This window comes from Xenophilus sp. Marseille-Q4582 (assembly GCF_916700565.1).
GTDB lineage: Bacteria > Pseudomonadota > Gammaproteobacteria > Burkholderiales > Burkholderiaceae_C > Xenophilus.
Window position 1 is genome coordinate 56,446 of sequence record NZ_CAKAKO010000003.1, and the last position, 57,044, is coordinate 113,489.

Below are 57,044 nucleotides of genomic sequence, written 5' to 3' on the forward strand. Positions count from 1 at the left end.
CGGCCGCCTCCAGGTCGGCAATGCAGCGGTAGGCCGTCGCCAGCGACGTGCCGAGATGGCGCGCCACCTCGGCCGCGCGCAGCACGGGCCGCTGCTCGCCGTAGAGCTGCAGCAGCCGCAGGACCTTGAGCGTGCGTGACATGCCGTCCATGCTAGCGCCGCGCCGGCGCGGCGCCTGCCCGGTTCGCAGAATCCGAGAAGTGGGTTTGCGCCGGCCCGCTGGCGCGCGGACCATGGCGGCTCGCGATTCACCAGAGACAAGGTCATGCAATTCCATCTGAACGGCTTCCGGCCGGGCGATCCTCACCTCCATCCCGCCTCCCCGCAGGCACTGCCGCATGGCGATGCGATTGCCGCGGAAGTCGACGTGCTCATCGTGGGCTGCGGCCCCGCGGGCCTGACGCTGGCCGCGCAGCTGGCGGCCTTTCCCGACATCCGCACCGCCCTGGTCGAGCAGAAGGAGGGGCCCCTGCAGCTGGGCCAGGCCGACGGCATCGCCTGCCGGACCATGGAGATGTTCGAGGCCTTCGGCTTCGCCGACCGGGTGCTCCGGGAAGCCTGCTGGATCAACGAAGTGACCTTCTGGAAGCCCGACGACGCGCAGCCGGCGCGCATCGTGCGCCACGCGAGGGTGCGGGACACCGAGGACGGCCTGTCCGAGTTTCCGCACGTGGTGCTGAACCAGGCGCGCGTGCACGACTTCTACCTGGAGCTCATGCGCCAGGCGCCGGCGCGGCTGCAGCCGCACTACGCCCGCCGCCTGCTCGGTCTTTCGGTGGACCGGGCCGCGCCCGAATACCCCGTGACCGCCTTGCTGGAACGCACGGATGGCGTCCATGCGGGCCGGCAGGAACGCGTGCGCGCCCGCTACGTGGTCGGCTGCGATGGAGCGCGCAGCCAGGTGCGCCGCGCCATCGGCCGGCAGCTTGTGGGCGATTCGGCCAACCAAGCCTGGGGCGTGATGGACGTGCTGGCCGTCACGGATTTCCCCGACATCCGCTTCAAGGCGGCCATCCAGTCCGCCGAAGGCAACCTGCTGGTGATCCCGCGCGAGGGCGGCCACCTGATGCGCCTGTACGTCGAGATGGACAAGCTGGGCGAGGACGAGCGGGTGGCCAGCCGGCGGATCTCGCTGGACGATCTGGTGGCCGCCGCCCGGCGCATCCTGCGGCCCTTCACGCTGGAGGTGAAGGAAGTGCCCTGGTGGTCGGTCTACGAGATCGGCCAGCGCATCTGCGCCGGCTACGACGATTCCGACGGCCAGGCGCCACCGCATGTCTTCATCGCCGGCGACGCCTGCCACACCCACAGCCCCAAGGCCGGCCAGGGCATGAACTTCTCGATGCAGGACAGCTTCAATCTGGGCTGGAAGCTGGCGGCCGTCCTGCGCGGCCAGTGCCTGCCCGCCCTGCTGCACAGCTACTCGGCCGAACGCCAGGCGGTGGCCCAGGAACTGATCGACTTCGACCGCGAGTGGGCCCGGATGTTCAGCGACCGGGCCAGGCAGCGCGCGGATGCGGATTCGGGCGTGGATCCCGAAGCCTTCCGCTCCTACTTCGAGCGCCACGGCCGCTTCACGGCCGGCCTGGGCACGCACTACCGGCCTTCCATCATCACCGGCGGCGCCGCGCACCAGGCGCTGGCGCGGGGCTTCGTGATCGGCACGCGCTTTCATTCCGCGCCCGTGGTGCGCGTCGCCGATGCCCGGCCGCTCCAGCTGGGCCATGTGGCCAGCGCCGATGGCCGCTGGCGCCTGTATGCCTTCGCCGCCGCCAGCCCGGCCAGCCTCCACGCCCTGTGCCGCTTCCTCGAAGAGTCGCCCGAATCGCCGGTGCGGCGGTTCACGCCCGCGGGGCAGGACATCGATTCGGTGTTCGACGTGCGCGCCATCTTCCAGCAGCCGCATGCGGCGCTGGACATCGCCCGGGTGCCTCCCCTCCTGCTGCCGCGCAAGGGCGCCCTGGGCTTGCGCGACTACGAGAAGGCCTATGCGCCGGACTTCAGGAACGCGGCGGACATCTTCGAGCTGCGCGGCATCGACCGCGCCCGGGGCGCGCTCGTGGTGGTGCGGCCCGACCAGTACGTGGCGCATGTGCTGCCCCTGCAAGCCCATGAGACGCTGGCTGCGTTCTTCGCCGGCTTCATGCGGCCGCAGGGCCCGGCCCGCGGCGAAAAATCCGCCGCCGCACACGCGTAGGCCCTGGCCGCCGGACGCCTGGCGGCGCGAGGCCCGGGCCGGGGCCGGAACGTTCAAGCAGCGGGCGCTGGCCGCGGAGGGGCCCGCGATGCTACGCCGCCCCGCCCGGGGCGAAGCGCCCGGGCGCCGATGCCCCCACGGCGCCACGGCCGAGCGCCGGGCCCGTCCTGCGCCGTTTGCTGCACCGCAATAGACTTCGCGGCCGACCGCGCTCGCGGGTCCGCGTGGCGGGCCGTGCGGCAGCGCGGCGGCCGGCCCTGCAAGTCGCCGCTTCCTTGCGCCGGCCTGCAGCCTTTCCTGTTGTTCGCCAAGCTCCATGACCCGTCAAGCCATCTCCCTGTTCACGCAGCGCCGCACGCAGTACGCCCTGGGCAAGAACCTGCCGATCGCCGAATCCGACGTGGACGCGCTGATCCGCCAGGCCATCCGCCTCGCGCCCTCCTCCTTCAACTCGCAGAGCTCGCGCGCCGTGATCCTGTTCGGCGCCGCGCATGAGCGGCTGTGGAACATCACGCGCGAAACGCTGCGCCCCCTGGTGCCGGCGGAAAACTTCGCCTCCACCGACGCCAAGATGGATGCCTTCGCCGCCGGCGCCGGCACGGTGCTGTTCTACGAGGACCAGGACACGATCCAGGAACTGCAGCAGAAGTACCCCCTGTACGCCGACAACTTCCCGGTCTTCTCCGAGCATTCGGCCGGGATGGCGCAGTTCGCCGTCTGGACGGCGCTGGCCGAGGCCGGCATCGGCGCCAGCCTGCAGCACTACGCGCCGCTGATCGATGCCGAGGTGGCGCGCACCTGGGACGTGCCTGCGAGCTGGAAGCTGCGCGCGCAGATGCCCTTCGGCTCCAACGAAAAGCCCATCGGCGAGAAAACCTTCATCGCCGACGAAGTGCGCTTCAAGACGGTGCGCTGACGCAGCGCCGGCGCGCGCCCCGGCGCGGCAGCCCGGCGGCCGCGGCCTGCGCGCCGGTTCAGGTGCGCGGCATGAACCCGTCCGCGCTCCAGTCCTCGCTGCCCACCCCGTGGTGCACGAAGAACAGGCCTTCGGGGTCGTACTGGCGCTTGGCAGCCCGCAGCCGCGGGTAGTTCGCGCCCCAGAAGGCCTGTTGCCAGTCGGCCTGGAAATAGCTGCTTTCGGCCAGGTAGGTGCTGTGCCGCGGCAGCAGGCGCCGCAATTCGGCCATCGCCAGGCCGATCCGCTGCGACTGCCGGTGCGCCCGCGCCTCGTCGGGCGTGCGGCCTGCCACGCCGGGATAGGCCGGCGGCCCTTCCGCGCCCAGGATGGCCAGGGCGAAGGCATCGAGCACGGCCGGGTTCATGGCCGTGTCGCGCGCCGCCTCCACCACTTCGGCCGGCGCGCCGGCCAACCCCTTGTTGAGGTGCAGCGACACCGGCCAGTGCCGCGTGGCGGCAAAGAGCGCGTCGGCCAGCGCCTCGCGCCGGTCGGGCTGCAGCAGCGCGGCGGGCAGCCACGCCGATTCGTAGCCGTGCAGCACCTGGCCCACCTGCCCTTCGTCGCCGGCCCAGTAGACATTCGTCGCCGGCGCGCCGGGCCGCGGATCGCGGCGGACCAGGCCCAGCACGCGCTTGGGCAGCGTGGGCGCCCAGAAGTCGCGTGCCGGGGTGGTGATGACGGACAGCGGCCCCTCCTCCACGTCGAAGTCCTCGCGCTGGCGGGCCAGCGCCTCGCGCAAGGGCTGCCACACGGCCTGCGCCTGCCGGCGCGTGAGGCCCTGGAACACCATCGACACCTGGAGCGCGAAGTCGCGGGGGAAGCGCAGCTGCTCACCCCAGTGCGGGCTCAGCAGCGCCTGGTGGCAGAAATCCAGTGTCAGGCCGATCAATTGTCGGAAAGCCGCCGGCGACCGGGCCTGGACCTTGAAGTTGACGGCGCCGAAGGTCGATGGCAGTTCGTGCACGCGCAACGTGAGCCGCGTGACGATGCCCAGGCTGCCACCGCCCCTGCCCTTGAGCCCCCAGAACAGTTCGGGGTGCGTGCACGCGTTGGCGACGCGCACCTGGCCGTCGGCCGTGACCACCTCGGCTTCGAGCAGGCTGGCCGCGGCCAGGCCGTAGCGCCTGGAGAAGCTGCCGAAGCCGCCGCTCTGCACCAGCCCGGCCACGCCCACCGTCATGCAGCCCCCGCCCTGCACGTAGCCGCCAGCCTGCGTGCTCACGGCGTCATAGGCCTGCGCCCAGAGCGCGCCGGCACCGAGGGACACCGCGCGCTGCGGCGCCACGCGGCCTGCGCAGCCCTGGGGCACGAAGGCGCCATGCATCGCGATCTCGCGCATGCCGCGCGTCCAGACCAGCAGCGAGTCGGGCGCGTTCGAGGTGCCCTGGTAGCTGTGGCCACCGCCCTTGACCACGAGCCGCAGCCGGTGCGCGCGCGCGAAGTTCACGGCCGCGACCACATCCGCGGTCTCGCGCGCGGCGACCGCACGCACGCTGGGCGACGAAGTCCAGGCCTGCACCCAGCCCAGGGTCTGCGTGAGGGCCACGTGGTCGCTGACGAAGTAGGGGTTGCGCAGCGACTCGAAGAGCTGCGCGCAGGCCGCGCCGCCGGGCTCGGTGCGGCAGGCGTCGAAAGGCGATGCCACGGCCTGCAGGCGGCCGCCCACCTGCTGGCCCAGTTGCCGCCATTGCCCCTCGGTGGGCCAGCCGGGATCGGCCGGTCGTACGCGCGGGTGCCGCTGCGGCGCGGCATCCGGCGGCGGCTGCGCGCCGGCCCCGGCCGGCAGCAGCGGCAGCGCCGCGGCGGCCTGCAGCACGCGCCGGCGCCCCGGCGCGCGCAGCCTTCCGGGATCCGCGCGGCCCGCCGCCATGGCCGGTCAACCCTCGGCCTTGCGCAACGCGTAGCCCAGCCGCGGGAAATGCACGTGCACGAGGCCGGTCGCTTCGCTGTCGCGCGCCACGGTGTAGTGCGTGCGCGTGGCCGCCACCAGCCGGCCGTGCGTCTCTTCCAGGCCGAAGCTCTCGGCGCGCACGCGCACCGGGCTGCCCAGCGCGATGCCATGGTCGTCCTGGAAGGTGCTGTCGCTGAGCAGCGTGTGCGGTTGCGCGGCGCGCGCCGCGGCCAGCGCGTCGGCGGCCGTGATCTTGCGGAAGCTGCCGTGGCCGATGCCCTGCATGCGGTCCATCCAGTCCAGCACCGCCGGGGCCACGTTCAGCACGCCGTGCAGGGCCCGCAGGCGGCGGACGAACCACAGGCAGTGGTAGACCGAGAAGTCGGCAATGCAGGGCTGGCTGCCCAAAAGGAACGTGCGGTCGTCCAGCATGTCGGACAGCCGGCGCAGATAGGAGCGCAGCGCGCCCGCCGCGTCGCTGGGGTGCATGCGCGGCGGCTGGTTGCCGTACATGCCAGCGCGGTCGGCGAGGAAGGCCTGGGCCGTTTCCGGCGGCGCGCCGGCAAAGATCTCGGCCACCCCCTGGGGCTGGAAGCTGTAGGCCATCGCGGCCGCGAACAGCGTCGTGTCGGCCCATTGCGCCAGCGTGCGCGCCAGGCCCTTCTCGGGCTCGGGGAAGAAGGTGGGCTCGGGCTGCAGGTGCTCCAGCACGTCGGCGATCAGGGCCGTGTCGCAGTAGACGTCGGCCCCCACCTGCAGCACCGGCACGCGCCGGTAGCCGCCGGTGAGCGCCACCAGGTCCGGCTTGGGCATGACCGGCGGCACGATCACCGACTGCCAGGCCAGCTTCTTGCCCCCGAGCATCAGGCGCGCCTTCTCGGCGAAGGGGGACATGGCGTAGTGGTGCAGGATCAGTTCGGGCATGGCGGGGTGAAGGTGGAAAGGGGTTCGGCGCCGACGTGCACGAGGCGCACGAGGCGCGGCGATGCCAACCCGCACCCTAACCGGTCCGGCGCCGCGGCGCCAGTCGGGCGGCGCCGCGCGCGCGTCGGGCCGCCGCAGGGGGCTCCGGCTTCCGGACCCGCTGCGCGGAGCCGGCGCCGGATGCCGCCTCAGAAGGTGTGAATGAATCCCGCGTGGCCGAGCAGACCGTCCAGGGGTGCGCCATCGAGGCGCAAAGCGCAGCCATAGCTCGGGCTATGGCGAGCATTTGCAACGATGAGGGCGTGCACCTGGGCGGGATGAGCGGGCATGTGGGGTTCGTTCACACCTTCTCAGGCCACCGGCATCGCGCGCCGGATGATGGCCTCCAGGTCGGCGCCACGGCCCAGCATGCCGAAGGCATGGCCCCAGTCGCCCGCGATGCGCGAATCGATGAAGGCGCCGTGGACGGCGGCCGGCGCGTGCTGCACCAGCAGGCCGGCCTGCAGCGCCAGGGCCACGTCCTGCGCCAGGCGGCGCGCCTCCAGTTCGGTGGCCATCGCCTCCACGCGCGCGGGCAGGGAATCGATGAGCCGGTCCAGGGCCGCGTGCTGGCCGCGCGCCGGGGCGAGTTCCTGGGCGAAGGCGGCGGCCGCATCGCCCTTGCGCAGCGCGCGCAGCAGGTCGATGGCCATGATGTTGCCGGCGCCTTCCCAGATGGAGTTGAGCGGCATCTCGCGGTAGACGCGTGCCATCACGCCCTGCCCGCCCTCTTCCACGTAGCCGTTGCCGCCCAGGCATTCCATGGCCTCCTGCGCAAGGTGGCTGCCGCGCTTGCAGATCCAGAACTTGGCCACGGGCGTGAGGATGCGGGCCATCAGGCGTTCGTGCGCATCGCCGGGCCGGTCGAAGGCGCGCGCCAGGCGCAGCGCCAGCGCCGTGGCGGCCTCGCTTTCCAGCGCGAGGTCGGCCAGCACGTTCTTCATCAAGGGCTGCTCGATCAGCGGCTTGCCAAAAGCCTGGCGCTGGGCCGTGTGGCTCAGCGCGAGCGCCACCGCCTGGCGCATGAGGCCGCTGGTGCCCAGGGCGCAGTCCAGCCGGGTCATGGTGCCCATCTCCAGGATCTGCGGGATGCCCCGCCCTTCCTCGCCCACGCGCCAGGCGCTGGCGCCGTGGAATTCCACTTCGGAACTGGCATTGGCCTTGTTGCCCAGTTTGTCCTTCAGGCGCTGGATGCGCAGCGCGTTGCGGGTGCCGTCGGGCAGCACGCGCGGCAGGAAGAAGCAGGTCAGCCCGGCCGGCGCCTGGGCCAGCACCAGGAAGGCGTCGCACATGGGCGCCGAGAAGAACCACTTGTGGCCGGTGATCGCATAGCGCTCGCCCCAGGCATCGGCCCCTTCGCGCACCGCCTGCGTGGTGTTGGCGCGCACGTCCGAGCCGCCCTGCTTCTCGGTCATGCCCATGCCCATGGTCACGCCGGCCTTGTCGCTGAACAGGCACAGCCGGGGGTCGTACCAGCGGCTCTGCAGCTTGGGCGACCAGGCGGCGTGCACCGCCGGGTTGTCGCGCAGCGCGGGCGCCACCGCATAGCTCATCGAGATCGGGCACAGGACGGAGGGCTCGAGCTCCGTGAACAGCATGAAGCCCGCCGCGCGCTGCAGATGCGCATGCGCGCCGCCGCCCCAGGGCGTGCCATGCAGCCCGGCGCCCACCGCCGTGCGCATCAGCGCGTGGTAGCTGGGGTGGAACTCCACCTCGTCGATGCGGCGGCCGAAGCGGTCGTGCGTGCGCAACTCGGGGGTGTGCACGTTGGCCAGCCGCGCATGGGCCTGCATGTCCGCCGTGCCGAGCTCACGGCCCAGCGCCTGCAAGGGGGCCAGTTCCAGATCGGGTGCATGGAAGCGCAGCGCGTCCCGCATCGCCCGGTTCGTGGCGAACAGGTCGTAGTCGGCGAGCGGCTCGGGCTGGTTGAAGACGTCGTGGGTGGTGAAGGTCATGGTGTCTCCGTGGTCTGAAGCAAGGAATTCGGGCGCAGGCGCGCTCAGGTCGGGCAATGGTGCGTCCCCGCGCCCGATGGAAAAGAACGTTCGAACGGCGGGGCCATCGCATGCCCGTTGTACACAGGGACGGGCTAGGATGCCCAGCGGACTTTCTCCCCCTTCCATGAACGTGGTCCTGGTTCACGGCATCTTCGACAACGGCGCGATCTTCAAGCGCCTGGCCGCCCTGCTGACCGCTCAGGGCCATCGATGCTGGGTGCCCGCGCTGCGGCCCGCGGATGCCCGGCACGGCATCGAAGACCTGGCGTCCAAGCTCAAGGGCTATGTGCAGGCGAATCTGGCCCCGGGCGAGCCCTTCGCGCTGATCGGCTTCAGCATGGGCTGCATCATTTCGCGGCAGTACCTGCAGATGCTGGACGGGGCGCAGCGCGTCTGCGCCTTCTTCGCCATATCGGGGCCGCATCAGGGCACCCTCACCGCCTACCTGTACATCGGCCAGGGCGCGCGGGACCTGCGGCCAGGCAGTGCGCTGCTGGCGAGACTGAAGGCCACGGAAGAGCGGCTGTCACGCGTTGCGCTCCATGTCTACTGGACGTCGCTGGACCTCACTGTCGTTCCTGCGACCAGTTGCAACTGGGCCCTGGCCCCGCAGCGGCTCGACAGCCGCACCCTGCTTCACCGCTTCATGCCGACGGACCGCCGGGTCTGTGCGGACATCGTCCGGCGGATCTCGGCGCTGTGAAGAGCTCCGGTGCGGGCGAGCCGCGCCGGGCACATATCCGCTGCGGCCCTGGCGCGGCGCTGCTTCAGCTGCTCACCATCGGCAGGCACTGCAGCACCACGACAGCCACTCGCCGCGGCCCAGCACCGGGGCGACGGCGATGGGCAGTGCGTGCGTGCCGCTTCAGACCAGCTTCACCAGCTGCTTGCCGAAGTTCTTGCCCTTGAGCAGGCCCAGGAAGGCTTCGGGCGCGGATTCGATGCCTTCGGCAATGGATTCGCGCGGGCGCAGCTTGCCGGTGGCCACCAGCGTGCCCAGCTCCTTCAGGGCTTCGGGCCAGACTTCCATGTGCTCGCTGACGATGAAGCCTTCGAGCTTCACGCGGTTGATCAGCAGCAGCGTGGGGTTGGCCAGCGGCAGGGGCTGGCCGTCGTAGCCGGCGATCATGCCGCACAGCGCGATGCGCGCAAAGGCATTGAGGCGCAGCAGCACCGCATCGAGGATGTAGCCGCCCACGTTCTCGAAGTAGCCGTCGATGCCGTTGGGGCAGGCTTCCTTGAGGGCCGCGCTCATGCTCTTGACGTCGGGGTGCTGGCGGTAGTCGATGCAGGCATCGAAGCCCAGCTCGTCGGTCACGTACTTGCACTTGTCGGGGCCGCCGGCGATGCCGACCACGCGGCAGCCGCGCGCCTTCGCCAGCGCCCCAAAGGCGCTGCCCACGGCGCCCGAGGCGGCGCTCACGACCAGCGTCTCGCCTTCCTTGGGCGCGATGATCTTCACGAGGCCGTACCAGGCGGTGACGCCGGGCATGCCCACAGCGCCCAGGTAGTGCGACAGCGGCACGTGCGTGGTGTCGACCTTGCGCAGCGCGCCGGGCTGCGTGGCATCCACCACGCTGTACTGCTGCCAGCCGCCGAAGCCCACCACCTTGTCGCCCACGGCGTACTTGGGGTTGCGGCTTTCCACCACTTCACCCACGGTGCCGCCCTGAAAGGTCTGGCCCAGCGGCTGGCTGGCGGCGTAGCTCTTGGAATCGTTCATGCGGCCACGCATGTACGGGTCCAGGCTCAGGTAGTGGTGGCGCACCAGCACCTGGCCGTCGGCCAGCGCCGGGGTCTGCGCTTCGACCAACTTGAAGTTGGACAGCGAGGCCTCGCCTTCGGGGCGGTTGTCGAGATGGATCTGCTTGTTGGCAGGCATGGAAGGCTCCTGGTGAAGAAGCCGGCCGCCGGAGGGCGGCGCGGCAGGTCGCGGGAAGGTTCAGTCCGTCGAGACGGGCTGCAGGTCGTGGAGAGTCTTGCTGTCCACCGGCAGGCGCCTGACGTACTTGAAGGTGCCGGTGGCCTGCGTGCAGAGCTGGCCCTGCGCGTCGTAGATGCTGGCCTCGGTGAAGGCCAGGGTGGCCGTGCGGTGCAGCAGCCGGCCCTTGCCCACCAGCGGTCCCTTGGCGGGCCGCATGAAGCTGGTCTTCATCTCGATGGTGACCACGCCCATCTCGGGCTGCACGCTGCGCGCGGCCGCGGCCATGGTCACGTCCATCAAGGTCATGCAGGCGCCGCCGTGCGTGACGAAGAAGCTGTTCAGGTGCTCGGGCCGGGCCGTGTAGTGCAGCTCGGACTCGCCGTCCTCGAAGCGCTCGAGGGTGAAGCCCAGATGGTCGACAAAAGGAATGGCGACGCCGAAGGAAATGCTCATGGTCCTAGCTTAGCGGCTGCGGCGTTGCGCCCCTCTCGTGCTCTGCAACCCGCTCAAGCGGCGCCGAGGACCACGCTGGTGCCGCCGTCCACCGCCAGCCACTGGCCGGTGATGTGCTTGCCGGCATCGCTCGCGTACAGCAAGGTCAGGCCCTTCAAATCTTCGTCGTCGCCCAGGCGGTTCAGCGGCGCGGCGGCCTTCATGTTGTCCTCGCCCAGCTGATCGATCAGGCCGGAGGCCATCTTGGTGCGAAAGAACCCCGGGCAGATGGCGTTCACGGTGATGCCGTAGCGGCCCCACTCGGCCGCCAGCGTGCGCGTGAAGCCGATCACCGCCGTCTTCGACGTGTTGTAGGCGATGGTCTTCATGCCCACCGGATTGCCGTTCAGGCCCGCGATGGAGGCGATGTTGATGATGCGGCCCGACCTCTTCGGAATCATGGAGCCGTTGGCGATCTGCTGCGCGAGGATGAAGTAGCCCCGCACGTTGAGGTTCATGACCTTGTCCCAGGCCGCGACGGGATGCTCCTCGGCCGGCGCGCCCCAGCTGGCGCCGGCGTTGTTCACGAGGATGTCCACGCCGCCCATGCGCGCCAGCGTCTCGTCGGCCAGGCGGCGCGTGTCTTCTTCCTTGGCGCAGTCGGCGGCGATCCAGCGCGCGTCGATGCCGGCGGCCTGCAGTTCGGCCGCGGCCTGCTCCAGGTCATCGGCCTTGCGCGAGCTCAGCATGATGCGCGCGCCGGCCTCGCCCAGCGCATGGGCCATCTGCAGGCCCAGGCCGCGCGAGCCGCCGGTCACCAGGGCGGTCTTTCCCTTGAGGTCGAAGAGTTGCTGTACGTTGCGGGTCATGGTGTCTCCTGAAGCAATGAACGGATGGCAAGGCGGCCCCGGCCGGCCTTCCCAGTGTGGGTTTCAGATCTCGTAGTCGAGCACGGTGCGCGCTTCGCGCAGCTGGCCCAACAGCGCGCCGGCCTGCTTGTGGCGCGGATGCACCTGGTAGGCGTCCAGGGCGGCCTTGTCCTCGAACACCGAGTACAGCAGCACGTCCACGTTGGCTTCCAGGCCCTCGCTGCGTGTGGCCACTTCGAACTCGCGCATGCCCGGCACGATGCCGCGGCAGGCCAGCAGTTCATCCTTGAAGCGCGCGGCCTCGGCCGGGTCCTTGAGCTTCCACATCACGATGTGCTTGATCATGCGGGGTCCTTCATGCGCGAGCGCACCCCGATGAGCACGAGGCCGATGGCGGTCGCGATCGCGCCCGGAACCATCAGGCGCCAGCCGATGGCTTCGTCGCTGCGGCCGGTGGCGATGCCCAGCACCACGGTCAGCAGGCCGCCGTAGATCAGCACCCAGGTCAGGTGCTCGATCCAGTGGCGCTTGCGCTTGTGCGCGATGGCCGCCATCAGAAGGCCTCTTCGGGCAGCTGGGCGCAGACCGGGTCGCGGTTCTCAACGACCTGCAGCCAGGCGCCGATCTTGGGTAGCTCGTAGTGGAAGAAGTAGGTCATGGCGCCGATTCGGCCCGTGTTGCCGGCGCCGGCAGCGCCCTGCCCTTGGGCCTGCACCGCGCACAACGCCACATCCAGCCAGATCCAGGCGATGACGGTGTGGCCGAAGGCCTGCATGTAGGGCACGGCGTTGGCAAGCGCCTCGGCCGGATTGCCGGTGGCCCAGGCTTCCTTCGTGGCGGCTTCGATCCGCTGCCAGGCCGTGGTGAGCGCCTGCGCATGGGTCGCCAGCGCGGGCACATCGGCGGCACGCGCGGCCGTGGCCTGCACGCGCTGAGCAAGCAGCTGCAGGCCGCGGCCCTGCTCCATCAGCACCTTGCGGCCCAGCAGGTCGGCCGCCTGGATGCCGTGCGTGCCTTCATGGATCATGTTCAGGCGGTTGTCGCGCCAGTACTGCTCCACCGGGAAGTCGCGCGTGTAACCGTAGCCGCCGTGGATCTGGATCGCCAGCGAATTGGCCTCCAGGCACCATTCGCTGGGAAAGCTCTTGGCGATGGGCGTCAGCACTTCCAGCAGCAGGCGGGCTTCGTCGGCGCTCGCCGCCTCGCCGGTCTTCTGCTCGTCGACGAGCTTGGCGCAGTACAGCTCCAGCGCGAACGCGCCTTCGCAATAGGCCTTCTGCGCGAGCAGCATCCGGCGCACGTCGGCGTGCTCGATGATGCGCACCTGCGGCTTGGCGGCGTCCTTGCCGCCCGGCCCCACAGGGCGGCCTTGCGGCCGGTTCTTGGCATAGTCCAGCGAAGCGTAATAGCCCGCCAGGCCCAGCATGGCCGCGGCCGTGCCCACGCCGATGCGCGCCTCGTTCATCATGTGGAACATGCAAGCCAGGCCCTGGCCCGGCTTGCCGACCAGGTAGCCCACGGCGCCCGCCTGCCCGCCGACCGGGAACTTGCCCTCGCCGAAGTTCAGCAGCGTGTTGGTGGTGCCGCGCCAGCCCAGCTTGTGGTTCAGGCCGGCCAGCGCCACGTCGTTGCGCACGCCGGTCAGCCGGCCTTCGGTGTCCACCAGCTTCTTGGGCACGATGAACAGCGAGATGCCCTTCACGCCCGGGATCAGCTTGCCGTCGGCGTCCGGAATCTTGGCCAGCACGATGTGCACGATGTTTTCGGTCAGCTCGTGGTCGCCCGCCGAGATCCACATCTTGTTGCCCTTGAGCCGGTAGCGCGGACCCAACGGGTCGCTCTCGAAATCGGCGCCATCGGGCACGGCACGCGTGGCCACATCGGACAGTGACGAGCCCGCCTGCGGCTCCGACAGGCACATGGTGCCGGCCCAGCGGCCGCTGAATTCGTTGAGGGCGAACACCTTCTTCTGCAGCTCGGTGCCATGCACCATCAGCAGGTTCGCATTGCCGCTCGTGAGCATGTTGGAGCCGATGCTCACCGAAGCCAGCCCGAAGAAGGCGTTGGCCGCGGCCTGCACCGTGTAGGGCAGTTGCATGCCGCCGATCTCGTAGTCCTGCGCGGCGGCCATCATGCCGCTTTCGACGAAGGCCGTATGCGCGTCGTGCGTGGCCTGCGGCAGGATCACCTTCTCGCCGTCGAACTGCGGCTCCTGCGTGTCGACCGTGCGGTTGAAGGGCGCGTACTTCTCGCGCGCGATGCGCTCGCAGGTGTCGAGCACGGCGTCGAAGGTCTCGCGCGAATGGTCGGCGAAACGCTCGCGCTGGTTCAGCGTCTCGGCGCCGAGCCAGTCGTAGAGAAGGAAGTCGAGGGTCGGGCGAAGGCTCATGGCGCGTGGCTCAGGAAGACGGAAGAAGAGGCAGCCGCCGCTGCGGCCGCCGTTCCGGTGTGGGCATGGCGCCCCTCACCGATGGGCCCGGCGCCGCGCAGCCGCGCGGGGCGCGGGCCGCAGGGCTTTACAGCACCTCGAAGACACCGGCGGCGCCCATGCCGCCGCCGATGCACATCGTGACCACGACCTTCTTGGCGCCGCGGCGCTTGCCTTCGATGAGCGCATGGCCGGTCAGGCGCTGGCCGCTCACGCCGTAGGGGTGGCCGACGGCGATGGCGCCGCCGTTCACGTTCAGGCGGTCATCGGGCAGGCCCAGCTTGTCGCGGCAGTAGATCACCTGCACGGCGAAGGCCTCGTTGAGTTCCCACAGGTCGATGTCGCTGATCTTCAGGCCCAGGTTCTTGAGCACCTTCGGGATCGCGAAGACCGGGCCGATGCCCATCTCGTCGGGTTCGCAGCCCGCCACGGCGAAGCCCAGGAAGCGGCCCAGGGGCTTGAGACCCTTGCGCTCGGCGTACTGCTCGCTCACCACGACGCAGGCGCCGCCGCCGTCGGAGAACTGGCTGGCGTTGCCGGCCGAGATCAGGCCGCCGGGAATGGCCGAGCGGATGCCGCTGATGCCTTCCTTGGTGGTGCCGGGACGGATGCCTTCGTCGTTCTCGACCGTCACTTCCTTGGTGATCAGGCCCAGCTGCGCATCGGCCACGCCGGCCAGCACGGTGATGGGTGCGATCTCGTCCTTGAACTTGCCGGCTTCCAGCGCGGCGGTGGCGCGCTGCTGGCTGCGCGCGCCGTATTCGTCCATGGCGTCGCGGCCGATGTTGTAGCGCTTGGCCACCTGCTCGGCCGTCTGCAGCATGTTCCAGTAGATCTCGGGCTTGTGCTTGACCAGCCACGGGTCGGCCAGCATGTGCTTGTTGGCTTCGTTCTGCACGCAGGAGATGCTTTCCACGCCGCCCGCCACGTAGACCTCGCCCTCGCCCGCGATCACGCGCTGCGCCGCCGTGGCGATGGTCTGCAGGCCCGAGGAGCAGAAGCGGTTGATGGTCATGCCCGAGGTGGTGATGGGCAGGCCGGCGCGCAGCGCGATCTGGCGCGCGATGTTGGAACCGGTGGCGCCTTCGGGCGTCGCGCAGCCCATGATCACGTCGTCGACCTCTGCGCCATCGATGCCGGCGCGCTGCACCGCGTGCTGCACCGCATGGCCGCCCAGCGTGGCGCCGTGGGTCATGTTGAAGGCACCCTTCCAGCTCTTGGCGAGCGGGGTGCGGGCGGTGGAAACGATCACTGCGCTGGTCATGGTGTCTTCCTTGGATGAATAGCGGGGGTTGGAATCAGGAGGGCTGCGCGCTGGCGCGCAGGATCTGCAGGTAGAAGCGAATCATGTCGCCATACGCCGCCACGGGCAGTCGCTCATTTGTCCCGTGGAAGCGCGCGAGGTCTTCGCCGCTCACGCGGATGGGCGAAAAGCGGTAGACGGCCGGGCTCAGCGTCGTGAAATGGCGCGAGTCGGTGGCGGCCGTCATCAGGCCCGGCGCCACCACGGCATCGGGGAAGACCTCGCGCACGGCGCGCTCGATGTGGCGGTAGCCCGCATGCGCGGTCGGCGAGATCGGCGACGGCTCGGAATTGCCGGGATAAGCCTTGACCTGGATCGCGTCGTTGCCGAGCGCCCGGCGCAGGTGCGCCTCGACGCCGGCCAGCGTGTCGCCCGGCAGCACGCGGAAGTTGACGGCGGCCTCGGCACGGCCGGGCAGCACGTTGTCCTTGTTGCCCGCACGCACGATGGTCAGGGCCGTGGTGGTGCGCAGCATCGCGTTGCTGCTGGGGCTTTTCTCCAGCTGGCCCTGCACCAGCGGCGCCGTGAGCCACAGGTTGGTGAGCATGAAGCGGTTCAGGCCGCTCATCTCGGGCGCGAGCGTGCCGAACATGTCGCGCGCCACGCCGCGGATGCCGCCGGACATGGGCGTGGCCTCGAGCCGGGCCAGCGCGGCACTCATCTGGCCGATGGCGCTGTGCTGCGGCGGCATGGACGAATGGCCGGGCGCGGTGTCCAGCGACAGGAAGAAAGTGGCGTAGCCCTTCTCGGCCACGCCGATCAGCGCTGCGGGCTTGCTCAGGCCGGGCAGCACGCCGTCGAGCACCAGCAGTCCTTCGTCGAGCACCCAGTCCAGCTTCACGCCGCGTGACTGCAGCAGCTCGGTGATGGGCACGGCGCCGCGCAGGCCGCTGACTTCCTCGTCGGCCCCCATGGCGAAGTAGATCGTGCGCGCGGGCTGGAAGCCGCTGGCCAGCAGCGCTTCCACGGCCTCCATCTGCGCGAACAGGTTGCCCTTGTTGTCGAGCGCGCCGCGGCCCCAGATGAAGCCGTCCTTGACCTCTCCGGCGAAGGGATCGACCGACCAGGCCTTTTCGGTGCCGGGCGCGATGGGCACCACGTCCTGGTGGGCCATGACCACGATGGCGGGCGCCGCGGCGTCACGCCCCTTCCAGGTGTAGAGCAGCGCCTGCTGCCCCACGACTTCGCGCTGCAACGCGGCATGCGCGCGCGGGTAGTGCTGGGCCAGGTAGGCGTGCAGCGCGTCGAAGGCGGCCGCGCTGCCGGTGGGGTTCTCCAGGCTGGAGACGGTGCGCAGGCGCAGCGCGCCGGCCAGCCGCCCGGCGGCCGCGTCGAGATCCAGTGGCAGCGGCGGCGCGGGCGGCACCGCCACCTGCCGCGAACCCTGCCGCCAGGTGTTCACACCCAGTGCTACCGCCAGGGCCAGCAACAGCCCCAGCAAGCCCAGCAGAAGTTTCTTGATCACGGACGGGATCCGGCAGGCGGTCGCGGACGGACGCTGCAGCGGCTCAGGCGAAGCCCTTGCCCTCGGCCACGAGCTTGCGGATCAGCGGCGCCGGCTCCCAGAACTTCGCGTCGTCCAGCGGGTTCTTGGCAAAGCGCTTCATCGTCTCGGCCACGTTGTACAGCCCCACCTGGCTGGCGTAGTGCATCGGCCCGCCGCGGTGCATCGGGAAGCCGTAGCCCGTGAGGTACACCATGTCGATGTCGCCCGACTTGCTCGCGATGCCGTCTTCCAGGATGTGCGCGCCTTCGTTGACCAGGGCGTACACCAGGCGCTGCACGATCTCCTCGTCGCTGATCTTGCGCGGGGTGATGCCGAGCTCCTTGCGGTGGTCCTCGATCATCTTGTTCACGAGCTCGCTCGGGATGGCGTCGCGCTTGCCCGGCTGGTAGTCGTACCAGCCCGCGCCGGTCTTCTGGCCGAAGCGGCCCAGCTCGCACAGCTTGTCGGCCGTCTTGCTGTACTTCATGTCGGCCCGCTCGGTGGCGCGGCGCTTGCGGATCGCCCAGCCGATGTCGTTGCCGGCCAGGTCGCCCATGCGGAAGGGACCCATGGCGAAGCCGAACTTCTCGATGGCCTTGTCCACCTGCTGCGGCGTGGCACCCTCGTCGAGCAGGAAGCCGGCCTGGCGGCTGTATTGCTCGATCATGCGGTTGCCGATGAAGCCGTCGCACACGCCGGAGACGACGGCGGTCTTCTTGATCTTCTTGGCGATGGCCATGACGGTGGCCAGCACGTCCTTGCCGGTCTTGGCGCCGCGCACGACTTCCAGCAGCTTCATGACGTTGGCCGGGCTGAAGAAGTGCATGCCGACCACGTCCTGCGGGCGCTGGGTGAAGGCGGCGATCTTGTCCACGTCCAGCGTGGAGGTGTTGGAGGCCAGGATGGCGCCGGGCTTGGCGATCTCGTCGAGCTTCTTGAAGACGGTTTCCTTGACGCCCAGTTCCTCGAAGACGGCCTCGATGATGAGGTCGGCGCTCTTGAGGTCGTCGTAGCTCAGCGTCGTTTTGAGCAGCGCCATGCGCTCTTCGTACTTGTCCTGCTTGAGCTTGCCCTTCTTGACCTGGGCTTCGTAGTTCTTGCGGATGGTGGCCACGCCCCGGTCCAGGGCTTCCTGCTTGGTTTCCAGGATGGTGACGGGAATGCCGGCGTTCAGGAAGTTCATGGCGATGCCCCCGCCCATGGTGCCGGCGCCGATCACGCCCACGGTCTTGATCTCGCGCTTGGGCGTGTCTTCCGGAACGTCGGGGATCTTGCTGGCGGCGCGCTCGGCCATGAACAGGTGGCGCAGGGCCGCCGACTCGGGCGTCATCATCAGCGCGACGAAAATCTCGCGCTCCTTGGCCATGCCGTCGTCGAACTTCAGCTGGGTTGCGGCCTGCACGGCCTCCACGCACTTGAGCGGCGCGGGGAAGTTCTTGGACATGCCGCCCACCATGTTCTTGGCGAACTGGAAGTAGGCATCGCCCTGCGGGTGCTTGCACGGCAGCTTGCGCACCAGCGGCAGCTCACCGCCCTTGGCCGCCACTTCGCGCGCGAAGGCGAGCGCCTCGTCCATCAGCGACTCGGGCGATGCGGCAAGCTGGTCGAAGAGCTTCTGGCCCGGCGCCTTGGCGAGCAGTTCGCTCTTCACGGGCTGGCCGCTCACGATCATGTTGAGCGCGGCTTCCACGCCCAGCACGCGCGGCAGGCGCTGCGTGCCGCCGGCGCCCGGGATCAGGCCCAGCTTGACCTCGGGCAGCGCGACCTGCGTGCCCGGCGCCACCACGCGGTAGTGGCAGCCCAGCGCCAATTCCAGGCCGCCGCCCATGCACACCGAATGGATGGCTGCGACGATCGGCTTGGTGGAGGCCTCCAGGGCCAGGATGACCGACAGCAGGTTCGGGTCCTGCAAGGCCTTGGGCGAGCCGAACTCGTTGATGTCCGCACCGCCGGAGAAGGCCTTGCCGGCGCCCGTGATGACGATGGCCTTGACGGCGGCGTCTTCCAGTGCCTTGGCCAGCCCGTTGGTGATGCCCACGCGCGTCGAATGGCCCAGCCCGTTCACGGGCGGGTTGGTCATGGTGATCACGGCCACGTCGCCATGCACTTTGTATTCAGCCGTCATGCTGCAATCCTCTGGTAGGTGAAGGAAGGAAATGGAAGGGACGCCTGCCCAAGACCCGTGCGCCGCCTGGGGCGGTGCGCCTGTCTCCGGCATGTCCTAAAAAAGCACGAGTGTTCTTTTTTGATTCTAGACAGTTCGCCGCTCGCCACAACGCGGGCCAGTCGCTGGCGGGACAAGAATCCGCCGAGCCCTGGCCACCTTTCAATCCCAGGCGCCATCCGGCACCGCTGCCCCATTCTGTGGGCGGGCGCCCCTTGTGCAAAACCCCGGACGAGGCCGGGGTTTGCGCAGGGGGAACAGCGGCAAGGGCTCAGACCTCCAGCCACTCCTTGCGCGTGGTCGCGTCGGCGCGCAGGCTGGCCGGCGTGCCGTCGAACACGATGCTGCCGTGGCCCATCACCAGCGCGCGGTCCGAGATCTGCATCGCGATGGTCAGCTTCTGCTCGATCAGCAGCACCGAGATGCCTTTCTGCTTGAGCGCCTGCAGGTACTCGCCCACCAGCTCTACGATCTTGGGCGCCAGGCCTTCGGTGGGCTCGTCGATGATGATCAGGTCCGGGTCGCCCATGAGCGTGCGGCACAGTGTCAGCATCTGCTGCTCCCCGCCCGAAAGCACGCCGGCCTCGGTGTGCTCGCGCTCCTTGAGGCGCGGGAACATCGCATACATGTCGTCGAAGCTCCAGCGCCCGCCCTTCTTGCCGCTCTTCTGGCCCAGCATGAGGTTCTGCTCGACCGTGAGGTTGGGGAAGACGTCTCGGCTCTCGGGCACGTAGCCGATGCCCATGTGCGCGATCTCGTAGGCCTTCTGGCCGACGATGTTGCGGCCCTTCCAGTGAATGTCGCCCTCGGCGTGGACCAGGCCCATGATGGCCTTGGCCGTCGTCGAGCGGCCCGAGCCGTTGCGCCCCAGCAGCGCCACGATCTCGCCCGGGTTGACCCCGAAGCTCACACCGTGGAGCACATGGCTTTTGCCGTAGTAGGCGTGCAGGTCTTGAATCTTGAGCATGTCAGGCCTCCGGGCTGCCCTGGCAAGAGGCGGTACACGTGTTGATGATCATGGGAGCGCGCATTTCAGTGTCCACCTCCCTGCGCGTCGGCCACCGGCGAGCCGAGGTAGGCCTCCTGCACCCGCGCGTTCGCGCGGACGGCCTCGGGCGTGTCGTAGGCGATGACTTCACCGTACACCACGACTGCGATCTTGTCGGCCAGGCCGAACACCACGCCCATGTCGTGCTCCACGGTCAGCAGGGTCTTGCCCACGGTGACTTCACGGATCAGGTCGATGAAGTGCGCGGTCTCGGTCTTGCTCATGCCGGCCGTGGGCTCGTCGAGCAGGATCACGTCGGCGCCGCCGCCGATGGTGATGCCGATCTCCAGCGCGCGCTGCTCGGCATAGGTCAGGTTCACCGCCAGCACGTCGCGCTTGCGCTCCAGGCCCACCTGGCGCATCAGCAGTTCGGCACGCTCGTTGGCGTCGTCCAGCCGCGAAAGAAAGCGCAGGAAGGTGTAGCGGTAGCCCAGGCTCCACAGCACCCCGCAGCGCAGGTTCTCGAACACGCTGAGCTTGGGGAAGATGTTGGTGATCTGGAAGCTGCGCGAAAGGCCCTTGCGGTTGATCTCGTACGGCGCCAGGCCGTTGATGCGCTCGCCGTTGAGCAGCACATCGCCACTCGTGGGCTGCAGGCGTCCGCTGATCAGGTTGAACAGCGTGGACTTGCCGGCGCCGTTGGGGCCGATCACGGCCACGCGCTCGCCGGCCTTCACGGCCAGGTTGGCGCCACGGATGATCGGCGTCTTGCCGAAGGTCTTGTGCAGGTCCTTGAGTTCCAGGGCATAGCTCATCAGGCCACCTCCTTGCGCTTGATTTCGGCTTCGATTTCTTCCTGGGCCTGGCCCCAGACGCGCGCGAAGCGGCGACGCACGAACTCCAGCAAACCGCCCCCCACGACCATGAGCACCACGGCGATGGTCCAGTGCGCCGAGGACGAGGTGTCGAGTTCGGAACCGAAGAAATGCACCTTCGGGCCCAGCGCCGCGTTGAGCTGGATGTGGTAGATCATCTCGACCAGCGCCGCGATGCCCGCCACCAGCACCGCGCTGGAAGCCGCCAGGCCGGCGTACAGGCCCCAGAAGCGCTTGAACTTGCCGAACAGCGCGACGCGCACGTTCATCATGATCAGGCTGGCCACGCCGCCGGGCGCGAACATCACCATGAACAGGAACACCAGGCCCAGGTACAGCAGCCAGGCCTTGCTCAGCTCCGACAGCAGGATCGACGCCAGCACCAGCAGCACGGCGCCGATGATCGGGCCGAAGAAGAAGGTGGCCCCGCCCAGGAAGGTGAACAACAGGTAGCCGCCCGAGCGGATGGCGCTCAGGCTGTCCGCCGCGTTCACGATCTCGAAGTTAATCGCCGCCAGGCCGCCGCCGACGCCGGCGAAGAAGCCCGCGATGATGAAGGACAGGTAGCGCACCCACTGGGTGTTGTAGCCGATGAATTCCACGCGCTCAGGGTTGTCACGCACGGCATTGAGCATGCGGCCCAGCGGCGTGCCCGTGAAGGCGAACATCAGCGCCGTGCAGATGAAGCAGTAGAAGACGATCAGGTAGTACACCTGGATCTGCGGGCCGAAATTCCACATCAGGAACTTGCCGTAGGTGCGGTCGGTCGTGACCCCGCCTTCGCCGCCGAAGAAGCCCGGGAACATCAGCGACATGGCGGCCACCAGCTCACCCAGGCCCATGGTGATCATGGCGAAGGTGGTGCCGGACTTCTTGGTCGTCACGTAGCCGAACAGCGCGGCGAAGAAGGCGCCGGCCAGGCCGGCCACGACCGGGATCGTGACCAGCGGCAGCGGCACCTGGCCCTTGGTCGCCATGTTCATCGCATGCACCGCGATGAAGGAGCCCATGCCGGTGTAGACCGCGTGGCCGAAGCTCAGCATGCCGCCCTGCCCCAGCAGGATGTTGTACGACAGGCAGATGATGATCAGGTAGCCGATCTGCGAGAGCATGGTCAGCGCCAGGCTGCTCGTGAAGACCAGGGGCGCGATGATCAGCGCGATCGCAAAGGCGCTCCACACCACGATCCGGCCGACGTTGAGCGGCCGGAAGCGGTAGTAGGACGTGGACGATGTCATGTTGGCGCTCGTGCTGCTCATGTCAGGTGGCCCTCTTTCCAAGCAGGCCCTGCGGGCGGAAGATCAGGATCAGGATCAGGAACAGGTACGGCAGGATCGGCGCCATCTGCGAGATGGTCAGCTTGAGCACCGGGTAGCCGAAGGTCTGTTCCCCCACGGCCAGGCCCAGCGCCTGCAGGCCCGAGGCCATGGAATGGTCCAGCGCGACCGCGAAGGTCTGGATCACGCCGATCAGGATGGAAGCCAGGAAGGCGCCGCCCAGCGAGCCCATGCCGCCGACCACGACCACCACGAAGATGATCGGGCCCACGGCCATGGCCATGGCCGGCTCGGTCACGTAGGTGTTGCCGCCGATCACGCCGGCCAGGCCGGCCAGCGCGCAGCCGCCGCCGAAGACCAGCATGAACACGCGCGGCACGTTGTGGCCCAGTGCCTCCACCATTTCAGGATTCTTGAGCGCCGCCTGGATCACCAGGCCGATGCGCGTGCGGGTCAGCAGCAGCCACACCGAGATCAGCATGACGACGGCCACCAGCATGATGAAGGAGCGCGACTTGGGGAACTGCGTGCCGTACAGCGTGAACAGCGGGCCCTGCAGCGCGGGCGGCAGGCCGTAGGGCACCGTGGAGCGGCCCCACACCAGCTGCACCACTTCGAGGATCAGGTAGGACAGGCCGAAGGTCACCAGCAGTTCGGGCACGTGGCCGAACTTGTGGACGCGGCGCAGGCTGTAGCGCTCGAACAGCGCACCCAGCACGGCCACCAGGGCGGGCGCGATGAACAGGGCCGGCCAGAAGCCGATGGTGCCCGAGAGCGTGTAGCCGAAGTACGCGCCCAGCATGTAGAAACTGGCGTGGGCGAAGTTCAGCACGCCCATCATGCTGAAGATCAGCGTCAGGCCTGAGCTGAGCATGAACAGCAGCAAGCCGTAGCTCACGCCGTTGAGCAGGGAGATGAGAAAGAATTCCACGGCAATCGACCTTTGCGGCCCCCCATAGATCAAAAAAAGGCCCGCCAGGACGCGGCGGGCCTGCACTCAAACACTTGCCGCAACGAGACTCACGAGGGTCGCTTCATCTGGCAGCTCGTGGGCGTGCTGGCCACGTAGGGCTCGAAGAACTTCACGGGGGCCAGGGTGTAGCCGGTGTTCTCGGGGCTGTAGGGGTACTTGGGGCTGGCCTTTTCCCAGCGCGCGATCCACAGACCCTGCTGCAGCTGGTGGTCGGCCTTGCGCATCTCCACGTCGCCGTTGTAGGTCTTGAACTTCATGCCTTCCAGCGCAGCGGCCACCTTCACGGGCTCGGTGCTCTTCACCTTGGCGAAAGCCTGCGCCAGCATGTCGTACACCGTGTAGACCGCGGTGGTGTACATGTCGTCGTTGAAGCGCTGCTTGAACTCGTTCATCAGCGGCTTGACGGGGCCTTCGGCGTTGTAGTGGCTGTAGCCCACCTGGTAGACGCGGCCGTCCGACGCCGCGCCCATGGCCGTCGGCGTGCCGCTGGTGACGGCGTAGTAGGTGTAGTACTTGACGTTCAGGCCCGCGTCGTTGCCGGCCTTGATCAGCAACGCCAGGTCGGACCCCCAGTTGCCGGTGATCACGGTGTCGGCGCCCGACTGCTTGATCTTGGCGATGTAGGGCGAGAAGTCACGCACCTGGGCCAGCGGGTGCAGGTCGTCGCCGACGATCTTCACGTCCGGGCGCTTGCGGGCCAGGTTCTCCTTCGCGAACTTGCTCACCTGCTGGCCATGCGAGTAGTTCTGGTTGATCAGGTAGACGTTCTTGATCTCCGGCTGGTCCTTCATGAAGGTGGTCAGCGCCTCCATCTTCATGGAGGTGTCGGCGTCGATGCGGAAGTGCCAGTAGCTGCACTTGCTGTTCGTCAGGTCCGGGTCCACGGCCGCGTAGTTGACGTACAGGACTTCCTTGCCGGGATTGCGCGCGTTGTGCTTTTCCAGCGCGTCCATGATGGCCAGCGCCGGACCGGAGCCATTGCCCTGCACCACGTAGCGCGCGCCCTGGTCCATGGCCGAGCGCAGCGCGGCGGTGGTTTCCTGCGGGCTGAGCTTGTTGTCGATGCCGATGACCTCGAACTTCACGCCGGCCGCATTCTTCTTGTTGAAGTGCTCGGCCAGGAACTGGAAGGTCTTGAGCTGGTTCGTACCGACCGCGGCCATCAGGCCCGAAAGCGGGTCCAGCCAGGCGATCTTGACGGTCTCGCCCTGCTGCGCCAGCGCTGCGGAGCTGCAGGCGGCGATGAGTGCGGCGGTGCTGATTTTCAACTTGAGGTTCAAGCTTTGTCTCCTGGTTTCGATCAATCTGACACTGACCCAAGCGTACAAGTCTTTCGGGTCAACACGCTAGGGGGAAGGCCCCCGGTTCCAGTGGCTGGAAGCCGCTTTCTATCACTCGTGTGACAGAGAGAACACCGGTTTTCTACCCATCGGTAGGATTTGGGCCTTCCCCTGCCCCATTCAGGGGCGTTTCATCTGGCAGCTGGTGGGCGTGCTCGCCACGTAGGGCTCGTAGTACTTCACCGGCGCGAAGGTGTATCCGGTGTTCTCGGCGTCATAGGCGTTCTTGCCGCCCGCCTTCTCCCAGCGCGAGATGTAAAGACCCTGCTGCAATTGGTGGTCCGACTTGCGCATCTCGATCTCGCCGTTGAAGCTCTTGATCTTCATGCCTTCCAACGCCGCCGCGACCTTCACCGGATCGGTGCTCCTGGTCTGCGTGAAGGCGGCGTCGAGCAGCGCGAAGGTGTGGTAGATCGAGTTCTGCGTCATGTCCTCGTTCATGCGCTTCTTGAACTCGGCCATCAGCGGCGAAATGGGCGGGCCCATGTTGTAGTGCCCGTAGGTCACGGTGTAGACCTGCCCTGCGGAACTGGCGCCCAGCGCCGTCGGTGCGCCCGGGCCGAAGGCGTAGTAGGTGTAGAACTTGACCGTGTCCAGCAGGCCCGAGTCCTTGGCGGCCTTGAGCAGCAGGGCCAGGTCGGAGCCCCAGTTGCCGGTGATCACCGTGTCGGCGCCGGACTGCTTGATCTTGGCGATGTAGGGCGCGAAGTCGCGCACCTGGGCCAGCGGGTGCAGATCGTCGCCCACGATCTGCACGTCGGGCCGCTTGCGCGCGAGGTTCTCCTTCGCGTACTTGGACACCTGCTGGCCATGCGAGTAGTTCTGGCCCAGCAGGTAGACCTTCTTGATGTCCGGCTGGTCCTTCATGTAGGTGGTCAGCGCCTCCATCTTCATGGAGGTGTCGGCGTCCAGCCGGAAGTGCCAGTAGCTGCACTTGTTGTTGGTCAGGTCCGGATCCACCGCGGCGTAGTTGATGTAAAGCACTTCCTTGCCGGGGTTGCGGCTGTTGTGCTTGTCCAGCGCATCCATGATGGCCAGCGCGGGGCCGGATCCGTTGCCCTGCGTGACGTAGCGCGCGCCCTGGTCCATGGCCGAGCGCAGCGTCGCGGTGGTCTCCTGCGGGCTGAGCTTGTTGTCCAGCGCGATGATCTCGAACTTCACGCCCGAGCTGTTGTTCTTGTTGAAATGCTCGGCCATCAGCTGGTAGGTCTTGAGCTGGTTGGTGCCCACCGCCGCCATCAGGCCGGACAGCGGGTCCATCCACGCGATCTTCACCGTCTCGCCCTTCTGGGCAAAGGCGGTGCCGGCGCTGCCGGCGAGGATCGCCAGGACGATGGGAGCGAGGTTCTTGCGCATGCGCTTGTCTCCGGTGGGTGGAATGTGGCCGCAGCGTAGCTGCGGCTCTGCCGTTGACCTTCAGGGAACACCCGCAAAAAAGGCCGCATGAGCGGCCTATCTATCGCCCGGGCGACAGCGGGCCTGCGCCGCTCAGCGCAGGCTGGGCAGCTTGTAGTCCTTGAGCTGCTCGCGCAGCCGGGTCTTGAGGATCTTGCCCGTGGCGCCCAGCGGCACGGCGTCGACGAAGACGACGTCGTCCGGAATCTGCCACTTGGCCGTCTTGCCTTCGTAGAAGGCCAGCAACTCCTCGCGCGTCACCTCGGCGCCCGGCTTCTTGGCCACGATCACGATCGGGCGCTCGTCCCACTTCGGATGGAACACGCCGATGCAGGCCGCGATCGCGACGGCCGGATGGGCCACGGCGATGTTCTCGATGTCGATGGAGCTGATCCATTCACCGCCGGACTTGATCACGTCCTTGCTGCGGTCGGTGATCTGCAGGTAGCCGTCGGCGTCGATGGTCGCCACGTCGCCGGTGGGGAACCAGCCCTCGCCTTTCGCGTCGCGCAGCAGCGGATCACCGCCCTCGCCCTTGAAGTACTCCTGCACGATCCAGGGCCCGCGCACCAGCAGCTCGCCGTAGGCCTTGCCGTCCCACGGCAGCTCGGCGCCCTCGGCGTCCACGATCTTCATGTCCACCCCGTAGATCGCGCGGCCCTGCTTCATGCGGATGGCCAGCTTCTCCTCCGGTGACAGCGCCTGGTGCTTGTTCTTCAGCGTGCAGAGCGTGCCCAGCGGGCTCATCTCGGTCATGCCCCAGGCATGGAGCACCTCCACGCCGTACTGCTCCTGGAAGGCCACGATCATGGCCGGCGGGCAGGCCGAGCCGCCGATCACCGTGCGGTTGAGGGTCGAGAACTTGAGCTGGTTCGTCTGCGTATGGCCCAGCAGCATCTGCCAGACGGTGGGCACACCAGCCGCGAAGGTCACCTTCTCGGCCTCGATGAGCTCATAGACCGACTTGCCGTCCAGCGCCGGGCCGGGGAAGACCAGCTTGCAGCCCACCAGCGCGGCCGAGTACGGGATGCCCCAGGCGTTGACATGGAACATGGGCACCACCGGCAGCACGGAATCGCTGGCCGACAGGCGCATCACATCGGGCAGCGCGGCCGCATAGGCATGCAGCGTGGTGGAGCGATGGCTGTAGAGCGCGGCCTTGGGGTTGCCCGTGGTGCCGCTCGTGTAGCACATGCTCGAGGCCGAGTTCTCGTCGAAGCTGGGCCAGTCGTAGGTGTCGGGCTGGCCGGCGATCCAGGCCTCGTAGCTCACCAGGTTCGGGATGCCGCTGTCGGCCGGCAGCTTGTCGGCATCGCACAGCGCGACCCACTTCTTCACCGTCGCGCATTTGGCATGCACCGCCTGCACCAGCGGCAGGAAGCTCATGTCGAAGCACAGGATCTGGTCTTCGGCATGGTTGGCGATCCAGGCGATCTGCTCGGGGTGCAGGCGCGGGTTGATGGTGTGCAGCACGCGGCCCGAGCCGGAAACGCCATAGTACAGCTCCAGATGGCGGTAGCCGTTCCAGGCCAGCGTGGCGACGCGGTCGGAAAAGAGCAGCTTCTCGCCGTCCAGCGCATTGGCCACGCGGCGTGAGCGCTTGGCGCAGTCGGCCCAGGTGTAGCGATGGATGTCGCCTTCCACACGGCGAGAGACGATTTCAACGTCGCCGTTGTTGCGCTCCACGAATTCGATGAGGTTGGAAATCAGCAGGGGGCGGTTCTGCATCAGACCCAGCATGGGGTGGTCTCCTTGGTTCAGAAAAGGCAAAGCGCAGCGCGCGCTGGGCGGAATGTAACCAGCAATTGTGGGCCCGCGCACACCGGCCGCGACAGTTTGACCCACGACCGGCCCTGCCTTTTGCGCACCACTGCAGTGCCTGCCTTCAAGGGGCCGCCACCGCGCGGATGCGCGCCTCGGTGGCCGAGGCGTCCAGGCGCAGGGACGCGGGCCAGGGCTGCCAGGTGGCGCCCAGGGCCGGATGGTTCGGATCGCCCGTGCGCAGGAAGGCGCCGACGCTCGCCATCACGGCCTGCGACAACGCGAGCCGGCCCGGCCGGTTGGCCGTGTTGAAGGACACGCTGGCGATCACCGACAGCCCGAAGTTGCCGAACACGAAGGGCAGGTCGAAGGCATGGGCCGCGCCATACACGTCGTTCCACGGCGCTGGTTGCTGTGCCCAGTCGAAGCGGTAGCTCCAGACGTCCGGCTGGTGCCGGCGCAGGGTGTCGAGCAGGTTGTCGCGGTTGGCCTCGAAGGACGCACGCGTGAGCACGGCCGTCATCGCGTTGTAGCCAGTCTTCGGCGCCTCGACCGGCAGGTACGACGCATCGATGAGGTCCTCCACCGTCAGCCGCGGCACTGCCTCGGGATCGTTGGCGAACATCATGGCAAAGCGGGTCTGGTCGTCCACGATCCAGCCGGGCTTGCCGCCCAGCGTGGCGAGCAGCGGCGCGAACAGTTTGCCCTCGTCGCGCGTGGTGCCGGCCAGCAGCGGCACCCGGTTGTGGGCATTGGCGGCCATGGCGCCGATGGGGTCGGTGGGCAGCACTTGGCCGTCCGGAATGGGCGCCACGCTGCCAAGCCCGGCGCCATGCACCGTCTCGAGAAGCGCGCCGCCGTCCTGGGCGCGCAGGTAGCTGGCGATTTGCGCGGCGCTGCGCGTGGCCAGGTAGGCCTTGGCCGCGTCGGCGTCGCGCACGGTGCCATCGGCAATCAGAAGACGCGCCAGGATGGCCTGGCCCTGCGCGGCAGACGCGGCGGCCGGCTGCAACAGGGGCATCGCACCTTCGGGCAGGTTGCTCGCCAGCGAGATGCCGCCACTCATTTCGATGGCTTTGTGGAACAGCCCGCGCGACAGCGGCGATGCCATGAGCGCCAGCAGGTTGGTCGCGCCGGCCGACTCGCCCGACAGCGTGACATTGCCTGCATCGCCGCCGAAGGCGGCCACGTTGTGCTGCAGCCAGCGCAGCGCGGCCAGCAGGTCGAGCAGCGCGAAGTTGCCGGAATCCTCGCCGTTGCCGCTGCCCGTGCGCAGCGCGGGCATGTTGAGAAAGCCCAGCACGCCCAGCCGGTAGCTGACCGTCACCACGACCGCATTGGCGGCTTTCGCCAGTGTGGCGCCGTCGTAGAGCGGGTCCGCCGTGTAGCCCGAGATGTTGCTTCCGCCGTGCACGAAGACCAGCACCGGCAGGTTCTTCTCGTCCGTGGCCGGGCGCCAGATGTTGGCGAACAGGCAGTCCTCGCTGCCCAGTGGCTGCCCCATCGTGGTGCCGATGGTGGCGTCGAAGCGGTTGTGGGCCCCTGGGCCGAACATGCGGCCGATCTGCAGGCAGGCGCTGCCGAAGGTCTTGGCGCTGCGCACGCCCTCCCAGGGCCGCAGGACCGCCGGCGCACGCCAGCGCAGGTCGCCGACCGGGGCCTGCGCATAGGGCAGGCCCTTCCAGAAGTAGGTGCCGGAGCCCTTGCTATCGTCCACGCCTTCGACCTTGCCGGTGGTGGTCTGGCGGATCTGCGGGCCCTCGGCCGCCGGCGGTGCGGATGGGTCCACAGGCCACAGCGCAAAGCCGCCGCCCGACGATCCGCCGCCGCAGGCCACGGCCGACGCCAGCGCAGCCACGCAGGCGGTCAGCCGCAAGGCCTGGGCAGCAGCGCTTCGCGCGCCCCGATGGCGGAGGGATGGTGCTGTACCCAACACAGCGCTGGGCCGAGGTTTCTTGTGCAAGGTGCGCATGCGTGCTTGTCTCCACACGGTTGTTTTCTGGGGTTATCGGGAATGGCTCCGGCGGCGGCCGGGCGCATACTTCGCCGCCCTGCCCGTGCCGGAAAATTCGGCTATCCGGATTTCTGTGTTGAAGGAGGCTTCCGGTGATTGAGTGCCTCCGTGTGGAAACCGACGTTGCACAGCCCGCAAATGAGCTGCTGCCGGCGGGTGTTGCCGCGCACCAGAACGACCACGTTCGCCTTGTCGTCCTTGGTCCGTCCCAGCTCGCAGCCGCAGCTCTGGCACCGGTTGCCCTGTTCCCGCTTCAGGAGCTGCAACTGGGTGGGGTTGGCAGGGTAGACGGTCGCCAGCCGCCACGGCTCCAGCGGCCCCTTGCCGTACAGGAGACGGGCGCGCAGCACCTCGAAGGTGTACCCCCGGCCCTGCCGGTTGATGGTCTTGGCGACCCCGTTCAGCGCCTCGGTGTAGGCGTTGGTGATGGGGTGGTCGAAGTACGCCAGAATCTCCGTCCGCCAGTTCTTCATGGCGGTCGTGAGAGTCTTGAAGTCCGCCTTCAGGCTGGCTGGGATGGTCCCCGGGAAGGCGTCGAAGGCCGCCACGGCCTGCGCCTTGGGCAGGTCGTAGATGTTGTAGAACGCCTCTTTCAGCCCGTAGGCGGCGGCCAGCTCGGGCTCGTTGGCCAGCCACATGTCCAGATTGAACCGGCCCTTCTCGGCCAGCTTGGCGTACCGCATGTTCAGCATCGCCTTGGACTGGAGCCACAGGCGCCGCTCGCCAGCCTTGCGCTGCTTCTGGAGCCGGATGCGGACCCGCTCCATGCAGTAGTTCGCCATGCGGACGACGTGGAACTTGTCGATGACCACCGGTCGGCCAGGGAACATCTGGTGCGACACGTCCCGGTACGGCCGCCACATGTCGATGGCCACGCCCTTGACCCAGTGCCGGTCCTTGAACCGGTGCAGCCACCCCGCCAAGGTCGCCTTGTCCCGGTCCGGCAGCATGTCGAGGATGCGGCGCTCCCCGATGTCCGTCAGGACGCAGCGCATCTTCCCGTCGATTTGGGTCTCGTCGATGCCCAGCCAGTCTGGCATCTCCGGCCGGTGGCTGGCCTCCAGTTCGGCCATGTACTCCGCCCCCAGCGTCCGGACCGTCTTGTCGTCGCACCCCACGTTCTCCGCGATGCGGGTGAAGGTGTCCCGCAGGCTGTGGGCCTTGATGTAGGTGGCGCAGCGCTCCGTCATGCGCCGGCCCTCCAAGATGCCGCCCAGCGGCTGCAGGAAGGTCTCCTTGCAGGAGGTGCACCGGTATCGCTGGACCTTCGCCCGCAGCTTGGCCGGCTTCCCGCGCATCGGAATGTCGACGTAAGTAGTAGCTTTGGTGCCGTGCCGGTAGATGCAGTCGAGGGTGCCGCACTTTGGGCAGGCGGTAGGCATGGGCAGCGGGTACTCCGCCTCCAGCACGTCCGCCCCGTCCTCCTCGGTGCGACCCAGCACCGTCCAGCCCTTCAGGTCGAGGATGTCCGTCATCCCCGGATTGTCGTGTGGATGGGGTCACCGCTTGTCAATGGCGGCGAGGTACTTGGCTCGGGCGGCGTTGGCTCCCGCTGCGTAGTCGGTATCACCGTCACAGCGGTCGGAAGCGATGACAGCCCGGATGCGAGACAGCTCGCGCACCAGCATTTGCTGGGTGAAGGTGGCAATCCACACCGGCACATCGTTCTCCAAGACCGTGCCCTTGATGTACTTGGGGAAGGCGGGCTTCTGCCGGACGAGCTGCTCGGCAGCGCCCAACACGTCCTGCCAAGCCGGCAGCGCCGGCCTCTGGGGCGTGTCGATGCCCATTGGCGGGTCGCACACCTCCTCTTTGCCATGCTTCGCCATCGTCTGCCGGGCCAGTTTCCTTGCAGCGTCAATCTTGGCCAGCGCGCCCTCGTAATTCTCGTTCATAGCAGGAACCTCAGGATGAACCACGCGCAGTACAGGGCTGCGCAGATGAAGAAAAAGGCAGTCAATTCACTTCTCTCGGACCAAGACTTGAGCCGCCCGGAGAACCTCGCGTGCGAAGGTGCTGGGCAGGATATTCCCCGCCGCATCGAACGACCGACCCAAGCAGTCGGCCACATCTTGGTCCGTCAGCCGAGGCATCCGGTCATCGCATCCGTTCGCGCAGGAGCCCGTCTCGTTGCAGTAGTCTGCGTGCGGACATGGGCCGGTGGTCGCCTCGCCGTGATGCCACAGGAATGCGCAGTAGGCCGCCACATCCAGTGGGTCCCCTTTTGCAACGTGCTTCCGCAGTTCCTTGCGACACTCGCCCATCCAGTCGTCAGTCGCCCACCCGTCGGAGTAGCCGTACTTCTCCTCTGCGGCGGCGAGTTTTTCCTTCAGAGCTGCGGCGAACCGGTCCACAAGGGCGGCGGTCTTAGGATGCAGTTTCACTTGGTTTCCTTTCCACACGAAAATCCGACTCAGGAGGATACTGCATGGTCACCTGTTCCACAAGTTATTCCGGAGAGCCGAAAATTCTAGGAATCGCCCGCGTGCCCACCGCTATCGCAAGCGCGCCAATGCCATGACTTCAGAGGCCCCAACGCCGACTTTGCGCACCCTTCGCCGGCCGTCCCGCCGCGGGCCGTGCGCGCCGCTGCCCGAGCGGCGCACCAGCTCGGCCGCCTGGCTGCAGGGCGTGCTCTCCATGTTCGAGGCCGAAGGGCTGGACGTGCCCGCCCTGCTGAGCGACGCGGGCTTCGACCCGGCATCGGTGGATCACCAGAACGCGCGCTTCCCCGTCGACGAGATCACCCTGCTGTGGCAGTACGCCGTGGCGCGCGCAGGCCGGCCCACGCTGGGGCTGGACCGCATGCTCGTGGCGCGGCACAGCAGGATCGGCACCGTGGGCCATGCGATGTCGTGCAGCCCGCATCTGAGTGCGGCACTGGAGCGCCTGGCGCGCTACATGGCGGTGATCTCGGACGCAACCCGCTTTTCTCTGGCCCACGACCCGCGCGGCTGCTGGCTGGTGATGGCGCACACGGGCGGCAGCCTGCCCATCCCGCGTCAACGCGTGGAATGGGCGATGCTCACGGTCTTGATGCAATGCCGCTGGCTCACGCGCCGCGAACTGGAACCGCTGGCCATGGAGTTCGTGTACCCCGCGCCGGCCGATGACCGCCCGCATCGCCAGGCTTTCGGCTGCACGCCGCGCTTCGGCGCCGAGGCCAATCGCCTGCTCCTCTCAGCGGCCGATCTCGCGCTGCCGCTGCCCACCCACCAGCCGGACCTGGGACGGGTGCAGGAGCAGATGCTGGACGACCAGCTCCAGCAACTGGGCCAGACCACCACCAGCACGCTGGTGTGCGCCGAGATCGCGCGGCGCCTGCCGCAGGGCGAGCCGCGCCGCCAGGACGTGGCCGCCGGCCTGGGCCTGGCCGAGCGCACGCTGCAGCGCCGGCTGCAGGCCGAGTCGGTGTCCTTCCAGGCCCTGCTGGACCGCACGCGCAGCGAGCTCGCGCGCCAGTACCTGGCCGAGGATCGCCACACGCTGACGCAGGTGGCCGACCTGCTGGGTTTCGTGGACAGCAGCAATTTCTTTCGCGCCTGCAAGCGCTGGTTCGGCATGCCGCCGGCGCAGTACCGCGCGCGGCTCTGGGAATATCCCGCGCTCGCGCCCTGAACCGCCGCAACGCGCGCGCTGCGAGCCCGGCTCCGGCGCAGGCGCGATGCCCCGTCCTGCCTGGGGTTTCGGCCGCTGCCGGACAATCGGGCCATGAGCGAGATCGCCGAGAAGGCCCCCATCGTCGACCTGGGTTTGCCGTGGAAACCCGGCTTCCGGACCCTCGGCCCCGCGTTTTTCACCGTGCTGCGGCCCACGCCGCTTCCTGCGCCGCATTGGGTGGCGCACAGCGAGGCGGCCTCGCGCGCGCTCGGGCTGCCGGCCGACTGGCACAACGACGCCTCGCTGGCCGCTTTCACGGGCAACGCGGCCATCGCCGGCACCGAGCCGCTGGCGACCGTCTACAGCGGCCACCAGTTCGGGGTCTGGGCCGGGCAGCTCGGCGACGGCCGGGCCATCCTGCTGGGCGAAACGGCAGGCGGGCTGGAAGTGCAGCTCAAGGGCGCGGGCCGCACGCCCTACTCCCGCATGGGCGACGGTCGCGCGGTGCTGCGCTCGTCGATCCGCGAGTTCCTGTGCAGCGAAGCCATGCACGCGCTCGGTGTGCCCACCACGCGCGCGCTGTGTGTCACCGGCTCGCCGCAGCCCGTGCGGCGCGAGACGCTGGAAACCGCGGCGGTGGTCACGCGCCTTGCGCCCAGCTTCATCCGCTTCGGGCATTTCGAGCATTTCGCGGCGGCGGGCCGTGAAGACGAGCTGCGCCGGCTGGCCGATTTCGTCATCGACCGCTTCTATCCCGCATGCCGCACGGACAGCCGCCTGGGCGGCAACGCCTACGCCAGCTTGCTGCAGGCCGTGAGCGAGCGCACGGCCGAGATGGTGGCGCACTGGCAGGCCATCGGCTTCTGCCACGGTGTGATGAACACCGACAACATGAGCATCCTCGGGCTCACCATCGACTACGGGCCCTTCCAGTTCCTGGACGGCTTCGACCCCGGCCACATCTGCAACCACAGCGACACCGGCGGCCGCTACGCCTTCAACCAGCAGCCCAACGTGGCTTACTGGAACCTGTTCTGCCTCGCGCAGGCCCTGATGCCGCTGATCGGCGAAGAGGAGCTCGCGCTGGCGGCCCTGGGCGCGTACCGCGACCGCTTCCCGCTCGCCTTCGACGCGCACATGCGCGCCAAGCTGGCGCTGGCGGACGCGCGGGCGGGCGACGGCGCGCTCGTCGAGCGCCTGCTGCGCCTGCTGGCGGCCGAGCGCACGGACTGGACGATCTTCTGGCGCCGCTTCGCGCACTGGCGCGCCGGCGCTGCGCTGGCGCCCGTGCGCGAGCTGTTTGTCGATGCACGGCCCTTCGACGAGTGGCTGCTATCCTTTGAAACCCGGGCCGCGCAGGATTGCGGCCACCCAGCCTCCGCGCTGGCCACCAACCCGGCCTATGTGCTGCGCAACCATCTGGCCCAGGTTGCCATCGAACAGGCGCAGCAGACCGACTTCAGCGGCGTTCAGACCTTGCTCACCCTGCTGCAGACCCCATATCAGGAACAGCCTGGCATGCAGGCGTACGCCGACTTCCCGCCCGACTGGGCGTCCACCATCGAAATCAGCTGCTCATCATGACCGCTCCACGGATCCAGAAGACCGACGCGCAATGGCAGGCCCTGCTGGCCGAGAAAGGCGCGGAACGCGTGGCCTTCGAAGTCACCCGCCATGCCGCCACCGAGCGCCCCTTCACCGGCAAGTACGAAGCCCACTGGGCCGACGGCAGCTACCACTGCATCTGCTGCGGCGCCAAGCTTTTTGACTCGCACACCAAGTTCGATGCCGGCTGCGGCTGGCCCAGCTTCTATGAGGCCGCCGAACCTGGCGCCATCACCGAGATCGTCGACCGCTCGCACGGCATGGTGCGCACCGAAACCGTGTGCACCCAGTGCGGGGCGCACCTGGGCCACGTGTTTCCCGATGGCCCGGCGCCCACCGGCCTGCGCTACTGCATGAACTCCGCCTCGCTGGACTTCAGCCCCAAGGGCGAGGACGAGCCGGCATGAAGCTGCTGCTCGACTTTCTGCCCATCCTGCTCTTCTTCGCAGCGTTCAAGCTGCAGGGCATCTACGTGGCCACGGCCGTGCTCATGGCCGCCACGGTGGTGCAGATGGCCATCGTCTATGCCACGCACAAGAAGCTGGAGACGATGCAGAAGGCCACGCTGGTGCTGATCCTGCTCTTCGGGGCGCTCACGCTGGTCCTGCAGGACGAACGCTTCATCAAGTGGAAGCCGACGGTGCTGTACGGCGCCATGGCGCTGGCCATGGCGGTGGCGCTGTGGGGCTTTCGCAAGAACTTCCTGCACATGCTGCTGGGCGCCCAGCTCACATTGCCGCCGCGGGTGTGGCGCCACCTGAGCATCGCCTGGATCGGCTACTGCGCCTTCATGGCCGCGCTCAATGCCTACGTGGCGCTGTACTTCAGCACCGAGGCCTGGGTCGACTTCAAGCTCTGGGGCTACGTGTTTCCCGTCGCCTTCCTGGTCGCGCAGGGGCTGTACATCGCGCCCCATCTCAAGACCGACGAGCCCGCACCATGAGCTTGCCCACCCGCAGCGAACTCGAGGCCGCCCTGCGCGCCGCCCTGGCGCCCACGCACCTCGAAGTCATCGACGAAAGCGGCCTGCATGCGGGCCATTCGGGCGCCTCACCCGAGGGCTACGGCACCCATTTCCGGGTGCGCATCGCCTCCCCCCAGTTTGCCCAGCGCACGCGCGTGGCGCAGCATCGGCTTGTGTATGATGCGCTCCACTCTTTTGTGCCCCGTGGCCTTCACGCCATTGCCATCGAAACGCTCTGAGCCATCCGACCGCCGGCCCACGGCGGCACCTCCGCTCCCCTTCCCCCTTCCCTGTTCGTTACTTCATCACTCTCCGGCTTGCGCGTGCGCACGGCCCTGCCCACACCGAGGTTCCCGTTCATGAACAAACTTGTCCTGTCCGCCGTGACCGCAGCGATGATGCTGGGCGCTCTGCCGGCAATGGCCCAGAACGCGGCCATCGTCAACGGCAAGGCGGTGCCGAAGGCCCGCATGGACCAGCTGGCGCAGCAACTGGCCGCCGCAGGCCGCCCGGTCACCCCCGAGATGCAGGACCAGCTGCGCGAGGAAGTCGTGATGCGCGAAGTCTTCATGCAGGAAGCGCAGAAGAAGGGCCTGGACGCGAGCGACGACTACAAGGCGCAGATGGAGCTGGCTCGCCAGGCCGTGCTGATCCGCCAGTTGTTCGAGGACTACCGCAAGACCAACCCGGTCACCGAAGCCGAGCTGAAGAAGGCCTACGACTCGCTGGCCGAGGCCAACAGCGGCAACGAGTACAAGGTGCGCCATATCCTGGTGGAAACCGAGGACGCGGCCAAGAAGGTGATTGCCGACCTGAACAAGGGGGCCAAGTTCGAAGACCTGGCCAAGAAGCTGTCGAAGGACCCGGGTTCCGGTGCCAACGGCGGCGACCTGGACTGGACCGCCCCCGCCAACCTGGTGCCCGAGTTCTCGGAGGCGATGGTCAAGCTCAAGAAGGGCGAAACCACCAGCGCACCGGTCAAGAGCAGCTTCGGCTGGCACGTCATCCGCCTGGACGACACACGCAAGATGGACTTCCCGCCGCTCGAACAGATCAAGCCCGAGCTGGAGCGCCAGCTGCAGCAGCAGAAGCTGCAGGCTTATCAGCAGGAACTGCGGAGCAAGGCCCGCGTGGAATGATCGCGGCGCGCCGATCGGCCGCCGTGCGGGCGCCCATGGCGCTCTCCAGGAAAAAGGCAGCCTGCGGGCTGCCTTTTTCTTTGTGGCCCACGGCGCGTGGAGTCGCGACCTCAAGCGCTTGAGCAATTCCTGCGCGACGCCGATCGCGGAGGACGGGTTCTGGCCGCAGCGCAGATCGCGATGGACGAGTGGGCCTACCCGCCAGCCGGCGCTGCGCGATGAACGCCAGGACTGCGCCAGTCATGGACCCGGGCGCCCCTTTGAAGCGAACTCATTGCTTGGACTGCCGCGCATACCGATTGACGACGAAGCCGCATCCGTAGGCTTTCGAGCCGAGCAGCGTCAGTGCGCGAAAGCCGGATTGGGCAAACAGCCTGTGCCCGCTTCCGATTGCTGCCGGATTGACGAAGAACGCATACTCGTCGACCAGATCCGCGGCGACCAGCGCGGAAGCAAAGCCTGAGCCGCCGAAGACCGCGATGTCCCCCTGGGCGCCCTGCTTCAATGCACCGACCTCGCATACCAGATCGCCACCCACCACGCGTGTACCCTCCCAACGGGAGCCTTCGAGCCTGCTGCTCAGCACGACCTTCGGGATCTCGGTGATCCGTCGTGCAAAGGCGTAGAAGCTGTCCTGCGGAAAGCGTTGCGCCGCTTTCGCCCAGTGGTCGTGTAACCCTCTTGCGCCATCTTCCGGCTCAGGAGAATCGTGCCGATGGCCTGGAAGAAAAGATTGAAATCCCGCCGCAGTTCGGGTTCCCACGGACAATCGCCCACCCAGTCCCAGAGTTGCCAGGCGCCTTGCCCCTCACCGCCGACAAAGCCGTCGGCCGACATCTGCATCTGGAGAACCAGCTTGCTCATCGAACGTCTCCTGCTGCTCGGCCAGAGCGCGAATGCAAGCTCGACACTGGCATGTGAACGGTCGCAATAGTAACGTGACGGTGCGGACCGCCAAGCGCAGCGAGCTTGCCCTGCTTATGGCGGCATCCCGCCGAGTGTGCGGGCCGCCTGCTCAAGCCCGCCCAGGATGGCATCGCGGACACGCGGTGAGAAGTCCTGTGGCAATTCGGCTTGCGCTTCGGCAATGGCCGCTGGTGTACGAGCAAGAAGTTCTTCGACGATCGGCTCGGCGGTCGATGCGTAGCCAACTTTCTGCGCGGTGCTGTTGAAGTGCCTGCGCTGGATACCGTGCATCTCGTAGTGTCGGTTCTTGCCGAGCAGGGCCATGGCCAACTTGATCTCATACGGAGACCACTGGTTGGGGCCATCGCCCAACACCGGGTAGACCGACATCACGTCATACAGCGGGGTCAGCTGGAAACGACCGCGTGGCAGAAGCTGGATGCTGAAGTTCTTGGCATGGCCATCGGGCGCGCGTAGCAACCAGAACAGCACCTGCGCCGCCATCAGCGTCTTCATGTCGGCCTCGGTATTCACCGATTGCCGCAGCGTGCCGAACAGGGCCTTGAGCCCAGGACCGCCCTCGTTCTCGTACTTACGTAATGGCGAGCAGCCCTCGACCTGGCAAAAGTCTTCCTGTGGCAGACGCATGAGCCACTGCCCATTGGGTGCGACGCGCCGGTCGAAACGCTCCACCACCAGCACACGCTGTCGGCCGAAGGTCGCGATGCGGGCATCAGCCACGGGCAATCCGTAGGCTTTCAGCAGCCGCAAGCACAGCCATTCGTTGTCGACGGACGTGCTGAAGTCCGCCTGCCGCCCGCCCATCAGACCGAGCGGAAGCTTGAAGATGTGGCTCGTCGGCGTGGCGCCACGCGGCGCCAGCCATTGCCCGCCCCACCACAGGAAGGCGGTCTTCTCCTGCGCACCGGCCAGCGAGATGCGGAAGTCCGCATCCGGGTCTCGGCCCGCAGCGAAGGCCTGCGGCGAAACGGTTTCGATCAGGTGCCGCTCGATATCCTCCTCGGCCAGGGGCACGCCCTCGATTCGATCGAAGTCGGTGGGCACCTCCCCCTCATCCAGGATCTGGACGGCGCCCACGCAATCGCGCCCGATGGCCTTCAGTAAGTCAAACGGCTCGGTCGAACCCGTCCTGAAGCGCTCGGCCACGCGGCGGCGGATCGCGTCGCTGTCCGGTAGCAGGTTGTCGAAGTAGTTAGCGACCTTCTCGCCCTTGACCGGCAGGTTCTGCAGATTGAAAGGCAGCGACAAGGACAGCGGTCGGCCCATATCCGCAGCAAGCCAATCCGCGTCGTACTGCAGTTCCATCTCTCCGCGAGCGGGAATCGTCCATCGGCCGACGCGAACACCGTTGGTCCAGATGGACAGGCTGCGGCTGTGCGATCGACGCCCCATGTCACCAATCCGTGGGCGTCGTTGACACCGCAGCCTTGCCCCGGATCCCCACGGCCAACTCCAGGCCCAGCGCTGCGCACCATGCAAGGAGTTGCTCCACGCTCAGCTCGTGGGCGTTGAGTTCCAGATGAGAGACACGCGACTGGCTCAAGCCGATACGGGCAGCCAGTGCCGATTGGGTCAGCCCTTGCGCTTTGCGCGTGGCCTGCAGCATCGAGCCGAGTTGGCCTGTAGTGACCAGCGGATGTGACGTCGGCGGCATGGCGAGTACCCGGGATTCAGATAAGCGCAAGATAGCTGAAAAACAGATATTCGTCAAATATCTGAAATTCAACTACGTGGGCTCTGGCTGCGCCCCAGCGCCCGGTGTCAAGCTTCATCTAACAGGCCGTTGAAAAAATGCTCATCGAACGCGCCAGGGTCGTGGATTTCGAAGAAACGGATCGCCCAAACTGGCCTGCGCAGCGATTGGAGCGGCCATTTCGGCCTGTTTGCAGGCCGTTTTGCCCGTTCCGGGCGCACGTATCCCATGGTTCACGCATGATGCGCGTCCCACCAGCCGCCCAGACTGCCCATGCGCACCAGGTTGTAGGTGGCAAAGCACAGCAGCGCCTGGCCCGCGAGCTTGGCCTGACCGATCAATTTGGTCTTGGCCAGACCACCCACTGTCTTGATCCAGCCAAAGGCCTCCTCGATGCGCTTGCGCACTTTGAGGCTGGTCTTGTAGCCCTCGTGGCGCCGGATGCGGCCATCGACCGCCGAGTGCTTGTCCTTGGCCGCCACGTGTGGCGTGACTTTGAGCTTTCGGCAGCCCTTGATGAAGGCCTGGCTGTCGTAACCTTTGTCGGCCCCGACCGTGGCCCGCTTGTTCTTGTTTCCCCGGCGTTTGAGCATCGCCAGCGCCGCCTCGCGCTCGGCGGTGCCACTGGCATGTGTGATCTCCACATCCACGATCAGCCCGTTGCGGTTCTCCATGAGGATGTGCCCCATGTGGCACAGGCGAGATTTGTCGCCCGCGCTCTTCTTGAACAGCCGGGCATCGGCATCGGTGGTGCTGGCGTGGGTGTCGTTGCAGCGCTCCTGCCCTTTGAAGTTCACCTCGGGGTTGCGTCCGGGTGGCGTGCCGCTGTCGTCGTCTTTGCGTTTGAAACTCTTGTGCGAGGCCCAGGCCTCAATCAGCGTGCCGTCCACGCTGAAGTGTTCGTCGCTGGCAAGCCGGCCCCACTGGGCGCTGAGCTTGACGCGCTCGAAGAAGGCGCGCGCCAGGTCTTCGTTGAAGAGGCGTTCGCGGTTGGCGCTGAAGGTGGAGTGGTCCCAGACCTTGTCTTCAATGTTCAGGCCCACGAACCAGCGGTACAGCAGGTTGTAGTTGACCGCCTCGACCAGCTGGCGTTCGCTGCGGATGGAGAACAGGATTTGCAGCAGCAAGGCCTTGAGCAGCATCTCCGGCGGCACCGAGGGGCGGCCACGGCGGGCGTACACCGCTTCGAACTCGCTGTTCATGCTCGACAGCAGCGCATCCACCACGGCGCGCAACTTGCGCAGCGGGTGTGCCGCTGGCACTCTTTCTTCAAGGCTGATGTAGCTAAACATCGCCCCCTGGAAGTCTTGGTTGCCTCTCATCTTTCTTGTCGCAGTTGTTCCGGGATGGCTTCAGATCGTAGCGGCCGACGCGGACGCTCGCAGGGGATTTTTCAACGGCCTGCTAAGCGGCTTAACGGCCAATTCGGGCGCTTCATTTCCCTGCCTTCTGTGGACTCACCGATTTCTGCTTGGGTTTTACCTGCCGAAATTTCTGACAACTGGAGCTAATATCCTGCAAGGTCGTAACAGGGCGTAATGCGTGTTACGGCGGGGCATCATAGGGGATTCCATGGACGAGACACCACCGGAAGGTTCGACCATCGCGGCCGAACTGAAAATCGACGTTACCCTGATCGCCAAACTGAACTTGGCGGATTTTCAGAATGCGGTCCCGCTGGTCCGCGATCTCTCCCTGATCAACGAGACCGATCAGACTCATGAGCAGGTCGAGTTGGTCCTGACTTCCGATCCGCCCTTTTTGAAGCCGCGCCGTTGGCGGATCGATGCGCTGGCGGCCCGTTCGCGCTATCCAATCCGCGACCTGGATCTGAACCTGGACGGCGGACTGCTGGCACGGCTGACCGAAGCCGAGACGGCCACGGTGTCGCTGGCATTGCGCACCGCAGGCGCGGATGCCTCCAGCCCTGCCCTGACGCAACGCGATGTCCATCTGGAGTTGCTGCCACGCAATCAATGGGGCGGTATCTCGCATCTACCCGACTTGGTCGCTGCGTTCGTCCAGCCCAACGACCCGGCGGTGGATCGGCTGCTCAAGCGCACAGCGGAGGTGCTGCGTCAGCACGATCGCAACCCTGCCCTGGACGGCTATGCCGGCGGTGCCAAGCGTGCCTGGGAACTGGCCTCCGCCCTCTGGGGGGCCACGGCTGGCATGCAGTTGGACTATGCCTTGCCACCGGCCAGTTTCGAGCAGTCTGGCCAGAAGGTGCGCAGCCCCGGGCAGATCGAAAGCTCAGGCCTTGGAACCTGCTTCGACCTCGCGCTGCTGTTCTGCGCTGCACTCGAGCAAGCAGGATTGAACCCGCTGCTGGTCTTCACCGAAGGCCATGCCTTTGCTGGCGTCTGGCTTCAGCCTGAGGAATTCTCCACCACCGTCGTCGACGACGTGACGGCCTTGCGCAAGCGCCTCAGGCTCAAGGAACTGGTTCTGTTCGAGACCACCCTGATCACGCAGCGCCCCACGGCCCCCTTCAGCTATGCCACCGCACGCGGCGCTCAGCAGGTGGACGAATCTCAGGATGCGGGATTCCGCTTGGCGGTGGACATTCGCCGGGCTCGGTTGCAGCGCATCAAGCCATTGGCCAGTGCGGAAGCGGCAGTTGCCACGGCGCCGGGCACTGAAGTGTCACCGTCCACGCCTGCCCTGCCAAAGTTCGAAGACGCGCCTGACCTTCCCGACAGCGCGCCAGCCAATGCGGAAGATGCCAGCCAGCTCGATCCCAAGGACCGGCTGCTTCGCTGGCAACGCAAACTGCTGGACCTTTCGCTTCGCAACAATCTGCTGAACTTCAAGGGCGGCAAGAAGGCGCTAACAGGCCGTTGAAAAATCCCCTGCGAGCGTCCGCGTCGGCCGCTACGATCTGAAGCCATCCCGGAACAACTGCGACAAGAAAGATGAGAGGCAACCAAGACTTCCAGGGGGCGATGTTTAGCTACATCAGCCTTGAAGAAAGAGTGCCAGCGGCACACCCGCTGCGCAAGTTGCGCGCCGTGGTGGATGCGCTGCTGTCGAGCATGAACAGCGAGTTCGAAGCGGTGTACGCCCGCCGTGGCCGCCCCTCGGTGCCGCCGGAGATGCTGCTCAAGGCCTTGCTGCTGCAAATCCTGTTCTCCATCCGCAGCGAACGCCAGCTGGTCGAGGCGGTCAACTACAACCTGCTGTACCGCTGGTTCGTGGGCCTGAACATTGAAGACAAGGTCTGGGACCACTCCACCTTCAGCGCCAACCGCGAACGCCTCTTCAACGAAGACCTGGCGCGCGCCTTCTTCGAGCGCGTCAAGCTCAGCGCCCAGTGGGGCCGGCTTGCCAGCGACGAACACTTCAGCGTGGACGGCACGCTGATTGAGGCCTGGGCCTCGCACAAGAGTTTCAAACGCAAAGACGACGACAGCGGCACGCCACCCGGACGCAACCCCGAGGTGAACTTCAAAGGGCAGGAGCGCTGCAACGACACCCACGCCAGCACCACCGATGCCGATGCCCGGCTGTTCAAGAAGAGCACGGGCGACAAATCTCGCCTGTGCCACATGGGGCACATCCTCATGGAGAACCGCAACGGGCTGATCGTGGATGTGGAGATCACACATGCCAGTGGCACCGCCGAGCGCGAGGCGGCGCTGGCGATGCTCAAACGCCGGGGAAACAAGAACAAGCGGGCCACGGTCGGGGCCGACAAAGGTTACGACAGCCAGGCCTTCATCAAGGGCTGCCGAAAGCTCAAAGTCACGCCACACGTGGCGGCCAAGGACAAGCACTCGGCGGTCGATGGCCGCATCCGGCGCCACGAGGGCTACAAGACCAGCCTCAAAGTGCGCAAGCGCATCGAGGAGGCCTTTGGCTGGATCAAGACAGTGGGTGGTCTGGCCAAGACCAAATTGATCGGTCAGGCCAAGCTCGCGGGCCAGGCGCTGCTGTGCTTTGCCACCTACAACCTGGTGCGCATGGGCAGTCTGGGCGGCTGGTGGGACGCGCATCATGCGTGAACCATGGGATACGTGCGCCCGGAACGGGCAAAACGGCCTGCAAACAGGCCGAAATGGCCGCTCCAATCGCTGCGCAGGCCAGTTTGGGCGATCCGTTTCTTCGAAATCCACGACCCTGGCGCGTTCGATGAGCATTTTTTCAACGGCCTGCTAAAGCTGGAGGCGCCAGACCCCGGCGCGCTGGAAGACCTGTTGGCCAGCGGCCAGCCTCTGAAGCTGCGACCGCGCCCGGACCTGATGGACGGAGCCGATCCGCGCGATCAGGCCATCTACGAAGCCCGCGAACGTGAAAACGTGCGCCGCGCGCATGCGTTCGAAGCCCTGCAGAAACGCGAGGTTTTCGTCGGTATTCCCGAAACCGAACTCGACGCACGGCTGACCGAGCTGTTCCGCAGCGCCCGCACAACTTTGCAGGAAGGCGGTGCCAACACGCTGTATCTCGCTCTGGGTTTCCTGTCCTGGACCCGCGAAGACCGAGACGGTCAGCGCTACCGCGCTCCTCTGATCCTGGTGCCGGTCAGCCTGCAGCGCAAGAGCGCCCGCTCGGGCTTCACGCTCAGCTTGCATGACGACGAGCCCCGCTTCAATCCGACCCTGATCGAGATGCTGCGCCAGGACTTCGAGCTGAGTCTGGGTACTCTCGAAGGCGAACTGCCGCGAGACGAGACCGGCCTGGACGTCGCTGCGGTCTGGAAGGCCGTCGGCCACGCCATCAAGGACATCAAGGGCTGGGAAGTGACCGAGGACGTGGTGTTGTCCATGTTCTCGTTTGCCAAGTATCTGATGTGGAAAGACCTTGCCGAGCGCAGCGAGCAGTTGCGCGAGAACCCGGTCGTGCGCCACCTGCTGGACACTCCGCGCGATGCCTATCCACCAGGCGCTCCGTTCCCGCAGGTGCGCGAACTGGACCAGCGCTTCGACCCCAAGCAGGTGTTCTGCCCCTTGCCGGCGGATTCCTCGCAGTTGTCGGCCGTGCTGGCCGCCTCGCAGGGCAAGGACTTCGTCCTGATCGGTCCACCTGGGACCGGCAAGAGCCAGACCATCGCCAACCTGATCGCCCAATCCCTGGCGCAGGGCCGGCGCGTGCTCTTCGTGTCCGAAAAGATTGCGGCGCTGGACGTCGTCTACCGGCGCCTGCGCGAAATCGGCCTGGGTGAGTTCTGCCTGGAGCTGCACTCGAGCAAGGCCCGCAAGCTCGACGTGCTGGCCCAGCTGCAGTCCGCCTGGTCCAGCAACGGCCAAACCGACGCCGAGCAGTGGCGAGCAGAAGCCGACAATCTCAAACGTCTGCGCGATGCGCTGAACATCTATGTCGAACGCTTGCATCAGCGGCGCCGCAACGGTCTGAGCTTGTTCGACGCGATCGGCACTGTCAGCGCGGGACACGATATCTCGACGCTTGAAGTGGCCTGGCCCACCGCCGATCAACACGATCATGCGGGCATCGAGCAGTTGCGCCATGCCGTGGACCGGCTGGAAGTCAATGCGCAAGCCATCGGCCATGCCACACTGGCACAACACCCCTTGGCCCTCATCGGCCAGGGAGACTGGTCACCCACTTGGCAGCAACAACTGATCACCGCGGCGCGCGAAGTCCTTCCCGCCGCCCAGGCGACGATCGAATCCGCAGAGGCATTTGTCCAGGCCATCGGGCTGCCTTCGCCCGCGTTGACGCCCGACACCTGCGAAGCACTGGTGATCCTGGCCCAACGCCTGCCGTCGGCAGCAGGGCACGATTGGCGCTTCGTCCTGCGCCCCGACGCACGCACTCTAAGAGCGGCTAACACAACCCTGTCATCGTCAAGCGCCTGATCTGCGTTTGACGGTGCATGGGTCGAAACAAGAACAAGGAAATCAGCACGGCGCTGTTCAAGAAGATCGAGCCGCTGCTGCCGGTGTTCGTGCCCTCAGCCAAGGGCGGGCGCCCGCGGGTCAGTGACGAGATGGCGCTCAACGGCATCCTGTTCGTGCTGCGTACGGGCATCCCCTGGGAGGAACTGCCGCAGGAGCTGGGCTTTGGCAGCGGCATGACATGTTGGCGGCGTCTGCGCCAAGGGCAGGAAGCCGGGGTGTGGCACCGCCTGCATCTGCTACTGCTTGCTGAACTGCACAGCGCCGGCAGGCTCGATTTCAGCCGGGCCAGCCTGGACGCTGCCAGCGTCCCCAGCCCCCGGGGGGCTCGCACACGGGCCCCAACCCGACCGACAGGGGCAAACTCGGCAGCAAGCGCCACCTCATCACGGACCGCCAGGGCATCCCGCTGATGTTCTGCGTCACCGGTGCTAACCGGCACGACTCGGTGGTCTTCGAGCAACTGGTCGATGCCTTGCCCGATGTGCGAGGAAAGCGCGGCAGGCCGCGCCGCTGGCCGGGCAAGCTGCATGCGGACAAGGGCTACGACTTTGCGCGCTGCCGGGCGCACCTCAGGCGCCGGGGCATCGTCGATCGCATCGCCCGCCGGGGCATTGAACGCAACGATCGATTGGGCCGCCATCGTTGGGTCGTGGAACGTACGCATGCCTGGCTGGCCGCCTTCGGCAAGCTGCGTGTGCGTTTCGAGCGAAGCGTTCATACCCACGTGGCCTTGCTATCCCTGGCATGCAGCGTCATTTGCGTGCGGTCCTTGAGGTGGTTGTGTTAGCCGCTCTAAGCCAACGCCTGCAGGAAGGCGCAGCACTGGTGCGCCGCCATGTCGAACTGAATGCGCAGCTCTCTGAACCATGGCCCGCTTCCGTCGTGACCGCCTGCACCGACAGCCTCGCAGCGCTCACCGAACACCGGCAGATCCACGCACAGCTCGGCGAGCCTTGGACACCTCGCACGGTTGTGCAATTGAACCAGGGACTCGGTCTGCTGGCCCAGATCGCGCAACACCACGCAGCGCTGTCGGCCCCTTATGGCGAATCGATTGAACAGCTCGACGTCGCCGAGTTGCAGCGGAGATGGGAACAAGCCGAGCAGGCGTTCTGGCCCAAGTCCTGGCTGGGCAAACGCAAGGTTGCGGCGCAACTGTCTGGCGCAATCAAGGGAGGATCGCAGCCTGACGTCAGCAACGATCTACAGCATTGGAATGCCATCCGAGCCTTGCGCCAACAGGTTCAAGCCATTACTCCCGCGCAGGAATGTGCGTCCGCCTGGGCAGGACTGGATACCAAAGAGGACAAGGTGCGCACGGCCCTGCGCTGGCAGATCGCCCTGGCCGCTGTGCGCGAAGGCCGGGAGTGGGAAGACGATGGCTTCGACGCCATCGCGGACGGCCAATGCGGCGACCCCCTGCAGGCCGATTTGCAGAGGGCGCGCCGACTGCGCCAGTTGGACCAGGACATTGCCGCCCATGCCTCGCTGGAAACGACGACCGACGGCCTATGGGCCGGCCACGCCACGCAAGTCGACCGTCTGCGCGCCGCCTTGGATTTCTTGAGCGATCGGCGAAGGCATCTCCAACAAGGTCCCCTGGATGCGACCCACACCTTGGTCGAGGAAGGTGCTTGCGGCCCCACGCTCGCGCACGATCACCAGACGCTGCGCCAGCGAGCCGAAACCGAGCAAGCGCTGGCCGCCCTGGACGACTTGCGCGAGTCCACCGCCGGCCTGTGGAAAGGACTGGCCACCCCTCTGGATGAGCTCGCACAGGCCTGCAAGCTTCGCGAGGATCTGGCTGCCGTGCTGGCGCGTCTGGCCACCACACCCGAGCAGATTTCCGCCTGCAAGGCACCACTGCATGCCTTGTTGGGCGATGCCAATGCATTGCTGGAGCCAGGTGGCCGCATCGCGGTGGCCGGCGCTCGATACGTGGAGAAACGGGGACAACTGCTTCCCCGGCAGGAGACGCTCGCGGCAATCGGGTGCCTTGCCGAGGCCGCCCAGACGCAGTGGCACTCCCTGTCACTCGACGGGCTCATCGAGCAAAGCCAGTCCATCGTGCGCGCAGAACACAGCCTGCGCAGCTGGTGCGCCTGGCGCCAGGCACGCAGCGAAGCACTTGCACTGGGGTTGACCACGCTGGTGCAGGGTATCGAACAAGGCCATGTCGGAGCAGGCCAGGCCCGCCGAACGTTCGAAACCAACTACGCACGCTGGTGGCTCAACGCCGTGGTAGATCACGAGCCGGTCATCCGCGGGTTCGTCAGCGCCGAACACGAACAGCGCATCCGCGACTTCCGGGAGCTCGACGAACGCTTCACCGCCCTGACCCGGGACTGGCTGCGTGCCCGCATGTGCGGCGACCTACCCTCGCAGGACAACGTCAGCCGCAACTCCGAATGGGGCGTGTTGCGGCACGAGATTGGCAAGAAGCGTGCGCATCTGCCCTTGCGGGAGTTGATGGCCCAGATTCCCGAGGCACTGACCAGGCTTACGCCCTGCTTGCTGATGAGCCCGCTGTCCATCGCGCAGTACCTCCAGGCGGGGACCAACGCTTTCGACCTGGTGATCTTCGACGAAGCCTCACAGATCCCGGTCTGGGACGCGATCGGCGCCATCGCCCGCGGCCGTCAGGTCGTGATGGTCGGCGATCCCAAACAGTTGCCGCCCACCTCGTTCTTCGACCGCGCCGAGTCCGGTCTTGACGACGAGGATGTCGAGGCTGACCTGGAGAGCATCCTCGACGAGTGCATCGGCGCCAACCTGCCGACCCGCGACCTGAACTGGCACTACCGCAGCCGCCATGAAAGCTTGATCGCGTTCTCCAACCACGCCTATTACAAGGGTGAACTGGTCACCTTCCCCTCCCCTGTCACCAACGACCGCGCGGTCAGCCTGCAGATGATCTCGGGCGCCTACCAGAAGGGCGGTACGCGGACCAATCCTGCCGAAGCCAAGGCGCTCGTTGCCGATGTCGTGGCCCGCCTGACAGCGCCAGGTTTCCGAGAAAGCGGGCTCACGATCGGGGTGGTCACGTTCAACGCCGAACAGCAAAAACTGATCGAGGACTTGCTCGACGAAGCCCGACGAAAAGACCCGCGACTGGAGCCCTACTTCGCCGAGAGCGAACTGGAGCCACTGTTCGTCAAGAACCTGGAAAGCGTGCAAGGCGACGAGCGCGATCTCATCTACTTCTCCATCACCTATGGCCCGGACCCCACAGGCCAACTGGCCATGAACTTCGGCCCGCTCAACCGCCAAGGCGGCGAGCGCCGACTCAATGTGGCCATCACCCGCGCACGGCATGAGCTGCGCGTGTTCGCCAGTTTCCGCGCCGAGCAGATGGACTTGGCGCGCACCCAAGCCATCGGCGTACGCGATCTCAAGCACTTCCTGGAGTTCGCCGAACGCGGCGCTCGCGCGCTGGCGGAAGCAAGCAAAGGCAGCCTTGGCGGCTTCGACAGTCCCTTTGAACAGGCCGTAGCCACTGCCCTTGCCCAGCGTGGCTGGCAAGTCCAGCCGCAGATTGGAGCCTCTTCGTTCCGCGTCGACCTCGGCATCGTCGATCCCGACGCACCTGGCCGTTACCTGGCCGGCGTGGAATGCGACGGCGCCACCTACCACCGCAGCGCCACTGCACGCGATCGCGACAAGCTGCGCGAGCAGGTCCTGCGCGGCCTAGGATGGGAAATCGTGCGGGTCTGGTCCACCGACTGGTGGATCGATCGCGCTGGCACGCTCGATAGGCTGGATGCCCGGCTGCAAGCCGTGCTCAAAGTCCAGCGCGAGCGGCGTATAGAAGAGGCAGAGCGCGAAGCCGAGGCCAAGCGCTTGGCGCAAGCGGCCATCGCGCAAGCCATGGCGTCGGTGACGAAGCCAGACGAAGAAACGGCGGCCCCAATCCAGGATGCGGACCCGATCGCACCTGAAACCCCGGCGACGGTTCCACCGCAGCAAATCGAAGAAGTCTTTGCTCGTCAGGCCTCTGCAGCGCCAGCCCATGCTGATACAGCCGAAACAGCGCCATCGGAGGTCTCGCTCTACCGGGTCACGAACCCCGCTGAAGCTGTCGATGGCGCCAATCTCGATCGATTCTTCGACGGGGATTACAACGACACCTTGTCGGCCATGATCGCTCACGTCATCGATCATGAAGGCCCCGTGCTCGACGCCCTACTGGCCCGCCGCATTGCCCGCGCCCACGGCTGGCTACGTACCGGCGGGCGCATCCGAGAGCGCGTTTTCCAAATCGCGCGCGCCCGCTATCGGACGACCGATGAAGAGGTCGGCACGTTCTATTGGCCCGAGCATCTCGATCCTGCGGCAGAGCCTCCCTTCCGCGGTCCCGCCGACGAGGACAGCGTGCGGGCAGCTGATGAGATCAGTCTCACAGAACTGGCTTCGCTGGCTCGCGCCGTCATCGCACAGGGCAGTCAAGGCGAAGAGATCTATCAAGCAATGGCGCGCAGGCTCGGGCTCCAACAGCTACGCGCAGCCAGCCGAGCACGTTTTGAGAATGCAGTGAGCTCTGTGCGTCCAGAGCCATGACTCTGAAGAGTTCGCCGACAGAACATGGAGGGATGAACCGACTCTTGCCGGGCGATGAACGATCTGAACGCGTCCTTCCGTCACCCAGCCGATCGGGCCGGTCAGTGGCGACTCGAAGGCGTCGACATGCGAGGTATGCGTTTTCCTGACGTAGCGTGCGGCGTGGATTTCGTCGCTGAACACCACTAGGTGTGAAGCTCCAATAGGTTGTATCCGGTGTTCATCCGGATTGAGTTTGAGAGACTGGAAGTCGCCAAACACCCAATCCACCCAGGGAGCCCAACCGGATGAACACCCATAAGAGCTACTAACAAAACCATGTCATCATCGAGCGCTTGATTGGTGTTTGATGAGGCATGGGTCGAAACAGGAATAGAGAAATCAGCGCCGCGCTGTTCAAGAAGGTTGCCCCGCTGTTGCCGGTAGTCGTTGCCTCGGCCAAAGGCGGTCGCCCACGAGTGAGCGACGAGATGGCCCTGAACGGCATTCTGTTCGTGCTGCGCACCGGCATTCCCTGGGAGGAGTTGCCCCAGGAACTGGGCTTTGGCAGTGGCATGACCTGTTGGCGGCGTCTGCGTGATTGGCAGGCTGCGGGCGTGTGGCATCGCCTGCATCTGTTGTTGCTCGGTGAATTGCGCGGCGCCGGCAAACTGGACTTCAGCCGTGCGAGCATGGACGCGGCCAGTGTGGCCAGCCCCCGGGGGGCCACTACACCGGCCCCAACCCCACGGACAGGGGCAAACTCGGCAGCAAGCGCCACATCATCACGGACCGCCAAGGCATCCCACTGATCTTCTGCGTCACGGGCGCCAACCGGCATGACTCGGTGGTTTTCGAGCAACTGGTCGACGCGTTGCCAGCGGTACGTGGCTGTCGCGGTCGGCCCAGGCGCTGGCCGCACAAACTGCATGCCGACAAGGGCTATGACTATGCTCGCTGCCGCTTTCACCTGCGCAAGCTGGGGATCACCGCGCGTATTGCCCGGCGCGTCATCGAACGCAACGACCGGCTCGGGCGTCATCGCTGGGTGGTCGAGCGCACGCACGCCTGGCTGGCCGCCTTCGGCAAGCTGCGTACTCGTTTCGAGCGCCGCATCGACATTCATGTCGCGTTGCTCTCGCTGGCCTGCTGCGTTATCTGCATTCGCCATCTCCCACCGTTTTGTTAGCCGCTCTCAATCTGGACGGACTCTTCCGGAGATGCGCCATACGCGCGAAGAACCACGATCATGATCTTGGTCCCAGCTTGTGTGCCTGCAAGATAGGCATGCGGCGTCGAACTGTCGAAAAGTGCGCTGGCGCCGGCGCGCATGACGCGTGGCGGCATGCCTTCCATGTGCAAGACCAGCGTGCCCGAGAGCACATAGCAGAACTCTTCACCCTTGTGGCCGTTGAGCCCCCCGACTTCCTCCAGGCTGCGTGCGTGCACGTCGGCAATGAGGGGCAGCAGATGCGCCGCATCGTGCGCATGCAGCACGCGAGCCTTCGACTGGCGCACGTTCGTCTCCTGCCCCTCCCCTGCGTCGGTAAAGCTGGTCAGCCGCTCACCCGGCGCCAGGTGGTGCCGGCCGACGAGATCCGTCCAATCGATGTCCAGACCCATCATGACCCTGGACAGCACGCCGAAGGTGGGAGACATCTTGTTGTTCTCGATGCGGGACAGAGAGGCGGCCGGCACGCCGCTGAGTTCCCCGAGCTGCGCGAGCGATAGGCCCTTGCCCTCGCGGATGACGCGCAACCTTCGCCCGAGTTCCTCAGTCATCGACTGATCGGTCTGCGCACGCCGCCAGGTGGCAGATGGTGTGGGTGCCTTGCCCGCTGCACCGTGGGAGCGACGTTCTTGGGAACGTGCAGTAAGGGTTTTCATGGTTCGAGCCCAGAAAAAAGCGCTTGATTTGCGGATCCGCAATACGTAAATTACGGATCCGTAATCGTTACGGATCTGCAAATTGTACTGCGCGGCATGCCCATGAGTTCGACCTTCACCGCCCGTCCCGAGCTGATCGGTACTTTGGGGGCCTGTTCATCCACGCACTGGCTGGCATCGCAAACCGCCATGAGCGTGCTCGAGCGCGGCGGCAACGCCTTCGATGCAGCGGTTGCCGGAGGCTTCGTGCTGCAGGTCGTCGAGCCTCATCTCAACGGTCCTGCAGGCGAGGTGCCGATCCTGTCCTGGGACGAGAAGGCGCGTTCGATCGAAGCGCTGCGAGGCCAGGGCTGTGCGCCGCAGGACGCAACAGCCGCCGCCTTCCGCCGGCTGGGGCTGGGCCTCGTGCCGGGCATCGGTCTGCTCGCCGCCACCGTACCGGCGGCGTTCGCGACATGGCTCACGCTGTTGCGCGATCACGGCAGCTGGCGGCTGGCCGATGTGCTCGCGCCGGCCATCGGCTATGCGCGGGACGGCTTTCCGGTGTCACGCCGCTTGTGCGAGGCGGTCCTCGGCGTGCGGGCGCTCTTCCTGTCCGAGTGGCACACCTCGGCTGAGGTCTGGCTGGAAGGGTCCAAGGTGCCAGCCCCTGGCACGCTGTGGCGGCTCCCCGCGCTGGCGAATACCTATGCGCGGATCGTGGCGCAAGCCGAGCGCGAGGGTCAGGACCGGGTGAGCGAGATCGATGCGGCGCTGCGCGTATGGCGGGACGGATTCGTGGCCGAAGAGGTCGACGCGTTCTGCCGCGTGCCAGTGGGCGACAGCAGTGGCCAGGCGCATGCGGGTTTCCTGCGGCGCGAGGACATGGCCAACTGGCGGCCGGCGGCCGAAAAGCCGCTCATGGGCCGGTTCGGGCGGTACGACGTGGCCAAGTGCGGCTTCTGGAGCCAGGGGCCGCTCTTTCTGCAGACACTGGCCATGCTTCAGGGCGCCGGGCTCGACGCGTACGCACACGACAGCGCGGACTTCGTGCACAGGCTGGCCGAAGCGACCAAGCTGGCGCTGGCCGACCGGCTCGCCTGGTACGGCAGCGCACCCGCCAGTGACGCCTGCGTGCAAGCACACCTGCTATCCACTGAATACGCCCGCGAGCGCTGGAAAAGGGTGAACCTGTTGCAGGCGTCACGCGCGCTCGACGCCGGCGCACCCCTGGGTCGTTCGCCGCGCCTGCCCGACCTGACGGTCGGCGCGCGCGAGCTTCGCGCCGCCGACGCCCGCTTCGGCATCGGCGAGCCCACCTTCCAGAACCTGCCACCCGTTGCGCAATGGTCGGAGCGGGAACTGTTCGTCGGGGACACCTGCCACATCGACGTGATCGACCGGCACGGCAACATGGTGGCTGCCACGCCATCGGGCGGCTGGCTCTCATCGAGTCCGGCAATCCCCGCGCTCGGCTTCGCGCTCGGCACGCGCCTGCAGATGACGTGGCTGGAAGACGGGCTGCCGGGCTCATTGACGCCGGGCGTCGCGCCCTGCACCACGCTGTCTCCCTCGCTGGCGCTTCGCGACGGGGAGCCCTACATGGTCTTCGGGACACCGGGCGGCGATCAGCAGGACCAATGGCAGCTCGGCTTCTTCCTGCGTCATGCACTACACGGCATGTCCATGCAGGAGGCCATTGAGGCGCCATCGTTCCATGTGAGGCACTACGCCGCCTCGTTCTGGCCGCGCCCGGTCACGCTGAATCGCCTGAAGGCGGAATCCCGATTTCCACCCGAGACGCTGGCGCTGCTACGCGAGCGCGGCCATGACCTGGAGGTGGGCGAACCATGGTCGGAGGGCCGGCTGTCCGCCTGCAGCCGCACCCGCGATAGCCACGGCCGCCTCGTACTTCGCGCCGCGGCCAATCCGCGCGGCATGCAGGGCTATGCAGTGGCCCGCTGAACCCATCTTCGACAAGGAGCATTCTCTTGAGCAATTCTGAAAACGACGCCTCCGGCCACACCGTCCAGGTGCTGATCGTCGGAGGCGGTCCCGTCGGCTTGGCGATGGCACTGCTGCTGGACCGCTTCGGCATTTCCTTCGCGCTGATCGAACGCTCCCCCGGCGTCACTGACCATCCCAAGGCTCGCGGCTGTGACATCCGTTCGATGGAACTGTTCCGGCAATGGGGCATCGAGGAGAAGGTCAAGGCACGCGGGCTGCCGCCCGGCTCCGACACGTTCGCCTTCGTGGACACTGTCTCCGGCCTCGAGTACGGGCGCACCACCGTCGAGACCAACCTGGGCCAGTCGCCCGCGTGGCGTTGCATCGTGTCGCAGGATGTCGTGGAGGAGGAACTCTTCGCGGTGGCGAGCCAGTCCCGCCACGGTCGCATCCTGTACGAGACGGAGTTCCTCGAATACGAGGCACACGAGCGTGGCGTCACTGTCAGCACGCGCAGCCTGAAAACGGGCGAGCGCATCCACTGGTCCGCCGACTACCTGGTCGGTGCCGATGGTGCCGGCAGCAGTGTGCGCCGGAACTGCGGAATCGACATGCGCGGACCGTCCACGCTGGCCGTGATGGCCAACGAATACTGGAAGGCCGATCTGTCGCGCGTGCCCCGCATCATGGCTACCGCCGGCTACCGCATCCGGCCCCAGGCACCGGGCGAATCGGTCTGGACCGTACTGAACACCAACGGCAAGGACCGCTGGCTCAGCGCCGGAGCGGTCGGCACCGAGAGCGACGAACGCCCCGGCCCGCGCACTGACGAGGAAGTGGTCGCGCTGGCGCGGCGGCAGACCGGTATACCCGATCTCGAGGTCAAGGTGATCAGCCGCTCCATCTGGCGTTTGAGCCGCCAGGTGGCGGCCCGGTTCCGCGCGGGCCGCGTGTTCCTGGTCGGCGATGCAGCACATCGGTTTCCGCCCAACGGCGGCTTCGGCATGAACTCCGGCATTCAGGACGCGCACAACCTGGCCTGGAAGCTCAAGCTGGTGCTCGGCGGACAGGCTGGCCCGGCGCTGCTCGATACCTACGACATGGAACGGCGCCCTGTCGCGGAGTCGAACGCGGACTTCAGCCTGGGCAACCAGCGCCGCTTCACCCAGACCGACGCGGCACTGCGCTCGGGCAACAAGGACCAGATCGAATTCTGGATCCGCGACACCGACAACCATATCCACAGCACGGGACAATCGCTGGGCTTTGCCTACGAGGAAGGCGCGATCGTCCAGGACGGCACGGTACGCCAGCCGCTTCTGCCGCGCTGGTACCTGCCTTCCGATCGGCCGGGCAGCCGCTTTCCGCATCTCTGGCTGGACCTGGCCCGGACGCAATCGACGCTGGACTGGTTCGACCGCGATTTCGTGCTGGTTGCCGGACCGAAGGCCGACGGCTGGCTCGAGGCCGGACGCCGCGTGGCCGCAAAGTCGAGCGTGAACATCCAGCTTCGGCAGATGGACTGCCTCGATTCGCATCGCGGCTTCGGCATGGGCCTGCGCGGCGCCGTTCTGGTGCGCCCCGACGGACACGTAGCCTGGCGCATGCCGTGGCTGCCGGCAGACCCCGCCAAAGAGTTGGCGAATGCGCTGGGCAAGGTGCTCGCGCGAGACGTCGTCGCGAACTGAGCAACGAAAGGAGTTGACCCATGCAAGTCTCTGGGCTGAACCACTACACGCTGCGGTGCACGCCGGACGAACTGCGGCTGCTGCACGACTTCTATGTCGGCTGCCTGCAACTGCATGCTGGCGATCGACCCACGATGCCGGCGCCGGGATACTGGCTCTACAGCGGCGAGCGTCCCATCGTGCATCTGTATGCATCGCTGACTGGCAGCGAGGCGGGCGCCACGGCGGCGCTGGACCACATCTCGTTCAGCACGCATGGCCTGGAAGCGACCCGTGCACACCTGAAGGCCAAGGGCATCGCCTTCGACGAGGCACCGGTGCCGGGCTGGCCCATCCACCAGATCTTCGTTCGCGATCCGCTCGGGCTCAAGATCGAACTCACGTTCGACCTCGACAAGGAAGGCGCCCCGGGCCATGACCAGTCTCATTGACATCGGTGATTGCCGCATCGCCTGCACCGTCACTGGCACGGGTCCTCCTCTGTTGCTGATGCACGGCGCCGAGGGGAACCACCATATGTTCGACGCGCTCGTAGAGCACCTTGCCGCCGACTTCACCGTGATCGCGTACGACCAGCGCGATTGCGGAGACACGCGAAATCCCGAACGGGCCACTTCTCTGAACGAACTGGCGCAGGACGCCGCGGCGCTGCTCGAAACGCTGGGCCACACCAAAGCGCACGTGTATGGCACCTCTTTCGGTGGCCGCGTTGCGCAGGCGCTCGCTCACGAAAGACCGCAGGTGGTCGACCGGCTGGTGCTGGGCAGCACTTGGGCGTTGCCGTCCGCGCTCGCTGCCTTGAACCCGGACGCCGTGCAGGAAATTCAACGACTGCGAGCGAACTTGCCCGACTCCGCCGAAGCACTGGCCGGCTTCTTCCTGCCGCAGGATTTCCTGGACATTCGGCCGGAACTGAAAGACCTGTTCCGCCATGTTCAGGCGCAGTCGCCGCGGTCGATACGGCGGCAGGCCGCAGTCGCCGAATGCCCACCGCTGGAGCCCGGACGGCTGCGTACGCAGACGCTCGTTCTTGCCGGCGAACTCGACCGGGTGGTGCCGCCTGCACTCACCGTGGCGCTGGGCCAGGCGATCCCGGGCGCACGCGTGGTGCTGCTGCCCGGCGTGGGTCATGCGGCCGCCGTGCAGGCGGCCGACCAGGTCGCGGCGCACATCCGCGATTTCTGCCTCGCATCCTCCATTTCCGCTTCCAAGGCCTGATCATGCTTGCTACCCCTGCCGACGCCCCATCGTCTGCCTACATCCAGATCCGCGGTGTCTCCAAGACATTCGAGGACGCCAGCGGAGGCAGCGTCCTCGCGCTGCGCGAGATCGACTGCGCCATCGAAGAGGGAAGCTTCGTTTCCATCGTCGGGCCCAGCGGCTGCGGCAAGAGCACCTTGCTGCGCATCCTGGCAGGGCTTCTGCCGGCCAGCCACGGCAGCGTCGTGATGGACGGCCAGCCCATCTCCGGCACGCGGCGCGACGTCGGCATGGTCTTCCAAAGCTCCATCCTGCTGCCTTGGCGCAGCATCCTGGACAACGTGCTGCTGCCGGCGGAAGTGCTGGGCCTGGACATGGCGGTGGCCCGGCGCCGAGCGATGGAACTGCTGGAATTGGTACGGCTGCAAGGCTTCGAGCACAAGCTGCCGCGCCAATTGAGCGGCGGCATGCAGCAACGCGCCTCGATCGCCCGTGCCCTTCTGCATGACCCCAAGGTGCTGCTGATGGACGAACCCTTCGGTGCCCTGGACGCGATGACGCGCGAGCAGATGAACCTGGAACTGCAGCGCATCTGGCTGGAAAGCGGCAAGACCGTGGTGCTGATCACCCATTCCATCCTGGAGGCGATCTTCCTGGGCGATGTCGTGTTCGTGATGACGCCGCGTCCGGGCGCCCTGCGCCGCGTGATCCGGGTACATCTGCCGCGGCCTCGCAGGATGGACGTGATGGCATCGCCGGCGTTCAGCGAGACGGCCAATCAGATCC

General features: G+C 66.9%; 51 protein-coding genes and 1 pseudogene (2 of these 52 only partly in view). 21 read left to right on the plus strand and 31 right to left on the minus strand.

Annotation, left to right across the window (positions count from 1 at the left end; genetic code table 11):
- Window positions 1-139: the final stretch of a hypothetical protein gene (locus LG388_RS26670; RefSeq protein WP_255632160.1), read on the plus strand. The gene continues 164 nt to the left of window position 1, outside the view; the window shows 139 of its 303 coding nt (coding positions 165-303); its start codon lies off the left edge, out of view; it ends in the stop codon at window positions 137-139.
- Here the strand turns inward: LG388_RS26670 and LG388_RS26820 are convergent.
- Window positions 47-340: pseudogene (locus tag LG388_RS26820) on the minus strand (hypothetical protein); the annotation flags it as partial. The gene LG388_RS26670 and the pseudogene LG388_RS26820 overlap by 93 nt on opposite strands.
- Here LG388_RS26820 and LG388_RS10740 point away from each other — a divergent pair.
- Window positions 266-2,197: an FAD-binding monooxygenase gene (locus LG388_RS10740; RefSeq protein ID WP_225782829.1), complete on the plus strand. Its 1,932-nt coding sequence runs from the start codon at window positions 266-268 to the stop codon at window positions 2,195-2,197. The pseudogene LG388_RS26820 and the gene LG388_RS10740 overlap by 75 nt on opposite strands.
- A gap of 316 nt (window positions 2,198-2,513) precedes the next feature.
- Window positions 2,514-3,113 carry a nitroreductase family protein gene (locus tag LG388_RS10745; RefSeq protein WP_225782830.1) on the plus strand — a complete coding sequence of 200 codons (600 nt, stop codon included), beginning with the start codon at window positions 2,514-2,516 and terminating at the stop codon, window positions 3,111-3,113.
- 58 nt (window positions 3,114-3,171) lie between these two features.
- On the opposite strand, the gene LG388_RS10750 is transcribed toward LG388_RS10745, so the two are convergent.
- The 3 genes from LG388_RS10750 to LG388_RS10760 all read right to left on the minus strand — a co-directional run bounded on the left by LG388_RS10750 (window position 3,172) and on the right by LG388_RS10760 (window position 7,964).
- Entirely contained in the window at window positions 3,172-4,971 is a 1,800-nt protein-coding gene (locus LG388_RS10750; protein WP_225782831.1) for an FAD-binding oxidoreductase, read from the minus strand.
- A gap of 60 nt (window positions 4,972-5,031) precedes the next feature.
- Window positions 5,032-5,970 carry a glutathione S-transferase family protein gene (locus tag LG388_RS10755; protein ID WP_225782832.1) on the minus strand — a complete coding sequence of 313 codons (939 nt, stop codon included), beginning with the start codon at window positions 5,968-5,970 and terminating at the stop codon, window positions 5,032-5,034.
- 350 nt (window positions 5,971-6,320) lie between these two features.
- Window positions 6,321-7,964 carry an isovaleryl-CoA dehydrogenase gene (locus LG388_RS10760; RefSeq protein ID WP_225782833.1) on the minus strand — a complete coding sequence of 548 codons (1,644 nt, stop codon included), beginning with the start codon at window positions 7,962-7,964 and terminating at the stop codon, window positions 6,321-6,323.
- Window positions 7,965-8,130: 166 nt separating this feature from the next.
- Between LG388_RS10760 and LG388_RS10765 the strand changes: the two genes are divergently transcribed.
- On the plus strand, window positions 8,131-8,709 hold the full coding sequence (locus LG388_RS10765) for a triacylglycerol lipase (protein ID WP_225782834.1): 579 nt from the start codon (window positions 8,131-8,133) through the stop codon (window positions 8,707-8,709).
- 162 nt (window positions 8,710-8,871) lie between these two features.
- Here LG388_RS10765 and LG388_RS10770 read toward each other — a convergent pair whose 3' ends face one another.
- The 20 genes from LG388_RS10770 to LG388_RS10865 all read right to left on the minus strand — a co-directional run bounded on the left by LG388_RS10770 (window position 8,872) and on the right by LG388_RS10865 (window position 31,619).
- Entirely contained in the window at window positions 8,872-9,888 is a 1,017-nt protein-coding gene (locus LG388_RS10770; RefSeq protein WP_225782835.1) for an NADP-dependent oxidoreductase, read from the minus strand.
- Window positions 9,889-9,948: 60 nt separating this feature from the next.
- Entirely contained in the window at window positions 9,949-10,383 is a 435-nt protein-coding gene (locus tag LG388_RS10775) for a PaaI family thioesterase (protein ID WP_225782836.1), read from the minus strand.
- A 53-nt stretch (window positions 10,384-10,436) separates the two neighbouring features.
- Window positions 10,437-11,231, minus strand: a complete 795-nt coding sequence (locus LG388_RS10780) for an SDR family oxidoreductase (protein WP_225782837.1) — start codon at window positions 11,229-11,231, stop codon at window positions 10,437-10,439.
- A gap of 63 nt (window positions 11,232-11,294) precedes the next feature.
- Window positions 11,295-11,576 (minus strand): Dabb family protein, encoded by a 282-nt coding sequence (locus tag LG388_RS10785; protein ID WP_225782838.1) that lies wholly within the window; start codon window positions 11,574-11,576, stop codon window positions 11,295-11,297.
- Window positions 11,573-11,785: a hypothetical protein gene (locus LG388_RS10790; RefSeq protein ID WP_225782839.1), complete on the minus strand. Its 213-nt coding sequence runs from the start codon at window positions 11,783-11,785 to the stop codon at window positions 11,573-11,575. Before LG388_RS10790 ends, LG388_RS10785 begins: the two co-directional genes overlap by 4 nt.
- Entirely contained in the window at window positions 11,785-13,620 is a 1,836-nt protein-coding gene (locus LG388_RS10795) for an acyl-CoA dehydrogenase (RefSeq protein WP_225782840.1), read from the minus strand. The genes LG388_RS10790 and LG388_RS10795 overlap by 1 nt, the downstream gene beginning before the upstream one ends.
- 127 nt (window positions 13,621-13,747) lie before the next feature.
- A complete protein-coding gene (locus LG388_RS10800; RefSeq protein ID WP_225782841.1) occupies window positions 13,748-14,923 on the minus strand; it encodes an acetyl-CoA C-acyltransferase in 1,176 nt (391 codons plus the stop codon).
- Window positions 14,924-14,957: 34 nt separating this feature from the next.
- On the minus strand, window positions 14,958-16,427 hold the full coding sequence (locus LG388_RS10805; RefSeq protein ID WP_225782842.1) for a M20 family peptidase: 1,470 nt from the start codon (window positions 16,425-16,427) through the stop codon (window positions 14,958-14,960).
- A 43-nt stretch (window positions 16,428-16,470) separates the two neighbouring features.
- Window positions 16,471-18,573 (minus strand): 3-hydroxyacyl-CoA dehydrogenase NAD-binding domain-containing protein, encoded by a 2,103-nt coding sequence (locus LG388_RS10810; RefSeq protein ID WP_225782843.1) that lies wholly within the window; start codon window positions 18,571-18,573, stop codon window positions 16,471-16,473.
- A gap of 310 nt (window positions 18,574-18,883) precedes the next feature.
- The gene (locus tag LG388_RS10815; protein WP_225782844.1) at window positions 18,884-19,579 is read right to left on the minus strand and encodes an ABC transporter ATP-binding protein; all 696 of its coding nucleotides are present in this window, start codon (window positions 19,577-19,579) and stop codon (window positions 18,884-18,886) included.
- 65 nt (window positions 19,580-19,644) lie between these two features.
- A complete protein-coding gene (locus tag LG388_RS10820) occupies window positions 19,645-20,415 on the minus strand; it encodes an ABC transporter ATP-binding protein (protein WP_225782845.1) in 771 nt (256 codons plus the stop codon).
- The gene (locus LG388_RS10825) at window positions 20,415-21,734 is read right to left on the minus strand and encodes a branched-chain amino acid ABC transporter permease (RefSeq protein WP_225782846.1); all 1,320 of its coding nucleotides are present in this window, start codon (window positions 21,732-21,734) and stop codon (window positions 20,415-20,417) included. The genes LG388_RS10820 and LG388_RS10825 overlap by 1 nt, the downstream gene beginning before the upstream one ends.
- Before the next feature lies 1 nt (window position 21,735).
- Window positions 21,736-22,689 (minus strand): branched-chain amino acid ABC transporter permease, encoded by a 954-nt coding sequence (locus tag LG388_RS10830; protein WP_225783570.1) that lies wholly within the window; start codon window positions 22,687-22,689, stop codon window positions 21,736-21,738.
- 83 nt (window positions 22,690-22,772) lie between these two features.
- Window positions 22,773-24,005, minus strand: a complete 1,233-nt coding sequence (locus LG388_RS10835; RefSeq protein ID WP_225782847.1) for a branched-chain amino acid ABC transporter substrate-binding protein — start codon at window positions 24,003-24,005, stop codon at window positions 22,773-22,775.
- A gap of 180 nt (window positions 24,006-24,185) precedes the next feature.
- Window positions 24,186-25,421 (minus strand): branched-chain amino acid ABC transporter substrate-binding protein, encoded by a 1,236-nt coding sequence (locus LG388_RS10840; protein WP_225782848.1) that lies wholly within the window; start codon window positions 25,419-25,421, stop codon window positions 24,186-24,188.
- Window positions 25,422-25,553: 132 nt separating this feature from the next.
- Window positions 25,554-27,200, minus strand: coding sequence for a 3-(methylthio)propionyl-CoA ligase (locus LG388_RS10845; protein WP_225782849.1), 1,647 nt, complete (start codon window positions 27,198-27,200; stop codon window positions 25,554-25,556).
- A 145-nt stretch (window positions 27,201-27,345) separates the two neighbouring features.
- Window positions 27,346-29,097: a carboxylesterase/lipase family protein gene (locus LG388_RS10850; protein ID WP_225782850.1), complete on the minus strand. Its 1,752-nt coding sequence runs from the start codon at window positions 29,095-29,097 to the stop codon at window positions 27,346-27,348.
- A gap of 197 nt (window positions 29,098-29,294) precedes the next feature.
- The gene (locus LG388_RS10855; RefSeq protein ID WP_003060862.1) at window positions 29,295-30,710 is read right to left on the minus strand and encodes an ISL3 family transposase; all 1,416 of its coding nucleotides are present in this window, start codon (window positions 30,708-30,710) and stop codon (window positions 29,295-29,297) included.
- A 24-nt stretch (window positions 30,711-30,734) separates the two neighbouring features.
- A complete protein-coding gene (locus LG388_RS10860) occupies window positions 30,735-31,130 on the minus strand; it encodes a hypothetical protein (RefSeq protein WP_003060860.1) in 396 nt (131 codons plus the stop codon).
- A gap of 66 nt (window positions 31,131-31,196) precedes the next feature.
- Window positions 31,197-31,619, minus strand: a complete 423-nt coding sequence (locus LG388_RS10865) for a hypothetical protein (protein WP_003060859.1) — start codon at window positions 31,617-31,619, stop codon at window positions 31,197-31,199.
- A 256-nt stretch (window positions 31,620-31,875) separates the two neighbouring features.
- Here LG388_RS10865 and LG388_RS10870 point away from each other — a divergent pair, with 256 nt between their 5' ends.
- The 6 genes from LG388_RS10870 (at window position 31,876) to LG388_RS10895 (ending at window position 36,543) form a co-directional block, all read left to right on the plus strand.
- Window positions 31,876-32,853 carry an AraC family transcriptional regulator gene (locus LG388_RS10870; protein ID WP_225783571.1) on the plus strand — a complete coding sequence of 326 codons (978 nt, stop codon included), beginning with the start codon at window positions 31,876-31,878 and terminating at the stop codon, window positions 32,851-32,853.
- 93 nt (window positions 32,854-32,946) lie between these two features.
- Window positions 32,947-34,419 carry a YdiU family protein gene (locus LG388_RS10875; RefSeq protein ID WP_225782851.1) on the plus strand — a complete coding sequence of 491 codons (1,473 nt, stop codon included), beginning with the start codon at window positions 32,947-32,949 and terminating at the stop codon, window positions 34,417-34,419.
- Complete coding sequence (gene msrB, locus LG388_RS10880; RefSeq protein ID WP_225782852.1) at window positions 34,416-34,847, plus strand: peptide-methionine (R)-S-oxide reductase MsrB; 432 nt, start codon at window positions 34,416-34,418, stop codon at window positions 34,845-34,847. Before LG388_RS10875 ends, msrB begins: the two co-directional genes overlap by 4 nt.
- Complete coding sequence (locus tag LG388_RS10885; protein ID WP_225782853.1) at window positions 34,844-35,383, plus strand: septation protein A; 540 nt, start codon at window positions 34,844-34,846, stop codon at window positions 35,381-35,383. The genes msrB and LG388_RS10885 overlap by 4 nt, the downstream gene beginning before the upstream one ends.
- Window positions 35,380-35,643 carry a BolA family transcriptional regulator gene (locus LG388_RS10890; RefSeq protein ID WP_225782854.1) on the plus strand — a complete coding sequence of 88 codons (264 nt, stop codon included), beginning with the start codon at window positions 35,380-35,382 and terminating at the stop codon, window positions 35,641-35,643. The genes LG388_RS10885 and LG388_RS10890 overlap by 4 nt, the downstream gene beginning before the upstream one ends.
- Window positions 35,644-35,763: 120 nt before the next feature.
- Window positions 35,764-36,543, plus strand: a complete 780-nt coding sequence (locus LG388_RS10895) for a peptidylprolyl isomerase (RefSeq protein WP_225782855.1) — start codon at window positions 35,764-35,766, stop codon at window positions 36,541-36,543.
- Window positions 36,544-36,814: 271 nt separating this feature from the next.
- Here the strand turns inward: LG388_RS10895 and LG388_RS10900 are convergent, their stop codons facing one another.
- From LG388_RS10900 to LG388_RS10920, 5 genes are all read right to left on the minus strand, one after another.
- A complete protein-coding gene (locus tag LG388_RS10900; protein ID WP_225782856.1) occupies window positions 36,815-37,306 on the minus strand; it encodes a dihydrofolate reductase family protein in 492 nt (163 codons plus the stop codon).
- A gap of 215 nt (window positions 37,307-37,521) precedes the next feature.
- The gene (locus LG388_RS10905) at window positions 37,522-38,862 is read right to left on the minus strand and encodes a type II toxin-antitoxin system HipA family toxin (RefSeq protein ID WP_225782857.1); all 1,341 of its coding nucleotides are present in this window, start codon (window positions 38,860-38,862) and stop codon (window positions 37,522-37,524) included.
- Window position 38,863: 1 nt separating this feature from the next.
- Entirely contained in the window at window positions 38,864-39,124 is a 261-nt protein-coding gene (locus LG388_RS10910; RefSeq protein WP_225783572.1) for a helix-turn-helix domain-containing protein, read from the minus strand.
- Between the two features lie 107 nt (window positions 39,125-39,231).
- Window positions 39,232-39,393: a hypothetical protein gene (locus tag LG388_RS10915; protein WP_225782858.1), complete on the minus strand. Its 162-nt coding sequence runs from the start codon at window positions 39,391-39,393 to the stop codon at window positions 39,232-39,234.
- 3 nt (window positions 39,394-39,396) lie between these two features.
- A complete protein-coding gene (locus tag LG388_RS10920; protein WP_225781276.1) occupies window positions 39,397-40,485 on the minus strand; it encodes an IS5-like element ISCte5 family transposase in 1,089 nt (362 codons plus the stop codon).
- 250 nt (window positions 40,486-40,735) lie between these two features.
- Here LG388_RS10920 and LG388_RS10925 point away from each other — a divergent pair, with 250 nt between their 5' ends.
- The 5 genes from LG388_RS10925 (at window position 40,736) to LG388_RS10945 (ending at window position 49,578) form a co-directional block, all read left to right on the plus strand.
- Window positions 40,736-42,007, plus strand: a complete 1,272-nt coding sequence (locus tag LG388_RS10925) for a DUF4011 domain-containing protein (RefSeq protein ID WP_225782859.1) — start codon at window positions 40,736-40,738, stop codon at window positions 42,005-42,007.
- A gap of 71 nt (window positions 42,008-42,078) precedes the next feature.
- Entirely contained in the window at window positions 42,079-43,167 is a 1,089-nt protein-coding gene (locus LG388_RS10930) for an IS5 family transposase (RefSeq protein ID WP_225782860.1), read from the plus strand.
- A gap of 3 nt (window positions 43,168-43,170) precedes the next feature.
- Complete coding sequence (locus tag LG388_RS10935; protein WP_370630136.1) at window positions 43,171-44,979, plus strand: DUF4011 domain-containing protein; 1,809 nt, start codon at window positions 43,171-43,173, stop codon at window positions 44,977-44,979.
- Window positions 44,980-44,996: 17 nt separating this feature from the next.
- Window positions 44,997-45,808 (plus strand): IS5 family transposase gene (locus LG388_RS10940; protein ID WP_370630137.1). Its coding sequence is split into 2 segments (ribosomal slippage): window positions 44,997-45,330 and window positions 45,330-45,808, totalling 813 coding nucleotides; the frame shifts between segments, so codons are not numbered across the junction.
- The gene (locus LG388_RS10945) at window positions 45,766-49,578 is read left to right on the plus strand and encodes a DUF3320 domain-containing protein (RefSeq protein WP_225782862.1); all 3,813 of its coding nucleotides are present in this window, start codon (window positions 45,766-45,768) and stop codon (window positions 49,576-49,578) included. Before LG388_RS10940 ends, LG388_RS10945 begins: the two co-directional genes overlap by 43 nt.
- Here the strand turns inward: LG388_RS10945 and LG388_RS26675 are convergent.
- Window positions 49,516-49,848 (minus strand): asparaginase domain-containing protein, encoded by a 333-nt coding sequence (locus tag LG388_RS26675; RefSeq protein ID WP_370630138.1) that lies wholly within the window; start codon window positions 49,846-49,848, stop codon window positions 49,516-49,518. The genes LG388_RS10945 and LG388_RS26675 overlap by 63 nt on opposite strands.
- An 86-nt stretch (window positions 49,849-49,934) precedes the next feature.
- Between LG388_RS26675 and LG388_RS10955 the strand changes: the two genes are divergently transcribed.
- Window positions 49,935-50,746 (plus strand): IS5 family transposase gene (locus LG388_RS10955; RefSeq protein WP_225782863.1). Its coding sequence is split into 2 segments (ribosomal slippage): window positions 49,935-50,271 and window positions 50,271-50,746, totalling 813 coding nucleotides; the frame shifts between segments, so codons are not numbered across the junction.
- Here the strand turns inward: LG388_RS10955 and LG388_RS10960 are convergent.
- On the minus strand, window positions 50,743-51,339 hold the full coding sequence (locus LG388_RS10960) for a helix-turn-helix domain-containing protein (protein WP_225782864.1): 597 nt from the start codon (window positions 51,337-51,339) through the stop codon (window positions 50,743-50,745). The genes LG388_RS10955 and LG388_RS10960 overlap by 4 nt on opposite strands.
- Window positions 51,340-51,546: 207 nt before the next feature.
- Here LG388_RS10960 and LG388_RS10965 point away from each other — a divergent pair, with 207 nt between their 5' ends.
- The 5 genes in view from LG388_RS10965 to LG388_RS10985 are tightly spaced (at most 26 nt apart) and all read left to right on the plus strand, a layout consistent with a single transcriptional unit that may run on beyond the window.
- Window positions 51,547-53,388 carry a gamma-glutamyltransferase family protein gene (locus LG388_RS10965; RefSeq protein WP_225782865.1) on the plus strand — a complete coding sequence of 614 codons (1,842 nt, stop codon included), beginning with the start codon at window positions 51,547-51,549 and terminating at the stop codon, window positions 53,386-53,388.
- 26 nt (window positions 53,389-53,414) lie between these two features.
- The gene (locus LG388_RS10970) at window positions 53,415-55,058 is read left to right on the plus strand and encodes an FAD-dependent monooxygenase (protein ID WP_225782866.1); all 1,644 of its coding nucleotides are present in this window, start codon (window positions 53,415-53,417) and stop codon (window positions 55,056-55,058) included.
- 20 nt (window positions 55,059-55,078) lie between these two features.
- Window positions 55,079-55,489 (plus strand): VOC family protein, encoded by a 411-nt coding sequence (locus tag LG388_RS10975; RefSeq protein ID WP_225782867.1) that lies wholly within the window; start codon window positions 55,079-55,081, stop codon window positions 55,487-55,489.
- Window positions 55,473-56,276 carry an alpha/beta fold hydrolase gene (locus tag LG388_RS10980; protein WP_225782868.1) on the plus strand — a complete coding sequence of 268 codons (804 nt, stop codon included), beginning with the start codon at window positions 55,473-55,475 and terminating at the stop codon, window positions 56,274-56,276. Before LG388_RS10975 ends, LG388_RS10980 begins: the two co-directional genes overlap by 17 nt.
- A 2-nt stretch (window positions 56,277-56,278) precedes the next feature.
- Window positions 56,279-57,044: the 5' portion of an ABC transporter ATP-binding protein gene (locus LG388_RS10985; RefSeq protein WP_225782869.1), read on the plus strand. Its footprint extends 35 nt past the window's final position; the window shows 766 of its 801 coding nt (coding positions 1-766); the start codon lies at window positions 56,279-56,281; the stop codon falls past the right edge of the window.

Coding starts and splice junctions, on each gene's coding strand:
- LG388_RS10935 (WP_370630136.1), top strand. CDS start 43,171: ATGGGATACGTGCGCCCGGAACGGGCAAAACGGCCTGCAAACAGGCCG.
- LG388_RS10740 (WP_225782829.1), top strand. CDS start 266: ATGCAATTCCATCTGAACGGCTTCCGGCCGGGCGATCCTCACCTCCAT.
- LG388_RS10795 (WP_225782840.1), bottom strand. CDS start 13,620: ATGAGCCTTCGCCCGACCCTCGACTTCCTTCTCTACGACTGGCTCGGC.
- LG388_RS10840 (WP_225782848.1), bottom strand. CDS start 25,421: ATGCGCAAGAACCTCGCTCCCATCGTCCTGGCGATCCTCGCCGGCAGC.
- LG388_RS10775 (WP_225782836.1), bottom strand. CDS start 10,383: ATGAGCATTTCCTTCGGCGTCGCCATTCCTTTTGTCGACCATCTGGGC.
- LG388_RS10925 (WP_225782859.1), top strand. CDS start 40,736: ATGGACGAGACACCACCGGAAGGTTCGACCATCGCGGCCGAACTGAAA.
- LG388_RS10960 (WP_225782864.1), bottom strand. CDS start 51,339: ATGACTGAGGAACTCGGGCGAAGGTTGCGCGTCATCCGCGAGGGCAAG.
- LG388_RS10975 (WP_225782867.1), top strand. CDS start 55,079: ATGCAAGTCTCTGGGCTGAACCACTACACGCTGCGGTGCACGCCGGAC.
- LG388_RS10905 (WP_225782857.1), bottom strand. CDS start 38,862: ATGGGGCGTCGATCGCACAGCCGCAGCCTGTCCATCTGGACCAACGGT.
- LG388_RS10770 (WP_225782835.1), bottom strand. CDS start 9,888: ATGCCTGCCAACAAGCAGATCCATCTCGACAACCGCCCCGAAGGCGAG.
- LG388_RS10945 (WP_225782862.1), top strand. CDS start 45,766: ATGCAGCGTCATTTGCGTGCGGTCCTTGAGGTGGTTGTGTTAGCCGCT.
- LG388_RS10820 (WP_225782845.1), bottom strand. CDS start 20,415: ATGAGCTATGCCCTGGAACTCAAGGACCTGCACAAGACCTTCGGCAAG.
- LG388_RS10800 (WP_225782841.1), bottom strand. CDS start 14,923: ATGACCAGCGCAGTGATCGTTTCCACCGCCCGCACCCCGCTCGCCAAG.
- LG388_RS10965 (WP_225782865.1), top strand. CDS start 51,547: ATGAGTTCGACCTTCACCGCCCGTCCCGAGCTGATCGGTACTTTGGGG.
- LG388_RS10845 (WP_225782849.1), bottom strand. CDS start 27,200: ATGCTGGGTCTGATGCAGAACCGCCCCCTGCTGATTTCCAACCTCATC.
- LG388_RS10825 (WP_225782846.1), bottom strand. CDS start 21,734: ATGAGCAGCACGAGCGCCAACATGACATCGTCCACGTCCTACTACCGC.
- LG388_RS10930 (WP_225782860.1), top strand. CDS start 42,079: ATGAGAGGCAACCAAGACTTCCAGGGGGCGATGTTTAGCTACATCAGC.
- LG388_RS10810 (WP_225782843.1), bottom strand. CDS start 18,573: ATGACGGCTGAATACAAAGTGCATGGCGACGTGGCCGTGATCACCATG.
- LG388_RS10860 (WP_003060860.1), bottom strand. CDS start 31,130: ATGAACGAGAATTACGAGGGCGCGCTGGCCAAGATTGACGCTGCAAGG.
- LG388_RS10890 (WP_225782854.1), top strand. CDS start 35,380: ATGAGCTTGCCCACCCGCAGCGAACTCGAGGCCGCCCTGCGCGCCGCC.
- LG388_RS10910 (WP_225783572.1), bottom strand. CDS start 39,124: ATGCCGCCGACGTCACATCCGCTGGTCACTACAGGCCAACTCGGCTCG.
- msrB (WP_225782852.1), top strand. CDS start 34,416: ATGACCGCTCCACGGATCCAGAAGACCGACGCGCAATGGCAGGCCCTG.
- LG388_RS10915 (WP_225782858.1), bottom strand. CDS start 39,393: ATGGGATACGTGCGCCCGGAACGGGCAAAACGGCCTGCAAACAGGCCG.
- LG388_RS10855 (WP_003060862.1), bottom strand. CDS start 30,710: ATGACGGACATCCTCGACCTGAAGGGCTGGACGGTGCTGGGTCGCACC.
- LG388_RS10920 (WP_225781276.1), bottom strand. CDS start 40,485: ATGAGAGGCAACCAAGACTTCCAGGGGGCGATGTTTAGCTACATCAGC.
- LG388_RS10815 (WP_225782844.1), bottom strand. CDS start 19,579: ATGCTCAAGATTCAAGACCTGCACGCCTACTACGGCAAAAGCCATGTG.
- LG388_RS10755 (WP_225782832.1), bottom strand. CDS start 5,970: ATGCCCGAACTGATCCTGCACCACTACGCCATGTCCCCCTTCGCCGAG.
- LG388_RS10785 (WP_225782838.1), bottom strand. CDS start 11,576: ATGATCAAGCACATCGTGATGTGGAAGCTCAAGGACCCGGCCGAGGCC.
- LG388_RS10780 (WP_225782837.1), bottom strand. CDS start 11,231: ATGACCCGCAACGTACAGCAACTCTTCGACCTCAAGGGAAAGACCGCC.
- LG388_RS10765 (WP_225782834.1), top strand. CDS start 8,131: ATGAACGTGGTCCTGGTTCACGGCATCTTCGACAACGGCGCGATCTTC.
- LG388_RS10870 (WP_225783571.1), top strand. CDS start 31,876: ATGTTCGAGGCCGAAGGGCTGGACGTGCCCGCCCTGCTGAGCGACGCG.
- LG388_RS10760 (WP_225782833.1), bottom strand. CDS start 7,964: ATGACCTTCACCACCCACGACGTCTTCAACCAGCCCGAGCCGCTCGCC.
- LG388_RS10745 (WP_225782830.1), top strand. CDS start 2,514: ATGACCCGTCAAGCCATCTCCCTGTTCACGCAGCGCCGCACGCAGTAC.
- LG388_RS10980 (WP_225782868.1), top strand. CDS start 55,473: ATGACCAGTCTCATTGACATCGGTGATTGCCGCATCGCCTGCACCGTC.
- LG388_RS10885 (WP_225782853.1), top strand. CDS start 34,844: ATGAAGCTGCTGCTCGACTTTCTGCCCATCCTGCTCTTCTTCGCAGCG.
- LG388_RS10875 (WP_225782851.1), top strand. CDS start 32,947: ATGAGCGAGATCGCCGAGAAGGCCCCCATCGTCGACCTGGGTTTGCCG.
- LG388_RS10895 (WP_225782855.1), top strand. CDS start 35,764: ATGAACAAACTTGTCCTGTCCGCCGTGACCGCAGCGATGATGCTGGGC.
- LG388_RS10790 (WP_225782839.1), bottom strand. CDS start 11,785: ATGGCGGCCATCGCGCACAAGCGCAAGCGCCACTGGATCGAGCACCTG.